The sequence below is a fragment of the Arthrobacter sp. NPDC080031 genome, assembly GCF_040702485.1.
GTDB lineage: Bacteria > Actinomycetota > Actinomycetes > Actinomycetales > Micrococcaceae > Arthrobacter.
Genome location: NZ_JBFBLA010000004.1, coordinates 1 through 57,671 on the forward strand (window position 1 = coordinate 1; position 57,671 = coordinate 57,671).

General features: G+C 65.0%; 49 protein-coding genes (1 of these 49 running past the window's edge). 33 read left to right on the forward strand and 16 right to left on the reverse strand.

Going from position 1 to position 57,671, the window contains the following annotated elements; translation table 11 throughout:
* Positions 1-173: 173 nt before the first annotated feature.
* Entirely contained in the window at positions 174-1,457 is a 1,284-nt protein-coding gene (locus AB0323_RS04250) for an acyltransferase (RefSeq protein ID WP_366176259.1), read from the forward strand.
* A 47-nt stretch (positions 1,458-1,504) separates the two neighbouring features.
* Here AB0323_RS04250 and AB0323_RS04255 read toward each other — a convergent pair whose 3' ends face one another.
* Complete coding sequence (locus tag AB0323_RS04255; protein WP_366176260.1) at positions 1,505-2,299, reverse strand: alpha/beta fold hydrolase; 795 nt, start codon at positions 2,297-2,299, stop codon at positions 1,505-1,507.
* Between the two features lie 181 nt (positions 2,300-2,480).
* The gene (locus AB0323_RS04260; protein ID WP_366176261.1) at positions 2,481-4,463 is read right to left on the reverse strand and encodes an S-layer homology domain-containing protein; all 1,983 of its coding nucleotides are present in this window, start codon (positions 4,461-4,463) and stop codon (positions 2,481-2,483) included.
* 382 nt (positions 4,464-4,845) lie between these two features.
* Here AB0323_RS04260 and AB0323_RS04265 point away from each other — a divergent pair, with 382 nt between their 5' ends.
* Genes AB0323_RS04265 through AB0323_RS04275 form a run of 3 tightly spaced genes read left to right on the forward strand, consistent with a single transcriptional unit; the run spans position 4,846 to position 7,895 of the window.
* A complete protein-coding gene (locus AB0323_RS04265) occupies positions 4,846-5,904 on the forward strand; it encodes a permease (RefSeq protein ID WP_366176262.1) in 1,059 nt (352 codons plus the stop codon).
* A gap of 7 nt (positions 5,905-5,911) precedes the next feature.
* The gene (locus tag AB0323_RS04270) at positions 5,912-6,649 is read left to right on the forward strand and encodes a TIGR03943 family protein (RefSeq protein WP_366176263.1); all 738 of its coding nucleotides are present in this window, start codon (positions 5,912-5,914) and stop codon (positions 6,647-6,649) included.
* Positions 6,639-7,895 carry a hypothetical protein gene (locus AB0323_RS04275; RefSeq protein WP_366176264.1) on the forward strand — a complete coding sequence of 419 codons (1,257 nt, stop codon included), beginning with the start codon at positions 6,639-6,641 and terminating at the stop codon, positions 7,893-7,895. The genes AB0323_RS04270 and AB0323_RS04275 overlap by 11 nt, the downstream gene beginning before the upstream one ends.
* 145 nt (positions 7,896-8,040) lie before the next feature.
* On the opposite strand, the gene AB0323_RS04280 is transcribed toward AB0323_RS04275, so the two are convergent.
* The 3 genes from AB0323_RS04280 to AB0323_RS04290 form a co-directional block, all read right to left on the reverse strand.
* Complete coding sequence (locus tag AB0323_RS04280; RefSeq protein WP_366176265.1) at positions 8,041-8,889, reverse strand: phosphatase PAP2 family protein; 849 nt, start codon at positions 8,887-8,889, stop codon at positions 8,041-8,043.
* Positions 8,890-8,993: 104 nt separating this feature from the next.
* On the reverse strand, positions 8,994-9,980 hold the full coding sequence (locus AB0323_RS04285) for a glycosyltransferase family 4 protein (RefSeq protein WP_366176266.1): 987 nt from the start codon (positions 9,978-9,980) through the stop codon (positions 8,994-8,996).
* Between the two features lie 36 nt (positions 9,981-10,016).
* Positions 10,017-12,188 carry a glycogen debranching N-terminal domain-containing protein gene (locus AB0323_RS04290; protein ID WP_366176267.1) on the reverse strand — a complete coding sequence of 724 codons (2,172 nt, stop codon included), beginning with the start codon at positions 12,186-12,188 and terminating at the stop codon, positions 10,017-10,019.
* A gap of 327 nt (positions 12,189-12,515) precedes the next feature.
* Here AB0323_RS04290 and AB0323_RS04295 point away from each other — a divergent pair, with 327 nt between their 5' ends.
* The 4 genes from AB0323_RS04295 to AB0323_RS04310 all read left to right on the forward strand — a co-directional run bounded on the left by AB0323_RS04295 (position 12,516) and on the right by AB0323_RS04310 (position 17,247).
* Positions 12,516-13,934, forward strand: coding sequence for an extracellular solute-binding protein (locus tag AB0323_RS04295; RefSeq protein WP_366176268.1), 1,419 nt, complete (start codon positions 12,516-12,518; stop codon positions 13,932-13,934).
* 17 nt (positions 13,935-13,951) lie between these two features.
* A complete protein-coding gene (locus AB0323_RS04300) occupies positions 13,952-14,881 on the forward strand; it encodes a sugar ABC transporter permease (protein ID WP_366176406.1) in 930 nt (309 codons plus the stop codon).
* 92 nt (positions 14,882-14,973) lie between these two features.
* On the forward strand, positions 14,974-15,777 hold the full coding sequence (locus tag AB0323_RS04305; RefSeq protein WP_366176407.1) for a carbohydrate ABC transporter permease: 804 nt from the start codon (positions 14,974-14,976) through the stop codon (positions 15,775-15,777).
* A 24-nt stretch (positions 15,778-15,801) separates the two neighbouring features.
* On the forward strand, positions 15,802-17,247 hold the full coding sequence (locus tag AB0323_RS04310) for a glycoside hydrolase family 32 protein (RefSeq protein WP_366176269.1): 1,446 nt from the start codon (positions 15,802-15,804) through the stop codon (positions 17,245-17,247).
* Between the two features lie 117 nt (positions 17,248-17,364).
* Here AB0323_RS04310 and AB0323_RS04315 read toward each other — a convergent pair whose 3' ends face one another.
* Positions 17,365-18,429 (reverse strand): LacI family DNA-binding transcriptional regulator, encoded by a 1,065-nt coding sequence (locus AB0323_RS04315; protein WP_366176270.1) that lies wholly within the window; start codon positions 18,427-18,429, stop codon positions 17,365-17,367.
* A gap of 417 nt (positions 18,430-18,846) precedes the next feature.
* On the opposite strand from AB0323_RS04315, the gene AB0323_RS04320 reads away from it, so the two are divergent.
* The 4 genes from AB0323_RS04320 to menD all read left to right on the forward strand — a co-directional run bounded on the left by AB0323_RS04320 (position 18,847) and on the right by menD (position 24,160).
* A complete protein-coding gene (locus tag AB0323_RS04320) occupies positions 18,847-19,020 on the forward strand; it encodes a hypothetical protein (RefSeq protein WP_366176271.1) in 174 nt (57 codons plus the stop codon).
* A gap of 95 nt (positions 19,021-19,115) precedes the next feature.
* Positions 19,116-20,105, forward strand: a complete 990-nt coding sequence (locus AB0323_RS04325) for an o-succinylbenzoate synthase (RefSeq protein WP_366176272.1) — start codon at positions 19,116-19,118, stop codon at positions 20,103-20,105.
* A 109-nt stretch (positions 20,106-20,214) separates the two neighbouring features.
* Positions 20,215-22,305 (forward strand): PhoX family phosphatase, encoded by a 2,091-nt coding sequence (locus AB0323_RS04330; protein ID WP_366176273.1) that lies wholly within the window; start codon positions 20,215-20,217, stop codon positions 22,303-22,305.
* 145 nt (positions 22,306-22,450) lie between these two features.
* Positions 22,451-24,160, forward strand: a complete 1,710-nt coding sequence (gene menD, locus AB0323_RS04335) for a 2-succinyl-5-enolpyruvyl-6-hydroxy-3-cyclohexene-1-carboxylic-acid synthase (RefSeq protein ID WP_366176274.1) — start codon at positions 22,451-22,453, stop codon at positions 24,158-24,160.
* 101 nt (positions 24,161-24,261) lie between these two features.
* Here the strand turns inward: menD and AB0323_RS04340 are convergent, their stop codons facing one another.
* The 4 genes from AB0323_RS04340 to AB0323_RS04355 form a co-directional block, all read right to left on the reverse strand.
* On the reverse strand, positions 24,262-25,038 hold the full coding sequence (locus AB0323_RS04340) for an amino acid ABC transporter ATP-binding protein (protein ID WP_274619627.1): 777 nt from the start codon (positions 25,036-25,038) through the stop codon (positions 24,262-24,264).
* Positions 25,035-26,009, reverse strand: coding sequence for an amino acid ABC transporter permease (locus tag AB0323_RS04345; protein WP_364535404.1), 975 nt, complete (start codon positions 26,007-26,009; stop codon positions 25,035-25,037). The genes AB0323_RS04340 and AB0323_RS04345 overlap by 4 nt, the downstream gene beginning before the upstream one ends.
* Positions 26,010-26,044: 35 nt before the next feature.
* Positions 26,045-26,998, reverse strand: coding sequence for an ABC transporter substrate-binding protein (locus tag AB0323_RS04350; protein ID WP_366176275.1), 954 nt, complete (start codon positions 26,996-26,998; stop codon positions 26,045-26,047).
* Between the two features lie 201 nt (positions 26,999-27,199).
* Complete coding sequence (locus AB0323_RS04355) at positions 27,200-28,636, reverse strand: isochorismate synthase (protein ID WP_366176276.1); 1,437 nt, start codon at positions 28,634-28,636, stop codon at positions 27,200-27,202.
* Between the two features lie 92 nt (positions 28,637-28,728).
* Between AB0323_RS04355 and AB0323_RS04360 the strand changes: the two genes are divergently transcribed.
* The 4 genes from AB0323_RS04360 to AB0323_RS04375 all read left to right on the forward strand — a co-directional run bounded on the left by AB0323_RS04360 (position 28,729) and on the right by AB0323_RS04375 (position 33,212).
* The gene (locus tag AB0323_RS04360; RefSeq protein ID WP_366176277.1) at positions 28,729-29,505 is read left to right on the forward strand and encodes a demethylmenaquinone methyltransferase; all 777 of its coding nucleotides are present in this window, start codon (positions 28,729-28,731) and stop codon (positions 29,503-29,505) included.
* Positions 29,506-29,527: 22 nt separating this feature from the next.
* Positions 29,528-30,886, forward strand: a complete 1,359-nt coding sequence (locus AB0323_RS04365) for a geranylgeranyl reductase family protein (RefSeq protein ID WP_366176278.1) — start codon at positions 29,528-29,530, stop codon at positions 30,884-30,886.
* A 9-nt stretch (positions 30,887-30,895) separates the two neighbouring features.
* A complete protein-coding gene (locus tag AB0323_RS04370; RefSeq protein ID WP_366176279.1) occupies positions 30,896-31,999 on the forward strand; it encodes a polyprenyl synthetase family protein in 1,104 nt (367 codons plus the stop codon).
* A 394-nt stretch (positions 32,000-32,393) separates the two neighbouring features.
* Positions 32,394-33,212, forward strand: a complete 819-nt coding sequence (locus AB0323_RS04375; protein WP_366176280.1) for a DUF559 domain-containing protein — start codon at positions 32,394-32,396, stop codon at positions 33,210-33,212.
* A gap of 131 nt (positions 33,213-33,343) precedes the next feature.
* Here AB0323_RS04375 and AB0323_RS04380 read toward each other — a convergent pair whose 3' ends face one another.
* The gene (locus AB0323_RS04380; RefSeq protein ID WP_364535385.1) at positions 33,344-33,766 is read right to left on the reverse strand and encodes a hypothetical protein; all 423 of its coding nucleotides are present in this window, start codon (positions 33,764-33,766) and stop codon (positions 33,344-33,346) included.
* Positions 33,767-33,779: 13 nt separating this feature from the next.
* Positions 33,780-34,451 (reverse strand): trimeric intracellular cation channel family protein, encoded by a 672-nt coding sequence (locus AB0323_RS04385; protein WP_366176281.1) that lies wholly within the window; start codon positions 34,449-34,451, stop codon positions 33,780-33,782.
* A gap of 63 nt (positions 34,452-34,514) precedes the next feature.
* Here AB0323_RS04385 and AB0323_RS04390 point away from each other — a divergent pair, with 63 nt between their 5' ends.
* The 13 genes from AB0323_RS04390 to AB0323_RS04450 all read left to right on the forward strand — a co-directional run bounded on the left by AB0323_RS04390 (position 34,515) and on the right by AB0323_RS04450 (position 49,335).
* Complete coding sequence (locus tag AB0323_RS04390; RefSeq protein ID WP_366176282.1) at positions 34,515-35,225, forward strand: sirohydrochlorin chelatase; 711 nt, start codon at positions 34,515-34,517, stop codon at positions 35,223-35,225.
* Between the two features lie 132 nt (positions 35,226-35,357).
* Positions 35,358-37,103: a nitrite/sulfite reductase gene (locus AB0323_RS04395; protein WP_364535376.1), complete on the forward strand. Its 1,746-nt coding sequence runs from the start codon at positions 35,358-35,360 to the stop codon at positions 37,101-37,103.
* The gene (locus AB0323_RS04400) at positions 37,100-37,816 is read left to right on the forward strand and encodes a phosphoadenylyl-sulfate reductase (RefSeq protein WP_366176283.1); all 717 of its coding nucleotides are present in this window, start codon (positions 37,100-37,102) and stop codon (positions 37,814-37,816) included. Before AB0323_RS04395 ends, AB0323_RS04400 begins: the two co-directional genes overlap by 4 nt.
* Complete coding sequence (cysD, locus tag AB0323_RS04405) at positions 37,813-38,799, forward strand: sulfate adenylyltransferase subunit CysD (RefSeq protein WP_366176284.1); 987 nt, start codon at positions 37,813-37,815, stop codon at positions 38,797-38,799. The genes AB0323_RS04400 and cysD overlap by 4 nt, the downstream gene beginning before the upstream one ends.
* Positions 38,799-40,211 carry a GTP-binding protein gene (locus AB0323_RS04410; protein ID WP_366176285.1) on the forward strand — a complete coding sequence of 471 codons (1,413 nt, stop codon included), beginning with the start codon at positions 38,799-38,801 and terminating at the stop codon, positions 40,209-40,211. The genes cysD and AB0323_RS04410 overlap by 1 nt, the downstream gene beginning before the upstream one ends.
* A gap of 279 nt (positions 40,212-40,490) precedes the next feature.
* The gene (locus tag AB0323_RS04415) at positions 40,491-41,645 is read left to right on the forward strand and encodes an ABC transporter substrate-binding protein (RefSeq protein ID WP_366176286.1); all 1,155 of its coding nucleotides are present in this window, start codon (positions 40,491-40,493) and stop codon (positions 41,643-41,645) included.
* A 116-nt stretch (positions 41,646-41,761) separates the two neighbouring features.
* Positions 41,762-42,499: an ABC transporter ATP-binding protein gene (locus AB0323_RS04420; RefSeq protein ID WP_284984902.1), complete on the forward strand. Its 738-nt coding sequence runs from the start codon at positions 41,762-41,764 to the stop codon at positions 42,497-42,499.
* Entirely contained in the window at positions 42,489-43,439 is a 951-nt protein-coding gene (locus AB0323_RS04425) for an ABC transporter permease (protein WP_366176287.1), read from the forward strand. Before AB0323_RS04420 ends, AB0323_RS04425 begins: the two co-directional genes overlap by 11 nt.
* A 35-nt stretch (positions 43,440-43,474) precedes the next feature.
* Positions 43,475-44,515, forward strand: a complete 1,041-nt coding sequence (locus tag AB0323_RS04430) for an LLM class flavin-dependent oxidoreductase (RefSeq protein WP_366176288.1) — start codon at positions 43,475-43,477, stop codon at positions 44,513-44,515.
* 126 nt (positions 44,516-44,641) lie between these two features.
* Positions 44,642-44,938 (forward strand): antibiotic biosynthesis monooxygenase, encoded by a 297-nt coding sequence (locus AB0323_RS04435; RefSeq protein WP_366176289.1) that lies wholly within the window; start codon positions 44,642-44,644, stop codon positions 44,936-44,938.
* A 100-nt stretch (positions 44,939-45,038) separates the two neighbouring features.
* On the forward strand, positions 45,039-46,295 hold the full coding sequence (gene cobA / locus AB0323_RS04440; protein WP_366176290.1) for a uroporphyrinogen-III C-methyltransferase: 1,257 nt from the start codon (positions 45,039-45,041) through the stop codon (positions 46,293-46,295).
* 98 nt (positions 46,296-46,393) lie between these two features.
* The gene (locus AB0323_RS04445) at positions 46,394-47,860 is read left to right on the forward strand and encodes an FAD-dependent oxidoreductase (RefSeq protein WP_366176291.1); all 1,467 of its coding nucleotides are present in this window, start codon (positions 46,394-46,396) and stop codon (positions 47,858-47,860) included.
* Positions 47,861-47,955: 95 nt separating this feature from the next.
* Complete coding sequence (locus tag AB0323_RS04450; protein ID WP_366176292.1) at positions 47,956-49,335, forward strand: MBL fold metallo-hydrolase; 1,380 nt, start codon at positions 47,956-47,958, stop codon at positions 49,333-49,335.
* Positions 49,336-49,444: 109 nt separating this feature from the next.
* On the opposite strand, the gene AB0323_RS04455 is transcribed toward AB0323_RS04450, so the two are convergent.
* The 3 genes from AB0323_RS04455 to AB0323_RS04465 form a co-directional block, all read right to left on the reverse strand.
* Positions 49,445-50,125 (reverse strand): FadR/GntR family transcriptional regulator, encoded by a 681-nt coding sequence (locus AB0323_RS04455; protein WP_366176293.1) that lies wholly within the window; start codon positions 50,123-50,125, stop codon positions 49,445-49,447.
* Positions 50,122-51,387 (reverse strand): MFS transporter, encoded by a 1,266-nt coding sequence (locus tag AB0323_RS04460; protein WP_366176294.1) that lies wholly within the window; start codon positions 51,385-51,387, stop codon positions 50,122-50,124. The genes AB0323_RS04455 and AB0323_RS04460 overlap by 4 nt, the downstream gene beginning before the upstream one ends.
* Positions 51,388-51,454: 67 nt before the next feature.
* The gene (locus tag AB0323_RS04465; RefSeq protein ID WP_366176295.1) at positions 51,455-52,897 is read right to left on the reverse strand and encodes a PucR family transcriptional regulator ligand-binding domain-containing protein; all 1,443 of its coding nucleotides are present in this window, start codon (positions 52,895-52,897) and stop codon (positions 51,455-51,457) included.
* A gap of 144 nt (positions 52,898-53,041) precedes the next feature.
* On the opposite strand from AB0323_RS04465, the gene AB0323_RS04470 reads away from it, so the two are divergent.
* From AB0323_RS04470 to AB0323_RS04480, 3 genes are all read left to right on the forward strand, one after another.
* Positions 53,042-54,472, forward strand: a complete 1,431-nt coding sequence (locus tag AB0323_RS04470) for a gamma-aminobutyraldehyde dehydrogenase (protein WP_364535335.1) — start codon at positions 53,042-53,044, stop codon at positions 54,470-54,472.
* A 16-nt stretch (positions 54,473-54,488) separates the two neighbouring features.
* A complete protein-coding gene (gene gabT / locus AB0323_RS04475; protein ID WP_366176296.1) occupies positions 54,489-55,844 on the forward strand; it encodes a 4-aminobutyrate--2-oxoglutarate transaminase in 1,356 nt (451 codons plus the stop codon).
* A gap of 121 nt (positions 55,845-55,965) precedes the next feature.
* Complete coding sequence (locus AB0323_RS04480) at positions 55,966-56,100, forward strand: hypothetical protein (protein WP_366176297.1); 135 nt, start codon at positions 55,966-55,968, stop codon at positions 56,098-56,100.
* Between the two features lie 153 nt (positions 56,101-56,253).
* On the opposite strand, the gene rarD is transcribed toward AB0323_RS04480, so the two are convergent.
* Positions 56,254-57,153: an EamA family transporter RarD gene (rarD, locus tag AB0323_RS04485; protein ID WP_364535605.1), complete on the reverse strand. Its 900-nt coding sequence runs from the start codon at positions 57,151-57,153 to the stop codon at positions 56,254-56,256.
* Between the two features lie 306 nt (positions 57,154-57,459).
* Here rarD and AB0323_RS04490 point away from each other — a divergent pair, with 306 nt between their 5' ends.
* On the forward strand, positions 57,460-57,671 hold the 5' end (the start) of the coding sequence (locus AB0323_RS04490; RefSeq protein WP_366176298.1) for an FAD-dependent oxidoreductase. Its footprint extends 1,222 nt past the window's final position; 212 of the gene's 1,434 nt are visible here — the first part of the coding sequence; the start codon lies at positions 57,460-57,462; its stop codon lies beyond the right edge, outside the window.

A 57,671-nucleotide genomic window follows, 5' to 3' on the forward strand; every position in this document is an offset into this window, starting at 1 on the left:
TCCACAAACTCGTTGCGGGCACTCTGAGGAAATGACCTGACCATAGAACGCTCCATCAATCAGAGCGTTGCTACGACCATATGACTTTGCCCGCCGAAAACGACATTAACTGCGAGTTAGTTGGGTATGCGGCTCCCAGACTCCGGTCAGGTGCCTCCGGTATGGTGAATTGGATGTTCTCAGTCATCTCGCCTCCGCATCGTGCCCCCATTGCGAATCCGACCCCTGGGAAACCCGACACCGACGGCGTCCCGGCTCCCGGTTCCGGGGCGGAGAATCGCCTGCCGACGAGCGACGCACAGCAGTCCCGGCCTGATCTCGCGACGCTTACCGCACTGCGTTTTGTTGCCGCACTGTGGGTGGTGTTCTTCCATCTTCAAGCCATGCAGCACACCTTCCTCGGGCCCGTCTATGAGCTGTTCCGTCCCGTCATTGCCAACGGCGACCTCGGCGTGGATGTGTTCTTTGTGCTCAGCGGCTTCATCATCACCTACACCTACCTGGACCGGCTGGGCCCACGGTTCCGCTGGCGGGCTGCAGCGGACTTTGTCTGGGCCCGGTTCGCCAGGATGTGGCCCGCGTTCGCCCTCGTGGTGGGGGTGCTGGGACTGTGGTTCGTGTATGGGACTGCCCAGGAATCCGTGCGGGAATGGTCCTTGCAGACCCAGGCTCCGGACCTCTCGCCGTGGGGTCTGGCCAAGCAATTGCTGATGATACATCTCTGGTTCCAACCCGGAACCGACGGCGCGAGCTGGTTCGGTCCGGGCTGGACGGTCAGCGCCGAGTGGCTGGCCTATCTGGCGTTTCCGCTGCTCGCGCTGGTCCTGTTCCGGTTGCGTCGGCTGCATCCGCTGGCGGCGCTGGCGGCCTCTGTGCTTGTCCTCCTGCCGACCGCCATCTGGGGGCCGGACCTGCCAATCGCCACGGTTGAGCATCAGCCCTACGAATGGCTGCTGCGGATCGCCTGCTGCTTCATTGCCGGCGCTTTCGCCTGCATCGCCGCACGGAACGCGGACCGCATGAAGTTCAACCCTGCCCTGGCCGGTCCCGGCGCCCTGCTGACCGGAACCGCCGTCGTCGTCTTCCTGGCCACGGCCGGAAAACCCGGCCCGGGCCGGCTGGCGGTGCTCGCCTTCCCGCTGCTTATTGGCCTTCTTAGCCTGACCCGCGGCTGGCTCCGCTCGGCATTGTCCGCGAGGTGGCTACAGTACGGCGGGCGCAGCTCCTACAGCCTGTACTTGGTCCACATGTTCTTCATCTACCTCTTCTACTGGCTCATCAGGGACTGGCCTAACGGTGCCGGACAACTGGAGGAGAACCTGCTCGCGGCGGCGTGCCTGCTCGGGATTGCCTTGGCCACCCACCTGCTGTTCAAATACGTCGAGGAACCGGCCCGGCTCCGGCTGCGCGGACTGGTCCCGAAGGCGGGTTCGGGTGTCGGTAGGGCACCGCGGTGACTGCCGCCGTCGGGCACTCAAGCGGTGGCAGCGGCCGTGCGTGAACCCTAGCCGATGGAGCTGAGGAACGCGGTCGCGTCCGCCGCCACCTGGTCCGGGCACTCCCACAAGACCAAGTGCCCTACCCCGGGATAAACCTTCAACACGGCGCCTGGTATTCGAGCCGCCAAGGCCTCCTGGTGCCTTCGGGGCAGCACAGAGTCATGTGCGCCCCACAGGATCAGGGTGGGCGCGAGGATGGTTCCGGACTCCGTGGGCGGAGTTGCCGTGCGCAAACCATCGAGGATGCGCTTCCACGCATGGGCGGGCATCCTGACCCCGTCGCGTACCCGGTCCTCGATGAACCAAACAGGAATCGCGTGCAGCAATGGGAACCAAGCCAGGGAACTCCGTACCCAGTCCTCGTCGACGGGGTCCTCGAGAGCGGCGACTTCCTCGGCGAGAGCAGTCCGACCCCGAAGGCTCAGCGGAGAGCCCACGAGGACGAGCGCCGCGACACGATCGGGATGCCCGATGGCTAACTGCTGGGCCACGTAGCCGCCGCTGGAGGAACCGAGGATGAACGCCCTTTGGACATCGAGCGCAGCCAGGATGGCGGCGGCGTCCCCGGCCTGTTCGGCCAGCGAATAGCCGAGCTCCGGTTTCTCCGCATCGCCTTGGCCGCGGAGGTCGGGCGCGTAAACCCTGAAGTCCGTCAGCAAAGGTACAAGGCGGTCAAAGCTGCGACGGGATTCGCCCCAGGCGTGCAAAAGCAACAGCGGCTTCGCGTCGGCGTCGCCGTGGACGAGGCACGGAACCCGTATGCCCGTCGTGAGCCTGAGATCCAGGACTTCGGCGCCCATAGCATCAGGGTACGCCGCGACGTGCGGCACTAGGGGACGAGGCAGAGGGGCTTAGCGGGCCGAGCCTCTAGATCCGACCACCTTTGGCCCGTGTAGCAGTCCGGGATCCCTGAGAATACGGGGATCCCGGACTGGAAGGTGGTTCAAAAGTGGTCGAATGTTGAGCCAGGTTCTTCCAAGGTCAGACTCTGGGGAACTTGGCGTTGAGACGGAACAGGAACGCAGCGGTCGCGTCGCGGTGTACGGGTTGAAGGGGCTGGAATATCGCTCCTCCCGGTACCGCCCAGCCGGTCGTGATGCCGTTGGCGGCGAGCCAGCTGATCTCCCTATAGAACGGGTAGGTTGAGGGCACGTCGAGGAACGTCACGGTCGGGGTAACTGCTGGACTTCCGCTCAAGCGGTAGAGGAACGCGGCCATCGCATCCCGGTTCACCGAATCCAGCGGGTGGAAGCTTCTCGTGTTGTTCGGCCCAGGGTACCCGGTGGTGATGCCGGTGGAAGCCAGCCAGGTGATTTCCTTATAGAACTGGTCCGTGGTGGGAACGTCAGTGAACGGGGAGGCAGCAGGTGCGGTAAACGCTGGGCTGCCCTTGTACCGGTAGATAAACGCGGCCATCGCTTCCCGGCTTATGGACTGCAGCGGCTGAAACAGGGTGGTGCCGTTGGGCTGTGGGAACCCGGTAGTGATTCCGTTGGCGGCGAGCCACGTGATCTCGTTGTAGAACGGATAGCTTGCCGGGATGTCGGCGAACGAGGTGCCGTTGTCGTACATCTCATAGTCGTCAGTGGTGATCGTGCCGTTGGCTTGGATGTTCAGGCCCCAACTGATGCCTGATGCGCCAGCCGGCAGGGGAGGCGTGGTCCAGGTGATTTGGGTCCAGTTCGCCGCGGGGAGGACCAAGGGGCTTGCGGTCCAGTATGTCCAAAACCCGTTACCGACACGGTAATAGACTTCGAATTGGGTGTCCGCGGTGGATTTATACCAAGCTTTCAGCTGATAAGAGTGTCCAGGTGTGCCGGTCGGTGAGCAACCACCCAGGTCCAGGGCGGGCAGGAGTTTCGCGTCCCCTGACACCCAGCCTGTGACTATGAGCTGTTCGGCGTTCGTACCGGTGTGACCTGGCGTGACGATAGAGAAAGCGGGAGTGTTTGTGCCGTACCCGCCTGCGGCCCAGCACTGCGGGATCGTGTTGACCAGGGTCTCCAAGCCGGGGTTTTGAATCATGTTCGTTCCCGGAGGTGGCGGCGGAGGCACGGCAGGGCCGGGGACGGCGGGCTGCTGCGTGCCGCCAACGACCTGGTCCACGGTCTGCACGGCGACCGTACCGGCCGCCTTTTGCTGGGCCAGCCAGGTGGCGAACTGGTTGAACAGGGTCGGGGTGATGGTCAGCGTGGGGTCCGTTCCGACGGCGATGTGGTGGAACGTCAGTTGGACCCACCCGCCGGTGGTTGTCTGGGCGTGGGTCACCTGGTTCTCCAGATTCGCCAGGGTCCACGTGCTGTCCACCTCATCCGGTGCCACAGTCACGTAGGGATTGGCGGGCGGGATCGTGTCCGCTGCGGGAAGCGTCGCCGAGGCCGGGTCCTTGCTCGCCGCGTCGCCCAGGCCGCGGGCACTGTTGAACCCGCACCCTTTCACCAAGGCTTCGGTGGCCGGGTTTTCGGAAGCGAAGGGATAGGCGAAGCTGGTGACTTTGAAGCCCATGTTCATCAGCGCCACGCGGCCGTTACAGATTTGCCGTGTCGACTCGGCGGGGGTCAGGGACACAAGATCCGGGTGGGTGACGGTGTGGCCGCCGATCTCATTGCCGTCAGCGGCGATTTGCTGCAGGTTTGCAGTGGTCAGGTAAGTGGGCTGGTCGATCCACCCGGTGGTGATGAAGAACGTGCCGACCAGGCCCAAGTTTTTCATCGTGGCTTCGGCCGTCAACTGGTCCGCGTTGCCGTCATCGAACGTCAGTGACACCACCGTGTTCGGGGCAGCATGCGCCGGTGCGGCGAACCCCACCCCGGCCAGCAGGCCTGCAACAATCAGCGCCGTGCTGCCAAAAGCGGTCCAGCGTTTGCGAAAGTGCTTACCGAGCAGTATCCCGTTCGCATTGGACCGTTCACGGCCCTCGTGTGGCGATTCCGTCGCCCCTCGTTGGTCATTCGTGGTACTCATGGTCAACTCCTCCCCAGGCTAGGTAACGCACTAGCAGCCGGGTGATCCCTCGTTGGTGAGCCAAGAAGGTGCCGCTCGAAAGGGGAGTCCGATCTGGGTTTCCAGCGGTGGTACTCGGTGCCGGTTCTTTTTATTCACACTCGCGTAATTGCGAGGCTACGACCCCAAGCAGCTGTTGAAACGAGTGGTCAATACTTGTTCTTCCCATGTTTCTTTAAGTGGAGCTTCTGATATGCCTAGGTAGCTTCCCCATGGTCCCCTTCGGAACGGTGTCAGGGCCTCGCCCAGGGGTAGTCGCGCAAAGCACTCCGCGTGTACAGTCGGTTTCGCCAGCCCTTCCGGTCAGGCGCGCCCGGCCGGCTCCGTGGAGGAAGGAGTGCCCGTGACGCTGCCTGCCGTCGACAAACGCGAACAACCGGAACGCGAACACGGAAGCCCGACCCGTGCTTTTACGTCGAAGTCTGCCGCCGGCCTCATCGTAGGCCTCGCCCTCGTTGCACTGTTCGCGGCCGTGCGGGTGCTGGCACCATCCACGCCGGAGGTCTTTGGGCTTCCCAACGCGGCCCGCGACTTTGCCACGCTGTCGATCAGCGTCGTCGTCGAGTCCCTGCCGTTCGTTTTCCTCGGGATTGTCCTCTCGATCGCCGTCCAGGTCTGGTTGCCGGAGGGCATGCTGCTCCGTCGCCTGCCTCGGAGCCCGATGCTGCGGAGGCTGCTTCTCTCGCTCTTGGGAATGCTGCTGCCGGTTTGCGAGTGCGGTAATGTTCCGCTGGCCCGGGGTCTGGTGGTCAAGGGCCTCACGGTTGCGGAATCGATGACATTCCTGTTTGCGGCCCCCATCCTGAACCCCGTGACCATCGTCACTACCGCCCAGGCGTTTGGCTGGGACAACGGCATCCTGGTCTCCCGTGTCCTGGGCGGCTTTTTCATCGCCAATCTTGTCGGTTGGATCTACAGCCGGCATCCGCGCCCCCAGGACCTGCTGACCGCCCGGTTCCAGGAAACCTGTACGGTGGCAGACCACCACGACGGCGCCACCGGGCGGGTGAGGCGCAGCGTGCAGATGTTCTCGCAGGAGACGCGCGCAATGATGCCTGCCCTGTTTGTTGGTGCGGGCATGGCGGGGCTGATCCAGGTTGCCGTTTCCCGCGAAGTGCTGGTCGCTTTGGGCAGCAATCCCGTCTGGTCCGTCCTGGCGTTGATGTTGCTGGCCTTCGTCGTTGCGATCTGCTCAAACGTGGATGCCTTCTTTATCCTGTCGTTCGGGGCAACCTTCATGCCGGGAGGCATCGTGGCTTTCCTCGTCTTCGGGCCCATGATCGACGTAAAAATGCTCGCCCTGATGCGCACCACGTTTACCGCGAAAACCCTCCTTCAGCTCAGCCTGCTTGTGGCACTTTGCGCCGCGGTCCTCGGATTGGCGGTCAACTATGGTCATTAGGCGGCTCGTGAGCCGGTGGCAGGGCGTGGTCCTGAGCCTGATCGGCCTTACGGCGACGATCTGGCTGGGCCTGTCAGGGCAGCTTGCCTTGTATATCCATCCACGGTATTTCGTGTTCACGGTGGTCATGGCCGTCATCGCAGGAGTGCTCGCCCTGGCAGCCTTCGCCTTTGCTCCCACCGCCCAAGACGGGCACGAGCACGGCAATGAACCCGGTTCCCGGTGGGGCTGGCTATGGCCGCTCGGGAGCGTGCTGACCATGGTCGCCGCCGTCGTCGCCCTACTGATCCTGCCGCCGTCGACCCTTACCACTGCCACAGTTGCACAGCGGGACCTTAACGGCTCAGCATCCGCTCTCACCCTGAAAGCACCCGCACTGCCCGGCAAGGGAGACTACTCCGCATTCACGGTGAGGGACTGGGCATCGCTGCTTCGGTCCGGCGCGAAGCAGGACTTTTTTGCCGACAAGACTGCCACCGTGACCGGCTTCGTCAGTGCGGACAAGACAGATCCGAACGTTTTCTTCGTAACCCGTTTTGTGGTGACCTGCTGCGCTGTCGATGCCCAGCCGATTGGCGTTCCCGTCTACCACCCCGGGTGGCAAAACGAATACAAAACCGACAGCTGGGTCACAGTCACAAGCAGCTTTCGCGCCAACCCCAACGCGGCCAGTCGCGAGGCAATCGTCCTGATACCGGACTCCATCCAGTCCACCACACAACCGGCGCAGCCCTATGTCTACTAAGCGCCGTCCCGTCTCAGCCAAACGGGCTGCAGCGATTGCTGCCGCCGCCGAGCTGCTGGCGGGACGACGTTTCGCTCGGCGCCTCTACGGCACCATCGCAATCCTTGCCGTCCTCGCGGGCGGGTTGACGGTCGCGAACCTTTCGAAGCTGCCGCACCCCAACTCCACCCCGGCCCTGGCCCGCTCCGCCACACCCGCGGCCTTCGACCTGTACAGCCTGGAGAGGGACACCGGCAAAGACAACAAAGGGCTGAAGAAACCGGACACTATCCTCGGCACAAGCGTGTCCGGCGGGGACCAGGGAACTGTCATCGTCAGCGCCCCCCGCATCCAGGAGTATGCCGCCCTTCCCTCCGCCCTCGCCGTCGTCACCCTCAACGATGACAACACCAGCTCGCTCGAAATCGTCCCCCTCACGGGCGGCCCGCCAACCCTTGTTCCATTGCCAAGCCTGGGAACAGTGGCGAACCTCCATGCGGCAGGATCCAAGCACCTCATAGGCTTCACCTTCACCGCTTCTTCGGGCACTGGCCAGTACTGGAAAACACTCTTCGTGTACGACGTCGACAATCCGTCCTCGGCTCCGCGGGCCGTCCAGGGGATCAACGGTCCGGTTTCGGCCGCGGACTGGCGCTTTGTCCCGGGTGCGGCCACCTTGGTGGCGCAGACCGATGACCAGTCCATGTTCCTCATTGACACGCTGGACTCCGGCAAACTGTCGCCCCTCGGCGCGCACGCCGGGATCCTTGGATTCGTCCCCGGCAGCAACGAACTCGCCGTCGCCGACCCGGGGCTGAAAAAGGGCGTAGACCCGCCACGGTATTCGACCATCAACCTCGCCACCGGGACCTCTACACCGCTCACCCTCCCCGGCGCTTTCGTACCCGATGCCGCGAACGGGGTCACCACCACCGCGAGCCAGCCCATGGTCCTCGATGCTTCCGGCCACTACATGCAAGTAGCGAGAAAGTACGACGGCGGAAAGGAAGCCTCCGTCGTCAATGTCACCGACAAGAACGGCTCGCGCCAGCTCTACCGGCCTGCCGCCGCCTGGTCACGCATCCTTGACACCTGCATCTCTCCGGCCGGCGACTACCTCGCCGTCGAAACAGCAGCACCGCAATACACGGGAGACCAATATCCCGTCCTCCCCGAACCGACTCCTATCCGGACCGACCTGGTGGACTTGAAGTCAGGCACCGTCCTGAAAAGCGTTCCTGGGTTCTTCCCCAGCTGGTGCGGTTGACAGAGACCCGTCCAGCCCGCTGAATCTCCCCGCCTTTGGCCGGGCAGCACCTCGGGAATCCGCGGAAATACAGGGATTTCGGACTGCGATGCCAGCCAAAAGTGTTCAAAAGTGGGGAAACCACGACGGCGGCCTCCGCGCGGCACTAAGGTGACTGCCGCCGTCGAGCACCCAGGCCGAAAAGCCAAGTGGCAGCCACCGTTGCCAGATAACCGGCGATGACAATCAGGGAGACCCCGGCCCAGAAGTAGTTGGTGGTGCTGCTTTCCGGCCCGAAACCGCTCGCAATTCCCATCAGTGAGTAGACCGCAACAGCCGCGGCCGCGACGCCGGCCAGGGTCGACAGCGAAAGCCACAAGCGCGACGATGCCCAGTGTTCCCCGCGGCCGTCCTGGACGTTCCAGCGCTTTCCCGTGCGCAGCACCAACCAGCCGGCTGGCAGCATGACCGCTCCGACCACCAGGAAGGCGGCGACGACGTCGGCAGGTCGGTGCCACTGGTTGATCAGCGTGGAAACCCCGGCGGCCACCGCGAAAGTGCCACCGAGGAACCCCGCCAGGGGCCGCCAGCGCGGCGACACCACCAAGAACACCGCGGCAGCCGCCGAGGCCGCCAACGTGGTGTGACCGGAGGGCAGTGAGTTTAGTTCGATGGTCTGGACGCCGCGGAACGGCCTGTTCGGAAACCAGTCCTTGAGGAGCTGGGTGGCCAGGTTTGCCGCGACACAAGCGGCCACCGCGATCCCGGCGGACTTCCAGCGGCGCCGCATTATGGTGACGAAAAGAACGACGACGGCGGCGATCGCCACCGAGATGACCGGCAACCAATCGAGGAACTGGGTGGTGGCCCGTTCGGTGGGACCGTTGATGGTCGCGGCTTCCACGAGGGCGGATTCGTCGATGTACTGTCCCGTGGTGGTGCGCACGAAAAAGTAGTAGGTGGCAATGAATGCGGCCATGCAGGCCAGGGTTGCGAGCACAAAAAGGATGCCCATCCCAGCGCCCGCCCAGCGCCTGGTAGCGGTCCCGCGTGCGGCCGGCAGTCGGCTTGTCTTAGGAGAACTCATTGCTTTCAGGGTGCCATATTTGCCTGCGAGGATCACTTTTGCTCGGCGAGGAGTTCCTCATAGAGCGCCAAGTGTTCGGCGACCATCCGCTCGGCGCTGAAGTAGTTTTCCGCGGCACGGCGGCATTCTCCGCGATCGAGCGTCGCGGCGGCCATGACCGCTTCGGCAAGCTCCGGGGGGCTGGAACGGAGATAGCCCGTGACACCCTCGGCAACGATCTCCGGGGCGGATCCCCGGAATGTTGCCACCACGGGAGTCCCAACGGCGAGGGACTCGATCATCGCCATCCCGAACGGTTCATCCCACTGAAGCGGATTCAACAGGGCCACGGAGCCGCCCAGGAGGACGAACTTGTCCGCAGCGTTCAGCTCGCCGAGGTATTCGACGTCGGGCCCCAACAGCGGTGCGATGACCGCGGCGTAGTACTCATGTTCTTCCGCGCTGTACATCTTGGCCGCAATTCGCAGGGGAACGTGGGCGAGGCGGGCGGTCTCTATTGCTTCCGGCAGGCCCTTGCCCGGGTGCATCCGGCCGAGGAAACTGGCGTAGCCGCCGTCGCCGGCTCCGAGCGGGACGGACTGCGTGTCTATCCCGTGGTGGATGACCTTCCGTATCTTGATTCCCGGGGCGGTGTCAGCTTGATGGTGCGAGATGGCAATGATCGCGGTGTCGGTGGCCATGGCCTGGTAAATGTCGTGGTTTTCGGCCGAAAAGGGGAGATGGGCCGTAGCGACGATGGGCGTTCCGTTCGGCCGGTGCCTGTAGAGCGGGCCCGCCAGGGTGTTGTCGTGGATGAGGTCGACGTCGTCCATCGCCGCGAATGCGTACACGCTGTGGCGGAGTTCGTCCGTCCCGTTCCCTATCCTCGAGCCGTCGGCAAGTGGCGGGCCGGGGACCTTGGCCACTGGACATGTGCTTCCGGACGCCGCCGCCAGAAGCACATCATGGCCGGCGGCAGCCAGGCCCCGAGCGAGGATATCGATGATCGACTCAGTGCCGCCGTATGCAGGAGGCGGCACGGGAATCCAAGGCGGGGCAACCAGTCCGATGCGCACCTAGTTCCCCCACCCCGGTCCGGCGGTGGCGTGGTGGACGTCCAAGAGATCGGATAGCGGTTTGCGGGCTTCGCGGTGCAGCGCGATGTTCTCGGGCAGTTCCGTGACATGTGTTTCCCTGTTGACCACCTCCACTGAGATACGGGAGCCTGCGAGCGGGATGTTCCCCATTTTGATGTCGCCGAAGCCTTCGGGAACCACCGGCGCCAGCCAAAGGCCGCCGTGGGTGAGGCAAGGATCAAAGCGCAGCAATACCCTCAGCAAGTGAACCGGTGTGGCGGCGGCCCAGGCCTGCGGCGAACATGACGAAGGGTAGGGGACGGGCGTCCCGTAGGTTTTCCTGTCCAGGCCGCAGAACAATTCCGGTAGCCGCCCACCGAACGCCTCGGCGGCATCCAGGATGCCGGTGATGAGCCGCTGCGACTCCTTGACGAAGCCGTAGCGCATCAATCCGCCGGCTATGAGCGCATTGTCATGCGGCCACACCGAGCCGTTGTGGTAGCTCGCCGGGTTGTAGGCCGCCATATCCGAAGCCAGCGTCCGGACGCCCCAGCCTGTGAACATGGTGTCCGACATCAGCCGCTCCGCGACTAACGGAGCCTTGTCGTCGTCGACGATTCCACTCCAAAGGCAGTGGCCCATATTGGACGCGCATGCGTCTACCGGCCGTTTCGCGCGATCGAGGGCGATGGCGAAATAGCCGCGTTCAGGGAGCCAGAATTTCTCGTTGAAAAGTCGCTTGAGCTCGGCTGCCCGAGCGCCCCACACCGCGGCTAGCTTCAGATCGCCGTCCTCTTGGGCCATCAAGGCCCGGCTGAGATAGGCGGTGTAGACATACCCCTGGACCTCACATAGGGCAATCGGCGGCTCTGCCATTGTGCCGTCGGCGAAGTTGATGCCGTCCCACGAATCCTTCCAGCCTTGATTGAGGAGGCCATGATCCGTGGCCCGCGAGTACTCAACGAAGCCATCACCGTCGGCGTCTCCGTAGTCGCGGATCCAGTCCAGGGCGCGGTCCACCGCCGGCAGGAGGGACGCCGAGATCTCCGAATGGAATCCCCAACGGGTGAGCTCCCCGGCGAGCGTGACGAACAACGGCGTGGCGTCCACTGAACCGTAATAGGCATTCCCCCCGCCAAGTGCAAGGCCCGTGGTGGCACCGAGGCGCACTTCGTGCAGGATCCGGCCCGGCTCCTCCTCGCTGAGCGGGTTGACGGTCCGGCCCTGATGGTCGGCCAGGGTTTTGAGGGTTCCCAGCGCCAGCGAAGGATCCAGTGGAAGTGTCATGAAGGAAGTCAGGAGCGAGTCCCGGCCGAATAGGGCCATGAACCAAGGCGATCCTGCAGCCACCACCGTCCGTCCGGGATGGTCGGGGTCGAAGATCCTGAGGGAGCCGAGGTCAGCCCTGCTCTGCACCAACGCTTTCTCGAAGGCCTTGTTGGCAAGTTTGGTCGTGGGAACCTTGCCATGCCACTCCTGCAGCCTTTCCTCCGGAACATCGTAAGGGCGCTGGCTGCCCCAAACCTGGGCGTCGGCCTCGGGTCCGACCCCCTCGATGCGAGGCGTCGCCGTCACACCCGTGGACCAATGGCCTTGCGGCTCAAGAGTGAAGTCATAGCTGATGACATCACCGTCAACCACGCCATTCGGAGCGTCGACGGTGACAAGGACGTGCCGCCCCTGCCGCTGGGACTCAAGGACCAAAGAACCGTCGCCACCCCGCGTCAAATGCACGCTCTCATGGCGTGCCCGGCCCTCTTTCACTTCGAAGATGTCGGCAAAGTCCGCATTGACCGTTAGCGAAACCGTGGCGCGGGCGGGCTTGCTGGAAAAATTCCTGACCGTAATCTCTTCGTGCACTCCGCCGAACAGGCTCCGCCGGCGTTCAATCAGCAGATGGCTGTCTGCCAACCCATCGGTGCGGGACGCTCGGCCGATAAAATCGGCGCGATAGGGCTCCGGGACAGGAGAACCCAAGGCCTCTATCGGGTGACCGTTCACCGCGAGCGCCCAATTCGAAACGAACCGCGTGTCACGGAAGAACATCCCGTGCGGGCGCCGTTGGTCCATATCGCCGTTGGCCGCAGAGACGCAAAACGATGTTCCTGCCAACAGCGTCACGGCACCTGCGCCGGCCGAACCTGCAAGGTTCTCGGCATTCCAACCTGTCATCAATGGGCTCCAAAGCTAGGGACGGGGGAATGGGGCAGCTTGTTTCAGCGTATTCGCCGAGTCTTCGGAAGTGAACCCTCCTGCAGATATGGCGGGTTTTGGGTGGACGCTCGCTCGGGTATGGGGGTTTTGGGTGGGCGCTCGCTCGGGTATGGGGGGTTTTGGGTGGGCGAATTGGGGACATATGTGAGCGGGCGTCGGGGCAAACACCCGTATATGTGAGCCGGGGTCGGGTCAGGGTGAGGGGCCCGTAACACGAATGTGACGCTTGACACGTGTTAGGTGATGGATTTACGCTACCTAACACGTGTTAGGAAGGAATGAGACATGCCAGGAAGCAATGGGAAGCTGCGTGAGATCTCACGCAGGACAGCCCTGGGTGCCTTGGGTGCGGGAATTGTCGGAGCAACGGTGGCGTCGTGGCCGCGGTTGACCGGCATGGACATCCCGGGCCGCGGGGACAACAGCCTCAGCATCGCCATCTTGGGAACCGCAGCGGACGCAGCCGCCCGCCAGCGGGTCATTGATGCGTTCGCGAAGGTGCACCCGGAAATCAAGGTGAAGGTCCAGGCCATCCAGGCCGCGGACTGGAAGGACTTCTTTACCAAGATCCTCACCATGGTGGCAGCAGGAACGCCACCGGACGTGGTCTACGTGGCCACCGAAGGCGCCCAGCTCTTCGCCGAGAAACTGGCGCACCCCTTGGACGAGTACCTCCGCCGCGATGCCGCGGACATGAAGGAATACTTCGCGGACGTCCACCCGAGCCTCGTCGAGGCGTTCATGTACAAGGGCAGCCTGTTCCAGCTTCCCATCGACTGGAACGCCGCCAACATGTACTACAACACAGCGGCCCTGCAGCAAGCCGGACTCGAGCGTCCCGCGGATAACTGGACCCAGGTCGATTTCCGCAACACCCTCGCTGCCATGCGGAAAGCCAGGCCGCAGGACTTCACCCCGTACTACTGGACCAACAGGCTCTTCGGCGGCGTGGTGCCCTGGCTCTATGCCAACGACACCAGCTTCCTCAAGGAGTCCAAGTCCACCGGCGGCGAATGGCTTTGGGACAGCTTTTACGCGCAGGATCCTTCGCGCGGATTGCGCTCCGGCGGCTACCAGTGGCTTGAACCCAACGCCGATGACCCGAAGGTGTACGAGTCGTTCGACTACCTCCGCGGCCTCGTCAAGGATGGCCTCGGCGTCCGGCCCGAAGAAGGCGGCGGAAATTCACTCGTCGGGCTGTTCGCCTCCAACAGGATCGGCACGACCCCCGCCGGCGGCTACTGGGTGGAAGGCCTCCACGAAGCCGGAATGAAGGAAGACGACTTCGACGTCCAGTTCTTCCCGCGCTGGCGCACCCAGCGGCACCAGTTCGGCACCGCCGGATACGCCATCATGAAGACCGCCAAGGACAAGGACGCGGCCTGGGAATGGCTCAAGTTCGCCTCCAGCCTGGAAGCCATGCGCTTGGTCTTCCCGACGCCGAACACCACCCCCGCGCGCCGTTCCATGGTCAACGAGCAGTTGTACGCCGGACGCGGCCCCAAGCACTGGAAAGTCTTCTACGACACCCTGGACAAATTCCCCACCACCGGTCCCATTCCGGCACCGCCCCAGCAGGCCGCCGTCGAGACCGCACTGATGAAGAACGTATCCCTGGCCGTCAGCGGTGACGAGCGCCAGCTCAAGCAGGCCCTCGACTCCATGCAACGCGACCTTGAGATCGCCTTGAGGAGGCAGGCATGAGCACGGCAACAACGGGCATGTCCACCAATCGCCGGAACAAAACCGGCACCAAGGGCCAACAAACAACCACCGGAAAACAGCGTCAGCGCTGGCTGCCCTGGGCGTTTCTGGCCCCCACCATCCTGGGCATGGGGCTGTTCACGCTCGTGCCGATCGTTGCGTCCGTGGTCCTCGCGTTCTTCCGCTGGGACATCATTTCGGCGCCAAGCTTCGTCGGTTTCGACAACTTCGCCGAAGTGGTCCAGGACCCCACGGTCCGGGTGTCGTTCCTGAACACGATCATGTTCGTGGTGGTCGCCGTGGCCTTGCAGCTTGGCCTCGCGTTGGCGCTGGCGATCATGGTGCAGGAGAAACTTCCGGCCTGGCTTCGCGTCTTCTTCCGCAGCGCCTTCTTCTTCCCGCTGATCCTGTCCGCGGCGTCGGTGTCCATCTTCATGCGCTACCTGTTCAACGAACAATTCGGCGTGGTCAACTGGCTTTTATCCTTCGTCGGCATCCCCGCCGTCCCGTGGCTGACGACGCCGGCCGGTTCTGCCGCCGTCGTAATCCTCGTCTACGTGTGGCAGAACTTCGGGTTCTCGTTCCTGCTGTTCATCGGCGGCCTGGCGTCCATCCCCACCGAAACGTACGAGGCTGCGTCGATCGACGGCGCCACGGGCTGGCGCAAACACCTCCACGTGACGCTGCCCCTGCTTAGCCCCACCACCTTGGTGGCGTCGGTCATGGCGATCATCAACGCCCTGCAAGTGTTCGACCAGCCCTACGTCCTCACCCGCGGCGGCCCCGGCGACTCCACGCGCACCGCGGTGATGGTGATCTTCGAGTCGGCATTCCAGCGCCTTGAGTTCGGCCAGGCCTCGGCGATCGGCGTCATCCTCACGCTGATCATCATGGCCATCACAGCCGCCCAGTTCCGGCTCAGCAAACGATTCGTCTTCTACCAGTAAGGCCCGCCATGACTACAACCTCAACCCAGCGCGCCGCCGTCGATCGCTTGGCTCCCCAAAAGCCCGCGCCCCGCAAGAAGCGGAACTGGAGCATGGCGGGACGAATCGTGCTGCTCCTGATCGCGTCCGTCCTCATTCTCGGTCCGGTGCTGTGGACCCTGTCCACCTCGCTGCGGCCACCGGCGGAATCGTTCCAGTTGCCGCCGTCGTTCCTGCCGCTCCACCCCGATTTCTCGTCCTACGACCAGGTCTTCAAGCAACTCAACATCATGCTTCTGGTCCTCAACAGCGCCCTCGTGACGGGGCTGATCGCCGTCGGGCAGATGTTCACGGCGGCGCTGGCCGGCTACGCGTTCGCGAACCTCAAGTTCCGGGGGCGCGGTGCGCTGTTCTCGATTGTCCTGGCCACCATGATGGTTCCGGCGCAGGTGACGATCGTTCCGGTCTTCATGCTGATCCGCGGCATCGGTTTGTCCGATACGCTCCTCGCGCTGATCCTTCCGGCAATCCCGACGGCGTTCGGCACCTTCCTGATGCGCCAGTACTTCCTGGGGCTGCCAAGTGATTTGGGCGAGGCCGCGGCCATCGACGGCGCCTCGCCGTGGCGGACGTTCCGTTCCGTGTACGCGCCGCTGGCGATGCCGGGCATGGCGATCGTAGGCATCCTGGCCTTCAACTACCACTGGAACGAGTTCTTCCGCCCGCTCATCCTGACCATCTCCGAGCAGAACTTCACGCTCCCGTTGGGCCTGGTGTCTCTGCAAGGCAACCTCGGCACCGGCAGCATCTCCGTGGTGCTGGCAGGCGTGATCCTCTCCATGATTCCCGCGCTGGTGGTGTTCATGTTCGGCCAGCGCGCCTTGCGTGACGGACTCACCGCCGGCACCGGCAAATAGCTTCTACTTCCTGAAAGGACTTCGATGACGGACCTCATATCCTCCGCCCCTGCACTTGCGGCGGCTGTCATCCACCCGGACCCCGCTTTCCCGCGCTTCCACCCCCGCCCTGCGCAAGGCTGGATCAACGACCCCAACGGCATCAGCTACATCAACGGCCGCTACCACGTGTTCTTCCAGTTCAACCCGGAATCGGCGCGGCACCACCGGATCCACTGGGGGCACGTCAGCTCTCCGGACCTGGTCCACTGGGATGAGCACCCGGTCGCGCTCCGCCCGGAGGACGGCGGGCCGGATGAGTTCGGTTGCTGGACCGGCGTGGTGACCGACGACGGCGGCGTCCCCACCGCTGCGTACTCCGGCGTGCGGGGCGACGGCGGGCACTCGCAAGTGGTGATTTCCCGGGGCTCCGCGGACCTGGTGACTTGGGAGCAGGATGGTCACATAGCCGCTTCCATGCCGGGCGATGGCCTGGTCACGGCCGTGCGCGACCCTTTCATCTTCCACTTCAACGGCAAGCGCTACGCCATGCAGGGCGCCGGGCTGGCCAATCGACATGCTGCTTTGCTGCTATACACGGTGGAGGACATGTCCGACTGGAAGTACCAAGGCATTTGGCTGACCACCGAAAACCCCGTGGCGGCCACGCACACTCCGGCCGAAATCTGGGAGTGCCCGCAACTGGTCCGGGTGCCTGCCGACGGGGTGCCTACCGACAGGGTGCTCTCCAACGGGGTGCCTGCAGGCGGGGCCGACACCTGGGTCATGATGTTCTCCCTGTGGCTCTCCGGTGACGACCATGAGCACGCCAACGGAGTGGGCCACCTGATCGGCTCGCTCTCCGAGGACCCCTCCACGGGGCTGCCCGTGTTCGTCCCGCGTTCCGGCGGCAGGTCCGACCTTGGCCGGGACTTCTATGCTCCCCAGATTGTGCAGCTGGATTCTGCGTCCGGGGCGGGGTCGACGCCGCGGGCCCTGCTGTGGGGATGGGCCAACGAAGGCCCGGGCCGTGATGGACGACGTGGCCGCTCGCAAGACGAGATCGACGCCGCAGGCTGGGCGGGCGTATTAACCCACCCGCGCTTCCTCTCGGTTGAGGACGGCGCACTGGTGGTTGCTCCTGCCCCGGAGATCGAGGCATATCGGGGTCCCGTGCTTGCGGGCGGGGCGTCCGGGTCCGTTGTGTTGCCGCCGTTTGCCGAGGCTGTTGTGAAGGCTGGGACTGTTGGTGGAACCGGTGAGGTTCGGCTGGTCCTGGCCTCCGGCGCTGAGCAGCAAGTCGTGTTTGCGGGGGCGTTGTCCGAGGGCGAGGAACTCCGCATCTTCATCGATGCTTCCCTGGTGGAGGTGTATCGGAAGGGATCGGTGGCCACGACACTCCGCGCCTACCCTGCCGTGGGCGAGGAATGGATCCTTGAGCTTCCCGAAGGCGCGGCGGCGGACGTCTGGGAACTGAAGCTGCCCGAATAGGCGGCAGGCCGCCGTCGTGGTTTCCCCACGTTTGACCATTTTTGGCCGGTGTCGCAGTCCGGGATCCCTGTATTTCCGCGGATTCCCGGGCGGCGGTCCGGCCAAAGGTGGGGAGATTCAGCGGGCGGGAACGGGCCCGGTGGACTCTCGGACCACCAAACGGCAGGGAACCATGGTTTCCAAGCCGGCGTCGGCCTCCAAATCGACTCCCGCCCCGGGCCGCTGGGCCGGGTCCTCAATCTGTTCCAGCAACATGCTCATCGCTGTAGCGCCCATTTCCCGCAGGGGGAGGGCCATGGTGGTGAGCGCGGGAACCATGGTGCCCGCGATGCGTGACTCGTCGTCGTAACCAATGATCGAGAGGTCCCGCGGTACGGCCAGGCCCAGGCGCGCCGCAGCCAGGGCGACACCGACGGCGAGTCGGTCGTTGGCGCACGCAATCGCCGTCGGCCGCTCGCTGGCGGAGAGCAGTCCCATGGCGCCATGGAAACCGTCGTTGATGTCCCAACCGGCCGTGAACACGCGGTCTTCGCGCACGGGGACGGCCGCTTTGGCCATTGCTTCCCGATGCCCCGCGATGCGCAAGGGCACAGCCGGGGAGGTGGCGGCGCCGGCAAGGAACGCGATATCGCGATGGCCCAGCTGCAGCAAGTGCTCGGTGGCTTCCCGACCGCCGGAAACTTCGTCCGGGATCACGTGGTGCAGCTGCGGGGTGGGACTGTTGTCGAAGCAGTTGGCCAGCACCGAGGGGACGCGGAGCATGCCCTGGGGCACGTCGAGCGGCTTCAAACCGACCGTGACGTACATCAGTCCGTCCACTTGCCGGTCCAAAAGGGTCTCGACGGCGCTCTCGTCGCGGGAGGCGTCGCGCTCGGTGTCCATGACCACCGTGACAAAGCCGTGGGCGCGGGCGACGTCGTCGGCGCCACCAATGATGTTGCCGTCGAACGGGCTCACCACCACCTCGTCCGACACGATGCCGATCACGCGCGTGCGCTGGTTCCGCAGGCTCAAGGCGATGGGGTTGGGGGAGTAGTTGAGGTCCGCGGCGGCCTGGCGGATACGGTCCTGGCTTTCCTTGGCCACGTTGCCGTCTCCCCGGCCGTTGAGCACCAGCGACACCGCACTCCGCGAGACGCCCGCCCGTTTGGCGACGTCGAGTGCTGTGGCCTTACGCTGCATGCGGGCTCCTCCGGCTGTGGTTCCGTACCTTGCTGCATTCTACCTAACGCGTGTGAGGGGTGGCCCGCCCCGTGTCCCCCAGCCCGACGCCCGCTCACATATACACCCTTCCAGAGCAACCCTCGCTCACATACACACCCTTACAGCGGCACGCTGACGCCCCGCCAACGGTATCGATGAGGCGGCGATTCAGGACATGCAGGATTCGATGGCAGTCGGACGCGCCGACATGACTACCGATCCCGCCAAATGCCGGGATCTCCTGAAGGCAGGAGAGTTGGTCGACTACAGAATCCCGACCGCGGCCGCTGTGGTGTGGCCCCAGGCGAATATGTCCGTCATCATGGCGTCATCCGACCACTCCGGCCCACTATCACCGGTTCCGGGTCGCCGATCCATGTGCTTCGTATGGTCACCATGAGCGGAAACCTGTTCGTCACGGGGGTCCACCCGCTGCCGGATGCGCGGCCCACGGACGCGGTCATCCGGGAGCTCAGCAGTTACGTCAATGCGATCGTCGACCATGCCGGCGATCGAGCGCCCACTCTTCCTGCCACGAAACAGCCGCCACAAGCAGGCAACTCCGCCTAGCCGGGCAACTCGGCCGGCCGGCCGGGCGGCGGCCCCACCCCAGCCGGCCGGGCGGCGGCCCCACCCCAGCCGCCGCCCCACGCTACAGTGAAGCCATGCCTCCGTTCCCCACCCTCGACGAGCTCCTTGCCACCGCCAAAGTGGTGAGCCTGCCGATGAGGGTCAAGTTCCGGGGCATCACCGAGCGCGAGACCCTCCTGTTCCGCGGACCGGCCGGCTGGGGCGAATTTTGCCCGTTCCCCGAGTATGGCGACGCCGAGGCTTCCCGCTGGCTCGCCGCCGCCGTCGAAGCAGCATGGCAGGGTTTTCCGCCGCAGCTGAGGGACACCATTCCCGTCAACGCCACCGTCCCCGCCGTACCTGCCGCCCGGGTGCCCGAGGTCCTGGAGCGCTTCGGCCGCGTGGACGCCGTCAAGGTCAAGGTCGCCGAGCGCGGGCAGGAACTGGCCGACGACGTCGCGCGCGTCACCGCAGTCAGGGACGCCCTGCCGGACGCCGCGATCCGTGTCGACGCGAACGCAGGCTGGGATGTGCCGCAGGCGGTTGAGGCACTCGGGCGACTATCCGCCGTCGGGCTCGAATACGCCGAACAGCCCGTGCCGCACATCGAGGGCCTCGCCGAAGTCCGACGACGGCTCGCGCAACAGGGTACCCCGGTGCTGATCGCCGCCGACGAATCCGTGCGCAAGGAAGACGACCCCCTCAAGGTGGCGCGGGCCGGCGCGGCTGACCTGATCGTGGTCAAGGTGGCGCCGCTTGGGGGAGTGCGGCGCGCGCTGGACATCGTGGCGCAAGCCGGGCTTCCCGCCGTCGTGAGCTCGGCGCTGGACACCTCGGTGGGAATCCGCGCGGGGCTCGCGCTCGCCGCTGCACTGCCCGAGCTGCCCTTCGCGTGCGGGCTGGGGACCGTGCGCCTGTTCGCCTCCGACATCACGCAGGCTCCTTTAGTGCCCGACGACGGCGCCATCCGCGTCCGCGAAGCCGTCGCCGACGAGGGGCTGCTGGAGCAGTATGCGGCTCCCGCTGAACGTCGCGATTGGTGGCTGGACCGGCTCCGCCGCGTGCACGCCCTGCTGCATGCATAGATTCCTGTGAAAAGGCTGGGAATTCACTGCAACTTAACCTGAGTGTCCTCTCGGATTCCGAAAGCGCTGCAAGGGTGGGGAAATCACTCAATCCCCGGAGGTATTTCCCATGTCTGAATCAACCGCGCGCAAGTTCGGCTTGCTCCCCATGCTCGGCCATACGAAGGGCAAACGCAGCCCCGTGACGTGCGCCCTGAAGTGCGACAACGCTTGCTCGGGCGAGGTGTGCAACACGAGCTCCAACGCCTACTTCCGCGACATCGCTTCCGCAGCCGTGTCCCGCCGCGCCGCCCTGGGCTTTGGCGCCGTCGGTGCGCTCGCCGTCGTACTGGGCGGAAGCCTGTCCGGCAACCTTCCCGAAGCCGGCGGCGTTGGCTTGTCCGAGGCGGCAAAGACGGGCTTCGACAAGGCCAAGCTCAAGTTCACGCCGATTAAACCGGTCGACTACACGGTTGACGCGTTCACCGTGCCGGACGGTTTCGCGTGGCAGCCGATCATCCGTTGGGGCGATCCGCTCTTTGCGGACTCGCCGGCCTTCGAGCTGAACGGCCAGACCGCAGCGGCGCAGGCCCGCCAGTTCGGCTACAACAACGACTACACGGACATCCTGCCCATCCCGGATTCCAAGGACCGCCGTGCCGTACTCTTCACCAACCACGAGTACACCAACGAGAACATCATGTTCCCGGCCACTTTGGCGGCTGCGGAGGCCCGCGCGATCGGGCGTGCCGCGCACGGACTCACGGTTGTTGAACTCGAGCGCAAGAACAAGAACAAGCCGTGGAGCTACGTCAAGGGTGCGCCGCTCAACCGTCGGTTCCTGACCGACACCACCTACGAGCTCACCGGCCCCGCCGCGGGCACGGACCTCGTCAAGACCATCGACGACCCGTCCGGTCGGAAGATCAAAGGGACCCTGGGCAACTGCTCCGGAGGCACGACTCCCTGGGGCACCATCCTCTCCGGCGAGGAAAACTTCAACGGCTACTTCGTGGCTCCCGGCACCTCCGCGGGCGACAAACGCTACGGCCTTACTTCCAAGGCCACCGCACGCAAGTGGGAGCTGGACGAGCAGCGATTCGACACCCGTAATGCCGGATATGCCAACGAATCCAACCGCTTTGGCTGGATCGTGGAAGTCGACCCGTTCGACCCCTCCTCCACACCCAAGAAGCACTCCGCCATGGGCCGCTTCAAGCACGAAGGCGCCAACGTGATTGTCGCCGCGTCCGGCCATGTAGTGGCTTACATGGGCGACGACGAGCGCTTCGACTACCTCTACAAATTCGTCTCCAAGGGCAAGTACATGGCCGGAGACTCGGCTGCGGCCCGCCGGAACAACATGAACCTTCTCTCCGAAGGGGACCTCTACGTCGCCAAGTTCACCGGAGACTCTCCCTCGGCCGAGATCGACGGAACCGGAAAACTCCCGTCCGACGGCGCGTTCGACGGTTCCGGCGAGTGGCTTCCCTTGGTGGTCGACGGCGCTTCCGCGGTTCCGGGCATGTCCGTCCCCGAGGTCCTGGTCTACACCCGCCTCGCCGCGGATAAGGTTGGCCCCACGAAGATGGACCGCTGCGAAGACGTCGAGCCGAACCTGGCGACCGGCAAGGTCTACGTGGTCTGCACGAACAACTCGGACCGCGGCAAGCCCGGCAAGGAAGGCGCCACCGAGGTCAACCCGCGCACGCTCAACCGGGACGGCCACATTGTGGAAATCACCGAAACCGGCGACCAGACCTCCACACGCTTCAACTGGACCCTCCTGATGGTTTGCGGAGATCCCGCCAAGAACTCCTCCACATACTTCTCCGGCTTCCCGGCCGACAAGGTCTCGCCCATCTCCTGCCCGGACAACGTGGCGTTCGACTCGGCAGGCAACATGTGGATCGCGACTGACGGCGCGCCGTCGTCCATCGGGTATGCGGACGGCCTCTTCAAGGTCACCCTCGATGGCAGCCAGCGCGGGAGAGTGGAGCAGTTCCTCGCCGTACCGCGCGACGCCGAGACCTGTGGACCGATCGTTCACGACGACGAGCGGACAGTATTCGTCGCCGTGCAACACCCGGGCGAGGAAGGTTCCTTCGACGCTCCGCACTCGTACTTCCCGGACTACGTGGGCGCCGGAACCACCCCGGCCGCCGGCCAGGTCCGCGCGCCGCGTCCGTCGATCGTGCAGGTGTTCCGCAAGGACGGCTAAGGCTTTCCCCCGACGCCCGCTCACCTATGCGGGCCTTTTCCCGGACGCCCGCTCACTTTCTTCAAGAGAGTGAGCGGGCGTTTGGGATTTTGGGCCGATAGGTGAGCGGGCGTTTGAAAGGAGGCGCCGCTAATAGACTGGTGCGGTGACTTCGCAAGGCTCCCTGAGCTCCCTCGCCGCTGCCCGGATCGCCGTCAAGGCGTTGCTCGACGGCGGTGTGCGGCACGTGGTGGTCTCTCCCGGTTCGCGCTCGGCGCCGATGGCGTACGCGCTGGCCGAGGCCGAAGCTGCCGGGAACGTCAGGCTCCTCGTCAGGATCGACGAACGCTCTGCCGGTTTCACGGCCTTGGGCTTGGCGCTGTCGACAGGCGCGCCGGCGGCCGTCCTCACCACCTCAGGCACCGCCGTCGGGAACCTCTTGCCCGCGGTGATGGAGGCCAACCACGCCGCCGTGCCGCTCGTGGTCCTTTCGGCCGACCGCCCGGCCGAGCTGCACGGTACCGGCGCCAACCAGACCACCATCCAACTGGACCTCTTCGGCGAACACATGCGCTTCGCCGTCGACATCGCCGCTGGCAGCAACCCGAAGAGGGCGGTCGAGACTGCCATCTACGCGGCGACCGGCGCCCTTGAGAACACGCCTCCCGGACCGGTTCAGCTCAACCTGGCGTTCCGTGAGCCGCTGGTTCCGGAACCCGGCGAGGTCCTGCCCTCCACCAGGGGCCGTGGAGTTTTCCACTACGACTCCGGCCCCCAGCCACTGAGCATGTCCCCAGCTCCTGCCGAACTGACGGAGCGGCGGACGGTGGTTTTGGCGGGGCACGACGCCGGTCCGGTCGCCGAGGCGTTTGCCCGCGCCCACGGCCTTCCGTTGCTGGCCGAGCCGTCGTCCAACGCACGCTTTGGTCCCAACGCGGTGGGGCCGTACCGCCTCATGCTGGACAACTTCGGGCGCGGCTCTGCGCTGCCGATCGAGCGGGTGGTGGTCTTCGGTCGGCCTACGCTGTCCAGGCCCGTCGCCGCGCTCCTGGCCCGCGGAGATCTTCGCACCGCCATGTATGAGCCCGTTCCTGTGGCTTGGTATGAACACGGCCGGCGCAGCGAGGAGCGCTTTGATTCGCTGACTGACTTGGCGGTGTTCGCAGGCCGGGGCTCGGCCGAGTGGCTCGACGCGTGGCTCCTGGCCGGTGCCGCGGCCCAGCACGCGCTCGACGGCGTCCTCGAGGCCGAGCAGGCAGCCAACGGACCGGCGGTGGGAGCCGCCGTCTGGAAACACGCCCGAGGGCAGTTGGTCCTGGGCTCTTCCAACGGCATCCGTGACGTCGACCTCGCCGGGCAGCCCAGCTCCGAGCCCATCGCCACGGTGTTCGCGAACCGCGGCCTCGCCGGCATCGACGGCACCATCTCAACGGCTACTGGAATCGCCCTCGGCGCAGGCCGCGAAACCACCCTCCTCCTGGGCGACATCACCTTCCTGCACGACGCCGGGGGCCTGTTCCTCGGAGCCGGCGAACCCGGACCGGACCTGCGCATCGTGGTCCTCAACGACGCCGGCGGGGGCATTTTCGGCCTCCTGGAGCACGGCAAGGTGGAGGACGACGGCGGCTACGGCACCGCCGTCGAGCGCCTCTTCGGCACCCCGCACAGCGTGGACATTTCCGCGCTGGCCGCGGCATACGGCGTCGGGCACACTTCGGTGCGTACGACGGCGGAGCTCGCCGACGTGCTTGCCGGGCCTTTGAAGGGACGCAGCATCGTGGAGGTACGCACGGACCGTTCAGGGTTGCGTCCCTTGCACGCGCGCATCAAGGCGGCAGTTGCTGCGGCAGTGTCCCAGGTGCTGCTCGGGGCGTAGGCGGTCGGCGCTGCGGGCAGTTCCTTGCGCAACGCAAAATGCCCTGCGCAGCTGGAATTCCAGCCGCGCAGGGCATTTTGCGTATCGGGCAGCGCCAGGACCTACAGCACGCGGCTGAGGAATTCCTTGGTGCGCGCGTGCTGGGGGTTGGCGATGATTTCGCGGGGGTCACCCGATTCCACCACCACACCTCCGTCCATGAAGGTCAGGCGGTCGCCGACTTCGCGGGCAAAGCCGATCTCGTGGGTCACCACGATCATGGTCATGCCGGACTTGGCCAGGTCCTTCATCACGTTCAGCACATCGCCCACGAGTTCGGGGTCAAGGGCGGACGTCGGCTCGTCGAAGAGCATCAGTTCCGGTTCCATGGCCAGAGCCCGGGCGATCGCGACGCGTTGCTGTTGGCCGCCGGAAAGCTGTGCCGGGTAGTGGTTGGCCCGGTCGGCCAGGCCTACCCGGTCCAGCAACTCGAGGGCTGCCTTCTTGGCATCGCTCTTGGATTTGCCCTTGACCTGCACGGGAGCTTCCATGACGTTGTACAGGGCGGTCTTGTGCGGGAACAGGTTGAAGCGTTGGAAGACCATGCCGATTTCCCGGCGTTGCGCGGCGATTTCCTTGACCTTCAGGTCGTGGAGGCGGCCGTTGACTTCGCGGTAGCCGATCAGCTGGTCACCGACGGAGATGCGGCCGGCGCTGATCGTTTCAAGCAGGTTCACGCAACGGAGCATCGTGGACTTGCCGGAACCGGACGGGCCGATGACAACGGACACTTCGCCCTGGTTGACCGTCAGGTCGATGCCGCGGAGCACGTGGTGGGGACCGAAGTACTTGTGGAGGCCTTCGATCCGCACCAGCGGTTTCTGGGTGGTGATCGTCATTTTGCCTCCTCCTCGGGGAATTCCATCTTCAAGGACGGCTCTGCTTCGGCACTGGGTGCCACTGCTGCGGCGGCTTTCGCGGCTGCAGGATTGATGAGGGCTGGAGCCTGGTTGGTATCCACGCCCTTGCCGTAATACTTCTCGATGTAGTGCTGACCCACCATGAGGAGACTGGTGACCAGAAGGTACCAGAATGCGGCAATGATCAGGAGAGGGATGGGGAGGTAGATCCGGTTGGCCAAGGCGTTGGTCGCGAAGGTCAGATCGAGCGTGAACGGCACGGCCAATACCAGGGAGGTGGTCTTGAGCATACCGATGGTCTCATTGCCGGTGGGCGGGACGATGATGCGCATTGCCTGGGGCAGGACGATCCGCCACATGATCTTGCCCTTGCCCATGCCCAGGGCTTCGGCGGCTTCGGTCTGTCCCTTGTCCACGGACTTCAAACCGGCCCGGAAGATCTCCGCAAGATACGCGGATTCGTTCAGACCCAAGCCCAGGATGGCCGGGATGAGGCCATGGGTCGGGTCCGAGAGCGCGTAGCTCACAAGCTGAGGGCCAAAAGGAATCCCGAGGGAAATCGTCGGATAGAGAACCGTGACAAGCCCCCAGAAGAGCAGCTGTGTGTAGACCGGGGTGCCGCGGAAAAACCAGACCCAGAGCCAGCTTGTGTAGCGAAGGACCGGGTTGTCCGATTGGCGCATGACAGCCAACAGGATGGCCAAGACAATCGCCAGAACCATCGAGGCGACAGTCAGGAACAGCGTCCAGCCGACACCTTGGACAACCTTGACGTCCAGGATGTATGTCCCGACTACGTCCCAACGGAAGTTGGGGTTCGTGATCGCGCTCTGCACCATGAGGATCACGGCGCCAACGATGATGACGGCGCTGATCCAGCGGCCGGGATGCCTGACCGGCACCGCATCGTTCAGCACCGGCGCTGCGTGGCCTGGTTGATGATGATCCATCTGTGCACCTGATTTGTTATCGGTGGCGGGAATGCTCAAGACTTGACCGCCGGGTTGACCTCGGACTTGGTGATGGCGCCTTCGGCGTTGCCCCAGCCAGTGAGGATCTTCTTGTATGAACCGTCAGACATGAGCTTGGTCAGCGTCTTCTGGATGACATCGGCGAGGGCGGTGTCCGACTTGGCAACGGCGATGCCCTGGGGAGCGGCGTCGTAAACGTCGCCGAGCCGTTCAAGCTGGCCGTTCGTCTGGGTCAGGGCGTAACCGATGATGGGGGAGTCGGCTGCCATGGCGTCGATGCTGCCGTTAACGAGCCGGGTGGTGACGTCGGTCTGGTTCTTGAGTGTGACGATGTTGATCGGCTGCTTGCCGTCAGCTGCGCACTTCTTGTTGCGGCCGGAGAGGTCCGGGTCTTCCTGGACGGTGCCGGTCTGCACGCCGATGGACTTGCCGCAGACGTCGTCCAGGGAGAACTTCTTCGGGTTGCCCTTCTGCACGGCCCAGGCGGTGCCGGCGTTGAAGTAGCTGACCATGTTGACGGCGCCGAGACGCTCGGGGTTGATGGTGAAGGACGAGATGCCCAGATCGTACTTCGGGCCGAGGGCGGGGAGGATGCCCGTGAATTCGGCGGTCTGCACCTGGACCTTCAGGCCGAGGGTGGCGCCGATCGCCTTGGCGATGTCGACGTCGTAGCCGACCGGGGTCTGGCCGTCCGGTCCGAGGAATTCCGCAGGAGCGTAGGTCGTATCCGAGCCAACGGTCAGCGTGCCCTTGGACTTGATGGCCGCGGGGACCATTGCGGCCAGGGTGTCGTCCTTGGCGATGGTGCTGGGGTCAAAGCTTGCATTGGCACTGCCGGAAGGCGAGGCGGCGCTCGAGGGGCCCGCCTCCGAGGCGTTGGTGCAGGCAGTCAGTGCCAGGGCGCCGATTGCGATGATTGTTGCAGCCTTGAGCGTCGAACTGACCGGAAGCGAACGGAATTTCTGCATTTTCTTACCTTTTGTTGCAGTGGATGCGAAACTAATCGGTTCATAGTGTAGCGCCGAACATGAGATGTGCGTCACAGAAAACTAAGTTTTACTATTGGATAACCTACCAAGTAAAAAATCAAGACCCCCAACAGGGCTATTGTCTCGCATCCCAGACATCCGCGGCGGTAGCTTTGGAACGGAATCCTCGGGTTTGGACTCTTAGCTGCTGATGCCCAGCGACTCGAGCATCGGCCGGAATTTGGCCCAGGTCTCGGCCAGTTCGGCGTCGGGCACGGAGCCTTCAACAATCCCGCAGCCCGCATACAGGCGCACGGTCGTAGGACTCTCGATGATCGCGCCGCGCAGTGCGATGCCCCACTCGCCGTTGCCCGCGGCGTCGAGCCACCCGACCGGGCCGGCGTACGGTCCGCGATCCATGTGCTCAAGCTCCCGGATCAGTTCCCCGGCCACCAAGGTAGGCGTGCCACACACGGCGGCCGTGGGGTGAAGCGCGTTGATCAGGGCCAAGCACGTAGGGACATGTCCCTCGATATCGGCAAGCTCGGCCTTCACGTCCGATGCCAGATGCCACACATTGGGCAGTTCCAGGATGAACGGTTCGCTGTGGGCATTCATAGCTTCGGAAAAGGGCGCGAGCTGGGTGGTCAGTGATTGGATGGCGATCTCGTGCTCGTGCCGTTGTTTCTCCGAACCGGCCAGCACGCGTTCGGCGTATTCCATGGGGGAACCGTCCACGCCCTCGGCGTCGCGGCGGTCGAGCGTCCCGGCCAGGACGCGCGCTTGCGCAGTGCGGCCCTCCACCTGGATGAGCATTTCCGGCGTCGCTCCCACCAAGCCGTCGACGCCGTAGGTCCAGCATTCGCGGTAACGGCTGGCCAGCTGCCGCAGGACTTTGGCGGCGTTGACGCCGTCGGGCAGCGTCGCCATGACGTCGCGGGCGAGCACCAGCTTCTCGAGCTTTCCGGTCCGGATTGCCGCCACGCCCTCGGCCACGGCCTGCTTCCAGGCGGTTTCGCTCAGCGAGCCGCTCTCCAGCGTGGCCTTCCCGTCCCCCAACTGACTCGCAGTTGTTGTCGTTATGAGCCTTCTAAACGACAACAACTGCGAGCTAGTTGGGTGCCCGACGCCGGAGCCTCCCGCCGCCGTAAGCTCACCGTCCTCTGACTCGCGTTCGTCTGACTCGCGTTCCTCTGACTCGCCGTCCGCGGGGCTGAGCCAGCCTGCCAGGGCGGCGAGGGCGCCCGCTTCGGTGAGTTCGACGTCGTCGAGCGTCAACTGGGTGAGCCACGACTGCCCATCCCGGATCCCCACAACAATTTCCGGAAGGATCAAGCGCGATTCATAGGCGGACGTCTTGGAGAAAGCAAAGGAGCCAAAGGCCACCGGGCCGGTGCCGGGGATTTCAAGGGGATCCGTGACGTCGGCCTCGATGACCAGATGGCGCCACCAGATATCGGCCTCGAGAAAGCGATCGGGCCCGGAAGCGGTGAATCGCGCGAGTTCGCCAAAGCCCACCAGTCCGTTCTCGCGGCGGGACCAGCACAGGACATCGTCCCGGACCAGAAATGACGGCAGTCCCCCGGAGGATGAGTCAACATCGAGGGGGACTGTCAAGGTGCGGAGCGTACTCGTCATGATGGAACAACATTACTCCCGCGGGCAATGGGAGCCGTGCGGACCGGTGTGCCCCGAAAGTTCTTCCCATATTTGTCTGAGACAATTGCAGGGTGAACCGAGCATCCTTGGAAAAGCGTCCGGACGAAGTTGCGACGATGTTTGACGATGTCGCCCCCAAATACGACGTCGTCAACGATGTCCTGTCCCTGGGGCAGACCCGTCGTTGGCGCCGGGTTGTTGTGGACGCGATGGATGTTCGGGTGGGCCAGAGGGTCCTGGACCTAGCTGCCGGGACCGGCACGTCCAGCGAACCATACGCCGACGCCGGAGTGGACGTTGTGGCCTGCGACTTCTCGCTCGGGATGCTGAAGGTTGGCAAACGCCGTCGTCCGGACATCGACTTCGTGGCCGGGGACGCCACCAAGCTGCCCTTCGCGGACAACTCCTTCGACGCGTGCACCATTTCCTTCGGCCTGCGCAACGTCAACGAACCGCACAAGGCCCTCGCAGAGATGTTCCGTGTCACCAAGCCGGGCGGACGCCTGGTCATCGCCGAATTCTCGGCCCCGGTGGTGCCCCTCTGGCGGACCATGTACACCGAATACCTCATGCGCGCACTGCCCGCCATCGCAACCAAGGTCTCCTCGAACCCGGACGCCTACGTGTACCTCGCCGAGTCCATCCGCGCTTGGCCGGACCAGGACCACCTGGCCGCGTGGCTGCAGGAAGCCGGCTGGACCGGGGTCACCTACCGCAACCTGAGCGGCGGCATCGTAGCGGTGCACCGAGCCCAGAAGTCCGGTGCCGAACACCGGGAAAGCGTTCCCGTGGCCAAGCTGCGCCGCCAGATCAAGCCGCGCCGCCAATCCGGCGATCAGTCCCGCTAACGGGCCTATTAACAAGGACGCTGTGAACGTACTGATAGTCGGCGCAGGGCCAGCCGGGTCCACCGCCGCGTACTACCTTGCCCAGGCGGGTATATCCGTGACGGTTCTGGAAAAAACCGCCTTCCCGCGGGAGAAAGTCTGCGGCGACGGCCTCACTCCCCGCGCCGTCCGCGAAATCCAGAAGCTTGGCCTCCCGCACGCCGAGGATGAGGGGTGGCGCCGCAACAAAGGCCTCAGGCTCATCGCCGGCGGCCGCACCATTGAATTGCCGTGGCCCGAGGTCGCCGATTTTCCCACGTACGGACTCATCCGGACGCGCCTCGGATTCGACGAGGAGCTGGCCCGGCACGCCCAGTCGGCGGGCGCCGTCGTGCTTGAACGCCACAGCGTCACCGAAGCCTTGCGCGACGACGCCGGACGGGTGATCGGCGCCCGCGCCGCGTTGCTCGACGAGTCCGGACGCAAGACGGGCGAAACGCGCGACTTCCATGCCGACGTCGTGCTGGCCGCAGACGGCAACTCGACACGGACGGCCGTTTCGCTCGGCATGCACAAGCGCGACGACCGCCCGCTCGGCGTCGCCGTCCGCACCTACTTCACCTCGCCCCGCCACGACGACGACTGGATGGAAGGCTGGCTCGAGCTCCCCGGCAAGTCCGGCAAGCCGCTGCCCGGCTACGGTTGGGTGTTCGGCGTCGGCGATGGCACGTCCAACGTCGGCCTCGGAATCCTGAACTCTTCCAAGGAATTCGGCAAGCTCGACTACAAACAGGTCCTGCGCGAATGGACCGCCGGCATGCCCTCCGAATGGGGCTTCACACCTGAAAACCAGGTAGGGGAGATCCGCGGCGCCGCCCTGCCGATGGGCTTCAACCGCACCCCGCACTACTCGCCGGGGCTCATGCTCCTGGGCGACGCCGGCGGCATGGTTTCACCGTTCAACGGCGAGGGCATTTCCTACGCCATGGAGTCCGCCCGCTTCGCGGCCGAGTTCATCATCGACCCGTCCTCGCGTTCCCGTTCAGCCGGGTGGGGTTCCGGGACGGAGGCTTACAGGGCCGCCGATGCGCACCTTTCGCGGTACGCGGACTACGTGCGGGACCAATGGGGTTCTCACTTCACCCTGGGCCGCGTCTTTGCTGCCCTCATCGGCAAGCCCGCCGTCATGAAACTCGCGCTGCGGACAGGCATGCCCATCCCGGTGCTGATGCGCTTTGTGGTGCGGATGCTCGCCAACCTCACGGATGCGTCCGCCAAGGGTTTCGAGGACCGCACCATCCGCGTCCTCGAGATGCTGGTCCCGGCCACCTCCAACACCACATCCACCGCCGCTTCCACCAGCGTCGGCACCGAATCAACGCTTTCCTCCGCGAAAAGTTAGGGTTAACCCGTGACTCACTCTGCCGAACACAGTTGGACGCATGCCGGGCACGGCCTGCCGGACGCTGTCGAACCCGCTCCCACCACTACCGCGATCGCCACTGGCCTGCAGCTTCCTGCCGGTTTTGCGGCGATCGCCAAGGACGTGGAACTGGGTCCCGCCATCACCACGAACCTTGCCCGCGTGGAAAAGAAGCTCCGCGAAGCAATTGCCAACTCGGACCCCCTGGCTGACGCAACGTCGCGTCACCTGGTGGAAGCCGGCGGCAAGCGCATCCGCCCGCTGTTGACCCTCCTGTGCGCCCACCTCGGCGACGCCTCCCGTCCGGAAGTGGTCCAGGCCGCCGTCGTGGTTGAACTGACCCACCTCGCAACCCTTTATCACGACGACGTGATGGACTCCGCGCCCTACCGCCGCGGTGCCCCCACGGCCCACGAAGTCTGGGGCAACTCAGTGGCGATCCTCACAGGCGACCTGATCTTCGCGCGTGCCTCGATCCTGGTGTCCGAACTCGGTTCGCGTGCCCTGGGAATCCAGGCCCGCACCTTCGAACGCCTGTGCCTCGGGCAGTTGCACGAAACCGTGGGCCCGCGTGAAGGCGAGGACGCGGTGGAGCACTACCTCTCCGTCATCGCCGACAAGACCGGTTCCCTCGTTGCAGCTTCGGGCCAGCTCGGTGCCATCTTCGCCGGCGCCGACGAAGCCTTCGAGGACGTGCTGGTGGAATACGGCGAGAAGGTGGGCGTGGCCTTCCAGCTGGCCGACGATGTCATCGACGTCACCGGAGTCAAGGTCAAATCCGGCAAGTCACCGGGTACGGATCTCCGCGAAGGCGTACCCACTCTGCCTGTCCTCCTGCTTCGCAAGGCCGCCGACAATGGTGACCAGTCCGCCGTCGAACTCTTGAAGCTGGTGGACGGCGATTTGTCCTCCGACGAAGCCCTGGCCCGGGCCGTCGCCGGGTTGCGCGAGCACCCTGTCACCGCCGAATCCTGGGTGATTGCGCGCCAGTGGTCCGCGGAAGCCATTGAAGCCTTGAAGCCGCTCCCCGAGGGCGTGGTCAAGGAGTCGCTGACCAACTTCGCCCACGCCGTGGTGGAGCGCGCTAGCTAGCTGGGACCACCCCCGTAGCCAGTCGGGCGGGGGCGGGCTTAAATGCAATGGCCCCGGTTCCTTGCAACGCCACGAGTCTCGCGTTGCAACGAACCGGGACCATAATCTCCGTTCGCATCAGACTCACCGGAGGCATTTAGTGAATCCGGTTACAGCCTATGACAACTTTGTCACGGGTGCAACTTTCTTGGTCAAAGAGTTTTTCGGAGTTTGTAGGGACTTCTGCGGCGCAAATCCCCCACCTTTGATGGCCTCTTGGCCCCCGAGGCCTGAATTCTCGGCGTCGGAATTCCGGCAGCTCGCTCAAAACCGGGGAGTTTCGGCGCCGGCACGCTTATCCACATAGCGAAGCTTTCACCTTTCGGTGTCAACGCCACCCTGCTGGAGTGGCCCTATGGACCTCGTTGGCTTCCTGAATCACGCAGGCACCGCTGCCAGAACATCCACGGTGAAGCAGGCGGGCTTCTCCGACCGTGCCATCCGGGCAGCGGTTGCCGGAGGCGAGATCGCGCGGCGACGCCGGGGTGTGCTGGCCTTGCCCGTCGCACAAGAGGACGTCGTCGCAGCCCTCAGCGCGAACGGACTGCTCACCTGCGCATCCGGCGCCCGGCACCACGGAATCTGGGTCTTACATGAACCCCGGACCCTCCATTTGCTGTGCAGGCACGGCAATGCCAAGCATTTTGTAGTCCACCGTGAGTCCGTTTTGGAGACTGGCCACATCCGTCCCGTGGCCAGCCTGACAGACACGCTGCTGCATTCGCTCCGGTGCCTGCCTGAAATTGAGGCTGCCATCATGGTGGAAAGTGCTCTCCTCCAAGGCCGGACCAATCTTGATTACCTCCGTGAGAGGCTACCCGGCAACCGGAACGGGGCCGCCAGAAAGGTGCTCTCGCTTGTCGACGGTTCGGCCGATTCTCCAATTGAGGTTGTGGCGCGGATACTTTTCCGGCAAGCAGGGATCCGTACCGAGACGCAGGTCGAATTGCCCGGAATAGGCATTGTGGATTTCTTGCTCGAGGGCAGGCTGATCGTGGAGGTGGACGGGGAGAGCCACCTGCAGCCTCGGCAAGTCAAGAAGGATCGGCGACGCAATAACGCAGGAACTGTGAAAGGCTTTCTGGTTCTTAGATACGACTATTCGCAGATTGTGTATCAACCAGAAACCGTGCTTGCCGAGGTTCTCCGGGCCCTACGCCAAAAAAGCCGCTGAAACTCCCCGGTTTTGGCTAGGCGCAGGCCAGACCCACAGAAGAACAGCCCGGAAACAAGGGGGTCGAGAGCTAAATACAGCCCAAAGGTGGGGAGAAAGCTCCGCCCCCGCTGGAAAATCCCCAGCAGCCCCTAGTCTTCGTCGCTGAAAGCCCAGTCGAACATGTCGAACACGAACTCGGAGAACGTGCCTTCTTCGGATTTCCACTGGCCGCGGGCGTTGTTGCGACGCCAGACGATGGGATCCGGGACGCCGAGGTCGCCTACGCGGAAGCCCCAGGTGAATTGCTCATCCTCGTCCTCCAGGAACATGAGGAAGCCTTCGTCGTCCACTTCGAGCTCTTCCGGGTCCCAGAAGTAGTGGTAGGCCTCCATGAGGTCCTCGCAGCCACCGAGCGCGAGGTAGAACTCGCGAAGCACCATGGGAATGGTGAACGAGTGGGCTGACAGGGCTTCGTCCAGCTCGGAGGCGGACAGCCCGTCTTCTTCCTGCCATTCGTCCTCGAGATACTTCGGTACAAGCGCGCGGAACTTCTCGAGGAACATGTCAGTCATGCTCCCATCCTAGCTAATCCCGGCCGCGTGAATCGGCGCCCGCAGAGACCCCGGCGCGGTGCCATCCCCGGACCGCCAAGGGCACCCGCCAACCGCGACGCCAAGCCACCACCCGGAAGGCGAAAACCCAGGCGGCAATGACCCCCGCCGTCACCCCGTTGAAGGTCCCTATGTTCCAGAGCAAGGCCGTCAGCGCGGCTCCCGTGAAGGCCGGCAGGGCGTAGAGATCCCGGGCATTGAAAAGCGTTGGAATTTCGTTCGCCGTGATGTCCCGGAGCAAGCCGCCGCCCACGGCCGTGGTGACGCCCAGGAGGATTGCGGCCACTGGATTCATCCCTGCGGCCAGCGCCTTGAGCGTGCCCGTAATGCAGAACAGGGCCAGCCCGCCGGCGTCGAACAGGGTCAAAAGGGACGTGAAGCGCTGGATGCTCGAAAACAGGAAGTACACCAGGATCGCGGCCAACAGGGGCGGCACCAGGTATACCGGGTTGGTGAACGCCGCGGGCGGGCCGGCGTTGATGATGATGTCGCGGATGACACCGCCACCCAAGGCCACGAGCGACGCCAAGAGAACTGAGCCGATGATGTCGAACTGCTTCCTGGCCGCGAGCAAGGATCCAGACACGGCGAAAAAGAAGACGCCGGCCAGATCCAGCCATACCAGCGCAAGGTCAAAAGTGAACAAATGCAGCTCCGTTCTTCGTTCACAGACGGGCGATCATGCTCGCCCAACGTTACGCTTGCACGCATGAACAGCCCCGTCTTGATCGCGTGCGCCCACGGAACCCGGAACGTCGAAGGGCAAGCCGCCATCCGCCAGGTCATGGCGGAGATCGAGGCCTTGCGGCCCGGCTTGACCGTCGTTGAGGCCTACGTGGACGTCCAGGAACCGGAGCTGTCCGGCGTGGTGGCCGGCCTCCCGGAAGGCACGCCCGCCGTCGTCGTTCCCTTGCTGCTCAGTACCGGCTACCACGTCAAGGTGGACATCCCGAAGGCGATCAAGTCCCGTCCGGAAGTGTCCGCGGCGCCGCCGCTGGGGCCGGATCCGCGGCTTGCGGAGCTGCTCGCCGCACGGTTGCGCGACTCGGGACTGGGCGACGACGACGGCGTCCTGCTGGCCGCCGCGGGCTCGTCGCTGCCGGACGGTTCCGTCGATTCGGAAGAGCAGGCGCGCCAGCTCGCCGGGCTGCTGCCGAACAAGGTTCGCGTCGCCTATGGCGCCAGTGCCGAGCCGAACGTGCCCGACGGCGTCGCGGCCTTGCGCGCGGAACTCGCGGAAGCGGAAGACGGGGCAGCGGGCCGGGTGGTGGTGTCCTCGTACCTGCTGGCCACGGGCTACTTCCACGACCAGCTGTCCAAGGCCGGGGCCGACGTCGTGACGGCACCGCTGCTGCCCTCTCCGGTCCTCGCGGAGATCGCCCTGGAGCGCTACGACGCGGTGGTTGCTGCCAGCTCCTGAGCGGGTTTTTCGAATGCACAGCACGGCCGGGTGAACAAGGCCCGACGGCGGTTCGTGACGAAATGTTTCCCTAGGTGACTCTTCGTTTCTGTGTCGTTGTTGGAGAAATCTGGCCAGCCCTACAGTCGATGCATGACTGATACAGCTCTAGCCGGAGCGTCTGCGGACGAGGCTGCACCCAAGCGCCCGGCCCGCACCGCCCGTCCTGCCGCGAAACCCCACGGCCAGTGGAAGGTTGACGGCACCGCGCCGCTCAACGCCAACGAAACCTGGAAGCAGGAAGACAGCGGGCTCAACGTCCGTGAGCGTATCGAGTCTGTCTACTCCAAGCACGGCTTCGACTCGATCGATGGCACGGACCTGCACGGCCGTTTCCGCTGGTGGGGCCTGTACACCCAGCGCAAGCCCGGGATCGACGGCGGCAAGACCGCCACGCTCGAGCCGCACGAGCTCGAGGACAAGTACTTCATGCTCCGCGTGAGGATCGACGGCGGTGCGCTCACCACCGAGCAGCTGCGAGTCATCGGCCAGATCTCCGTGGACTTTGCCCGCGGCAGCGCCGACCTGACCGACCGCCAGAACATCCAGCTGCACTGGATCCGGGTTGAGGACGTGCCGGAGATCTGGCGCCGCCTCGAATCCGTCGGCCTGTCCACCACCGAGGCTTGCGGCGACGTGCCGCGCGTCATCCTCGGTTCCCCGGTTGCCGGCATCGCCAAGGACGAGATCATCGATCCGACGCCGCTGATCAACGAACTCGCGGAGCGGTTCATCGGCGACCCGGAACTCGCCAACCTGCCGCGCAAGTACAAGACCGCCATCACCGGCCACCCCTCGCAGGACGTTGTCCACGAGATCAACGACTTCGGCCTGGTCGGCATGGTCCACCCCGAACTCGGCGTCGGCTATGACCTTTGGGTGGGCGGCGCGCTCTCCACCAACCCGATGCTCGCCAAGCGGCTCGGCGCGTTCGTGAAGCCCGAAGAAGCCGCCGAAGTGTGGCTCGGCGTCACCAGCATCTTCCGCGACTACGGTTACCGCCGCATGCGCACCAAGGCTCGCCTGAAGTTCCTCATGGCCGACTGGGGGCCCGAGAAGTTCCGCCAGATCCTCGAGGACGAGTACCTCGGCTTCAAGCTTTCCGACGGCCCCGCAGCCCCGAAGCCTTCAACTCCGGGCGACCACGTCGGCATCCACGAGCAGAAGGACGGCAAGTTCTTCATCGGCGCCACACCGCTGGCCGGCCGCTTGTCCGGCGGCCAGCTCGTGAAGCTCGCGGACACCCTCGAAGCCCGCGGCTCGTTCCGCCTCCGTACCACCCCGCACCAGAAGATCGTTGTGCTGGATGTCGCCAAGGAGCAGGTTGAGCCGCTCGTGGCTGAACTGGACACCCTGGGCCTCTCCGCCCGCCCGTCCGTCTTCCGCCGCGGCACCATCGCGTGCACCGGTATCGAGTTCTGCAAGCTCGCCATCGTGGAAACGAAGGTCACGGCGGCCACTGCCGTCGCCGAGCTGGAACGCCGCCTGGCCGACCTCGCGGACAGCGGTCAGTTGCCGCAAGCACTGTCCCTGCACATCAACGGCTGCCCCAACTCCTGCGCCCGCATCCAGACCGCGGACATCGGGCTCAAGGGCATGATGTTGCCAACGCCCGACGGCGACCCCACCCCGGGTTTCCAGGTTCACTTGGGCGGCGGGCTGGCTTCGTCCAGCCGCGAAGAAGCAGGCCTCGGACGCACCGTGCGCGGCCTCAAGGTCTACGTCGAGGACCTGCCCGATTACGTCGAGCGGGTAGTCCGGAAGTTCGTGGCCGACCGCGCCGAAGGCCAGACCTTCGCCGAATGGGCACACTCCGCAGATGAAGGAGACCTCCAGTGACCACCAGCACCTCCCTCCGCTCCCACGACGAACTCAAGGCCCTGGCCGAATCCGGTGCCGCGGAGCTCGGCTGGAACGCGCCCGCCCGTGACGTCATCGCCTGGGTGGCCCGCAACTTCGAACTGCCTGCCGTCGCCGTGGCCTGCTCCATGGCCGATGCCGTGCTGCCGGCCCTTGTCGCGGACCAGTTTCCCGGCGTCGACGTCCTGTTCCTGGAGACCGGCTACCACTTCCCGGAGACCCACGCCACGAGGGACGAAGTCGCCGCGAACCTGCGGGTGAACATCGTGGATGTGCTTCCCGAGAACACCGTAGAGCAGCAGGACCGCCTTCTTGGCAAAGACCTGTTTGCCCGCGACGCCGCCCAGTGCTGTGCACTCCGCAAGGTCCAGCCCTTGCGCCGCACGCTCGCCGGCTACGAAGTGTGGTTCACCGGTGTCCGCCGCGACGAGGCTCCCACCCGGACCAACACTCCGCTGATCACGTGGGACGAGGCCAACGGCCTGGTCAAGGTCAACCCGATGGCCGACTGGAGCTTTGACCAGTTGGTCCAGTACTCCGAAGACAACATCCTTCCCGTCAACCCCCTCCTGAGCCAGGGCTACCCGTCCATCGGATGCCAGCCCTGCACCCGGAAAGTGGCCCCGGGAGCGGACCCCCGCTCGGGCCGCTGGGCAGGAACCGACAAGACAGAATGCGGACTACACGTATGAGTACCCAAATCACCAACGAGGACACGGAGCTGTCAGTGCTGGAAAAGGACCTTGTGGAGACGCCGACTGCCGCTCCGGCGCTGCGGTCGGCTCGCCTTTCGTCTTTGGACACGTTGGAATCCGAGGCCATCCACATCATCCGTGAGGTTGTCGCCGAGTTCGAGAAGCCTGCGTTGTTGTTCTCCGGCGGCAAGGACTCCGTGGTGATGCTGCACCTTGCCACGAAGGCGTTCTGGCCTGGCAAGGTTCCGTTTCCCGTGTTGCACGTGGACACGGGACACAACTTCCCTGAGGTCATCGACTTCCGTGACCGCACGGTGGAGCGCCTGGGCCTGAAGCTTGTGGTCGGCTCCGTGCAGGAGTTCATCGACCGTGGCGAACTTGCCGAGCGTGCCGACGGTACCCGCAACCCGCTGCAGACGGTGCCGCTGCTGGATGCGATCCAGCGGAACAAGTTCGACGCCGTTTTCGGCGGCGGCCGCCGCGACGAGGACAAGGCCCGTGCCAAGGAACGCATCCTGAGCCTGCGGGACGAGTTCGGCCAGTGGGACCCCCGCAACCAGCGCCCCGAATTGTGGAACCTGTACAACGGCCGCCACACCGTGGGCCAGCACGTCCGCGCGTTCCCCATCAGCAACTGGACCGAGCTGGACGTGTGGCGCTACATCGAGCGCGAAGGCATTGAGCTGCCCGGCCTGTACTACGCCCACGAGCGCGAGGTTTACGAACGCGACGGCATGTGGCGTGCGGTCGGCGAGGTTTCCATGCCGAAACCCCATGAGGAAGTCATCACGAAGCTCGTGCGGTACCGCACTGTGGGGGACATGTCCTGCACCGGCGCCGTTCTTTCCGACGCCCGCACGGTTGCCGACGTCGTTGTCGAAGTTGCCGCATCCACACTTACCGAACGTGGCGCCACCCGTGCAGATGACCGCATCTCCGAGGCAGCCATGGAAGACCGCAAGAAGGACGGCTACTTCTAATGAGCACTGAGACTTCACTCCTGGAGACCGGCCTGCGCGAATCTACTCTGTTCCGCTTCGCGACGGCTGGATCGGTCGACGACGGCAAGTCCACCCTGGTGGGCCGCCTGTTGCACGATTCCAAGGCGATCCTTGCTGACCAGCTCGACGCCGTTGCCCGCACCTCAGCGGACCGTGGCTTTGGCGGAGCCGGTGCCACCGGCAGCCAGGCGATCGACCTCGCCCTCCTGACCGACGGCCTTCGTGCCGAGCGGGAACAGGGCATCACCATCGATGTCGCCTACCGCTACTTTGCCACCGACCGCCGCAGCTTCATCCTCGCGGACTGCCCCGGCCACGTGCAGTACACCAAGAACACGGTGACGGGCGCGTCCACTGCGGACGCCGTCGTCGTACTCATTGACGCCCGCAAGGGAGTCCTGGAGCAGACCCGCCGCCACCTGTCGGTGCTGCAGTTGCTCCGCGTGGCGCACGTGATCGTCGCCGTGAACAAGATCGACCTCGTGGACTTCAGCGAGTCGGTCTTCCGCGAGATCGAGACGGACGTGCAGAAGGTTGCCCGCGAGCTTGGCTTGGGCAGCGATGGTATTGCCGACGTCGCGGTCATCCCGGTATCGGCGCTCGACGGCGACAACGTGGTGGACCGCTCGGACCGTACCCCTTGGTACAGCGGTCCGGCCCTGCTCGAGGTGCTCGAAACCCTTCCGGCCGCCGACGAGCTCGAAAGCCACCTGGAGAGCTTCCGCTTCCCCGTCCAGCTGGTCATCCGCCCGCAGGGCGCGCTGGCTCCCGACGCCGTCGCTGCAGGGCTCGACATCGGGGCGTACCGCGACTACCGTGCCTACGCCGGCCAGATCACGGAGGGGACCGTGAAGCTCGGCGACAAGGTCACCGTCCTGAGCCCGGGCCACGAGCCCCGGATCACCACTGTGACGGGGATCGACTTCGCCGGCAGCGAGCTGGCCGAGGCCAGTGCTCCGCAGTCCGTGGCGATCCGCCTGGCCGATGAAATCGACATCGCCCGCGGTGACACCATTGCTGCCGCGGGGACCGTGCGCGAGAGCTCGGCCGATCTGTACGCGGCGCTGTGCTGGCTTTCGCCCAAGCCGCTGCGCGAGGGTGCCAAGGTCCTCGTGAAGCACGGTACCCGTACCGTCCAGGCGCTCGTCCGTAATGTGACGGGCAAGCTGGATCTGGCCACGTTCAATGTGGAGGCTGCCTCCAGCCTTGAGCTGAACGACATCGGCAACGCCCAGCTTCGACTGGCCGCGCCCTTGCCGTTGGAGAACTACCTGCACCACCGCCGGACGGGTGCGTTCCTGGTGATCGACCCCGTTGACGGCAACACCCTGGCCGCCGGCCTGGTGAAGGACCACCCGGGCGACCACGAGGACGAACGTTACGTCATCTGACGTTCTTGGCTACTGGAACCGCAGCTTGTTTCCCAAACCCCGCCTTCAAGGCCGGGGATGGGAAACAAGCTGCGGTTTTTTGCGCCGGAGACACCCCAATTGTGACGCCGCGTGAACGTGCGTGACCCCGGGTTTCCGGGTCATTGAACGGCAAATATGACAGTCCCTATGGTGAATCCATGACCTCATCGGATTGGTCCTTGCCTGCCCTCCCGGGGCGATGTCGCAGGGCCTGACAAACGCCCTGCCCCTTCCGCAACGCATCCCAAGGATTCCCCCATGTCAAACACCCCAGAACCCACACCGCCCGCCTCGAACCCGGGAACCACGCGCATCGTCGCCGGCGAGAGCAACAAGCCCAAGCGCCGCCGCACGCTCGAGATCGGCATCGCCGTCGGACTCGTCCTGCTGATCGGTGCCGGCGCCGCCGTCGCATCGGTTGTCGCGAAGAACAACGAAACCCAGGCCGCGGCGGCAACGACGCCCGCCGCCGAACTCCGGCTCGGCTACTTCGGCAACGTCACCCACGCCCCCGCACTTGTCGGGGTGAGCAAGGGCATCATCGCCGGCAAGCTGGGCAGCACCAAGCTCACCACCCAGATCTTCAACGCCGGACCGGCCGCCGTTGAGGCCCTGAACGCCGGCGCGATCGACGCCGCCTACCTTGGCCCGAACCCGGCCATCAACTCCTTCGTCCAGAGCAAGGGCGCGTCCATCAACATCATCGCCGGCGCAGCCTCCGGCGGCGCCCAGTTGGTGGTCAAGCCCGGCATCAACTCCGCCGCGGACCTCAAGGGCAAGACCCTCGCCTCACCGCAGCTCGGCGGGACCCAGGACGTGGCACTGCGCGCCTGGCTCGGCAAGCAGGGCCTGAAGAGCAACCCTAACGGCGGGGGCGACGTCGCCATCAACCCGACCGACAACGCCCAGACCCTCAAGCTCTTCCAGGACGGAAAGCTCGACGGCGCGTGGCTGCCCGAGCCCTGGGCCTCACGCCTGGTGCTCCAGGCCGGAGGCAAGGTCCTCGTGGACGAGAAGGACCTGTGGGATAAGGGCCAATTCCCTACCACCATCCTGATCGTGAGCAAGAAGTTCGCCGCCGACCACCCGCAGACAGTGACCGCGCTGCTCCAGGGCCACGAAGCGTCCGTCAACTGGCTCAACACCGCCTCCGCCGCCGACAAGGCCAGCGCCATCAACGCCGCGCTGAAGGCGACCGCGGGCAGCACGCTCCCGGCCGACGTCATCGACCGCTCGCTGAAGAACATCACCTTCACCGTGGACCCGCTCGCGGGAACCTACAAGAAGCTCCTCCAGGACGGCGTCGACGCCGGCATCACCAAACCGGCCGACATCAACGGCATCTTCGACCTCCGCGCCCTCAACAGCGTGAGCGGGCAGAAGACCTCGGCCGCAGGACTGGGCCAAGACTGAACCGCCAAGCCCCAACTGACTCGCAGTACTTGTCGTTTTGAGGCCTCATAACGACAACAACTGCGAGTCAGTTGGGAATTCAACAACGAAGCAAGCAACGAACGAAGGACGGGACCATGCCAGTCGTACTGGAACACCTGGGTAAACGCTTCGGCGACGGCGCCCCGGTGCTGGACGACGTCAACGCCACCATCGAGCAAGGCGAGTTCGTCGCCCTGCTCGGTGCGTCCGGCTGCGGCAAATCCACCCTGCTGAACATCCTCGCGGGACTGGACCAGCCGACGTCGGGCGCCCTGGAGGTGCCCAGCGACGGTGCCGCCTTCATGTTCCAGGATTCAGCGCTGTTCCCCTGGCTCACTGCCCGCGGCAACATCGAACTCGCGCTCAAGCTCGCCGACAAGTCCGGCGGCCTGAGCAAAGCATCGCGGGCTGCCCGTGCCGGCGAGTTGCTGGACCTCGTCCATTTGGGTGGCGCGGGGGACAAGCGCCCGCACGAGCTCTCGGGCGGCATGCGGCAACGCGTTGCGCTGGCCCGCGCTTTGGCCCAGGACCGGCAGCTGTTGCTCATGGACGAACCGTTCGCTGCCCTCGACGCCATCACCCGTGACCTTCTGCACGACGAACTCGAGCGGATCTGGAAGGAAACCGGGCGCACCATCGTGTTCGTGACGCACAACGTGCGCGAAGCCGTCAGGCTCGGCCAGCGGGTCCTGCTGCTGTCCTCCCGTCCTGGACGGGTCGTGGCCGAGTGGAACGTCACCGAGGAGCACCGGACCGACGCCGGCCGTGCCGGGGAGCTGACTGGAACCATTACCCGCCGCCTGCGCGAGGAGATCCGCCGCCATGCCAATTGAACAAGAGACCCGACTCGTCGAGGGTGAGACTGTCGAGCGAGCTCCGCAGTCCCGCCACATCACCTCGCCGTCCTTGAAGGGAAACCCGGACGAACTCCGGGACCTTGAAGCAGGCCTGGATAAGTTGCAATCGGATGCCCACCGCAAGGCGCGCATCGACTGGACCCGGATCATCCTCCCGATCGCGGCGCTCCTGGTGCTCATCCTCGCGTGGCAGTTCTACGTCTCCCTCGGTTTCAAGCGTCGCGACCAGGTTCCCGGACCGCTTGACGTCCTGGGCCAGTTCGGTGCTCTTTGGGCCGAAGGCAAAGCCCAGGAAGCCATCTGGACCTCCCTTCAGCGCGGCGTGATCGGCTTCCTCATCAGCGTCGCTGTGGCTACTCCGGTGGGCCTGGTCCTTGCTCAGGTGCAGCCCCTGCGCCGGGCCTTCGGACCGCTCATTTCCGGGCTCCAGGTGCTCCCGTCGGTGGCGTGGGTTCCGGCTGCCATCATCTGGTTCGGGCTCTCGGACGGCACTGTGTACTTTGTCGTCCTGATGGGTGCCATCCCGTCCATCATCAACGGATTGATTTCCGGCGTGGACCAGATTCCGCCGCAATACCGGAGCGTCGGCAAGGTCCTTGGCGCCTCGCGTCTGCAGATGGCCTTGCAGATCGTCCTGCCGGCGGCCCTTCCCGGGTACCTTGGCGGGCTCAAGCAGGGCTGGGCGTTCTCCTGGCGTTCCCTCATGGCCGCCGAAATCATCGCGGTGGGCGGCACCATCGGCTTCGGACTCGGTTCGCTCCTGGACCAGGGACGCACCTTGTCCGACATGGCCACGGTCATGTCCGCGATCCTGGCGATCCTGTTTGTGGGCATCCTGATCGAGCTCGTCGTCTTCGCCCCGATCGAGCGCCGCCTCCTGCTGCGCCGCGGGTTGCTGGCGGGGAGCACGCGCTAAGGAATTCCCCGGCTCGCCCCGTGGTTGACGCGGGCATGAAACGAATCGGTTTTCTTTCCTTCGGCCATTGGGGACCTGTCCAAGGCTCGCGCACTCCTTCGGCCGGCGACGCCTTGCTCCAGGGGATCGACCTTGCGGTGGCGGCCGAGGAACTCGGCATCAACGGAGCCTTCTTCCGCGTGCACCACTTTGCGCGCCAGCAAGCCTCGCCGTTCCCGCTATTGGCTGCCATCGCGGCCCGGACCAGCCGGATCGAGATAGGTACGGGCGTGATCGACATGCGCTACGAAAACCCCCTGTATATGGCCGAGGAGGCAGCGGCCACGGATCTCATCAGCCAAGGCAGGCTCCAGTTGGGCATCAGCCGTGGTTCACCCGAGCCGGCCCTGCACGGCGCGCGGTACTTCGGCTACGCCCCTGCCGAAGGTGAGGACGACGCCGCGATGGCCCGCCGCCACACCGCCGTATTCCGGCATGCCATCGCGGGCCATGGCGTGGCCGAAGCCGATCCCTCCTTCATGGGCGGTGGCCGCGGCCTCCTGCCGATCCAGCCGACGTCGTCCGGGCTGCCGCGGCGCATCTGGTGGGGCGCCGGCACCCGAAAGACCGCCGTCTGGGCCGCGGAACAAGGCATGAACCTCATGAGCTCCACCCTGCTCACCGAAGACACCGGGGTTCCCTTCGACCAGCTCCAGTCCGAACAGATCAGCATGTTCCGGGAGGAATGGGCTGCAGCCGGACACGGTTTTGAGCCGCGTGTCTCGGTCAGCCGCAGCATCATTCCCGTGGTGGACGCCGAGGACGAACACTATTTCGGGCTCCGCGCGCAGGTGGAGAACCGCGACCAAGTGGGCATGCTCGACGGTGCCCTGTCGCGGTTCGGCAAGAGCTACGTCGGACCACCGGATGCCTTGGCCGAGGAACTCGCGCAGGACGCCGCGGTCCAGGCCGCGGACACGGTGCTGATTACCGTGCCCAACCAACTCGGGGTGGAATATAACGTCAAGCTGCTGGGCAACATCGCCAAATACGTCGCTCCGGCGATCGGCTGGGAGGCGCCCACGGCGCAAGCGTAATGTGACGCAGGCCAGCCCCGGAACTGTTCCTTCCCTCAGACTCCTTGTCCGGCCCCAAGTACGGGCCTACACTCACGGCTATCAGCCGGTATACGGCCGATCATTCCCAATTCCAAGGAGACAGCCGTGGCGCCAAAATTTGGAGTGCTGGCATTGCTCGAAGCCAAAGCGGGGAAGGAGGAGGAGGTCTGGAATTTCCTCAACGGGGGGCGCGAGATTGTGCTCAACGAACCCGGAACCCGGACGTGGTACGCCTTTCGCGTCAGCGAAAACACCTTCGGCATCTTCGACACTTTCGACACCGAGGAAGACCGGCAGGCCCACCTCAACGGCGCCATCCCCGCCGCACTTGGCGAGCACGGTCCTGCACTGCTCGGGAAGGACCCGGACCTTAAGCTGATCGAACTCATCGCCGTGAAGTAGGCGGCACAGCGTCAGCCACTATGTGACGCCGGGTTACCTAGCGTGAACTGGTGTTTCCGGACCTTTGAAGCATGTTACGGCCCGGCCCTACAGTTTTTTCATGGCAATACAGGACATCTACCCCACAGCGCTGCGGCTGCTCGGCCGCCCGGTGCTGGTAGTGGGCGGCGGACCGGTGGCTGCGCGACGCGCCAAGGGACTGCTCGACGCCGGCGCCCGGGTGACCGTGGTCGCGCCGCTTGCCTCTGACGCGCTCCGCGAACTCGCCGCCTCCGGCCTGCTCACCTGGAAGCCGCGCACTTATCTTTCCTCCGACGTCGACGGCGTCTGGTTCGTCCAGACCGCCACCGGCGTCGCCGCTGTGGACGCCCAGGTAGCCGCCGACGCCGAGGCGCAGCGCATCTGGTGCGTCAACGCCTCCGACCACGAATCCTCGGCGGCGTGGACGCCAGCCGTCGCCGTAGTGGACGACGTGAAGATCGCCATCAACGCCGGGGGAGACCCCCGCCGTGCCATGGCCTTGCGCGACGCAGTTTCCACCGCACTTGAGACGGGAGACCTGCCGCTCCGCCGTCGTCGTGCCTCGACCGGAAGTGTCGCCCTCGTAGGTGGCGGTCCCGGCGACTCCGGGCTCATCACGGTCCGCGGCCGCCGCCTCCTTGGCCAGGCCGACGTCGTCGTCGCAGACCGACTCGGGCCGCGCGACTTGCTGCACGAACTTGCTCCGGACGTCCGCGTGATCGAGGTCGGCAAGACCCCCGGCCACCACCCCGTGCCGCAACTGGAGATCAACCGGATCCTCGTCGAGGAAGCCCTGGCCGGCCACCGTGTGGTCCGGCTCAAAGGCGGCGACCCCTACGTCCTGGGCCGCGGCGGCGAGGAAGCGGAATTCTGCCGGCAGAACGGCGTCGAAGTTGAAGTGGTTCCCGGTGTCACATCGGCGATCTCCGTGCCCGCGGCCGCGGGGATTCCCGTGACGCACCGCGGACTTGCCAAGGGCTTCAGCGTGGTGACCGGCCACGAGGAACTTTCCGAGGTCCCGGCCCGTCCTGACCACACCGTGATCCTGCTCATGGGTGTCGCCAAACTCCGCGAATCCGCCGCTGCCCTTGCGGCCTCCGGAATGCCCCTCGACACGCCAGTAGGTATCGTAGAGAACGGCTACATGCCCGAACAGCGCGTCACGATCGGCACTTTGGCAACCATTGCAGACCAAGCCGATGCCACCGGGGTCGCAAATCCCGCAGTGATTGTGATCGGCGATGTGGTGCGTGTCAGCCCGTTCGCCCCCGAGCATTTCAAGACCGCTGACTACAGCACCCTGACCCCTAACAAGCCCCGCGTCGTTACCCCTTAGCCCCTCACCCAACTAGCTCGCATTAGGTGTCGTTATGAGCCCTCAAAACGACAACAATTGCGAGCCAGTTGGGAAGCACACTGAAAAGGAACACAGCCGTGTCATCTAGCACCACCGTAGGAACCGCTGCACGTCCGCTGCGCGTCGCCGTCGTCGGCTCCGGCCCGGCCGGCGTCTACGCCGCGGACATCCTGACCAAGAGCGAGGCCGTCAAGAGCGGCGAGCTGACTGTCAGCATCGACCTCTTCGACCGCTACCCGGCCCCCTACGGCCTGATCCGTTACGGCGTTGCCCCGGACCACCCCCGCATCAAGGGCATCGTGAACGCCCTGCACAAGGTCCTGGACCGCGGCGACATCCGCTTCTTCGGCAACGTGGACTACGGCACTGACATCTCCATCGAAGACCTGCGCACGCACTACGACGCTGTCATCTTCGCCACCGGCGCCATCAAGGACGCCGACCTGAACATCCCGGGCATCGAGCTTGAAGGCTCTTTCGGCGGCGCGGACTTCGTCTCCTGGTACGACGGCCACCCCGACGTTTCCCGCGAATGGCCGCTCGAAGCCACCTCAGTGGCCGTGCTCGGCAACGGCAACGTGGCACTCGACGTTGCCCGTATCCTCTCCAAGCACGCCGACGACCTCCTGGTCACCGAAATTCCGGACAACGTCTACGCGGGCCTCAAGGCTTCCCCGGTCACCGACGTGCACGTCTTCGGCCGCCGCGGACCGGCACAGGTGAAGTTCACCCCGCTGGAGCTCCGCGAGCTGTCACACTCCAAGGACGTGGACATCATCCTCTACCCCGAGGACTTCGAGTTCGACGAAGAGTCGGACCGCCAGATCCAGACCAACAACCAGACCAAGACCATGGTGGGTACCCTCACCAACTGGATCGCCGAGCAGCCCGAGGACCTCTCCGAACTCAAGGCCTCCCGACGGCTGCACCTGCACTTCCTGCACAGCCCGGTGGAGATCGTGGATTCGGCAGAGACCCCCGGCAAGGTTGCCGCGATCAAGTTCGAGCGCACCGAGCTGGACGGGACCGGCAATGCGCGCGGTACCGGCGAGATCGTCGACTACCCGGTCCAGGCCGTTTACCGCGCGATCGGCTACTTCGGTTCCGCGCTGCCGGACGTCGAGTTCGACCACCGGCGCGGGGTCGTAGCGAACGACGGCGGCCGCGTACTGGACGCTTCCGGCGAGCACGTTCCGGGCTTGTACGCCACGGGTTGGATCAAGCGTGGCCCCGTCGGCTTGATCGGCCACACCAAGGGTGACGCCCTGGAGACAGTCACTCACCTCCTGGAAGACCGCGAAAACCTGCCCCTGGCCGCCGTTCCCGAGGCGGACGCCGTCGTCGAACTCCTGGACGCCCGCGGCGTGAAGTTCACCAGCTGGGAAGGCTGGCTGGCTTTGGACGCCCACGAGCGTGCTTTGGGTGCCGCCGCGTCCGAGGCCGGTACCTCCCACGGCGTCGAGATACAGCGCGAACGCATCAAGGTGGTGCCGCGTGAGGACATGGTGGACATTTCCCGCGACGGCGTGGCCGCACAGGTCTAGGTTCTACAACGCGGGGTCACTTAGCGCCCATCCGGAGCATCGGAATGGGCGCTAAGTGACCCCGCGTTGCTTGTTATCGGGGTTAGACTCTGCGCATGGACGTCGTCGTCGTCGAAACGACCCAATTGGGGGACCGCAGCTACCTCGTTCATGACGGCACGACGGCGCTCGTCATCGACCCCCAGCGCGATACCGACCGCGTCGAAACGGCAGCGCGAAACGCCGGTGTGACCATCACCCATGTCGCTGAGACCCACCTCCACAACGACTACCTCACTGGTGGCCTCATCCTTGCCCGGCACCACAACGCCCGCTACTTGGTGAATGCCGCGGACAACGTTTTGTTTGAACATGATCCGGTTGCCCCAGGGGAGGCGTTCAAGGTAGGCCGACTTTCCGTCAAGCCGGTGGCCACCCCAGGCCATACGCACACTCATCTGGCCTATGTGGTTTCGGACCCCGACGCCGGCACCGGCGTCCGGCAAGCTGTGTTCTCCGGGGGCAGCCTGCTCTACGGCTCGGTGGGCCGGACCGATTTGATTGCCCCGGAGGACACCGCAGGACTGGCCCATGACCAGTACGCCTCGGTCCGGCGGCTTGTGGCTGAGGCAGCACCGGACGCGATCCTGTATCCAACCCATGGCTTCGGTTCATTCTGCTCCATCGGCCCAGCGAGCAGGATCCCCGCATCGACGATCGGGGAGCAGGCCGCCACCAACCATGCGCTCACCGACCCGGACGAAGACCATTTCGTGAGGCACCTCCTGGCGAATATCACGGCGTACCCGAGCTACTACGCGCACATGAGCCCGCTCAACGCCCTGGGACCGGGCCCCGCGACGCTCGACGTGCCGGAATCGGTGCAACCCGCGGAGCTCGAGCGCAGGCTCGAGGCAGGGGAATGGGTGGTGGACCTGCGCAACCGGGTCGCATTCGCCGCAAACCACCTGCGCGGCAGCGTGGCCTTTGAATACAGAACGGGATCGAGCTTCACAAGCTACCTCGGTTGGGTCCTGCCATGGAAGCAGCCGCTGACCCTGCTGGGCGCCCATGACGACGTAAAGAAGGCCATCCGCGACCTCGCAAGGATCGGCTTCGACTCCCCGGACGCCGCTCTCGGCGAGGATCCCGGGGCCCTGGCACCAGGAGCTTCTTTGGTGCAGTATCCGATCACCGACTGGGCGGGGCTGGTACGGGACCGGGCCCCGGGCGAAACGGTGCTGGACGTACGCCGTACCGAGGAATATTCTGCCTCCCATGTGTCCAAGGCAGTGAATGTTCCACTGCATGAGCTTTTGCTCCGGCTGGACGAATTGCCGGCTGCCAGGATCTGGGTGCATTGCACCTCCGGCTACCGGGCCAGCGTCGCCGCAAGCCTGCTGCATCGTGTCGGCCGCGACGTCGTGCTCATCGACGCACGCTTCCGCGAGGCAGCCGATGCCGGCGTCGAGCTGACGAGCGCTGCTCCGGCCTAAATGCCAGGCCACTGCGGACGCTAGCTCACCTTTGGGGCATTTCCGGCGGACGCTCGCTCACTAGAGGTGAGCGGGCGTTGGGGGAAAGGCTGATATAGGTGAGCGGGGGTCAGCTGTTGATCCGTTCCGCGGCGAAGTCCAGGTTGCGGTACACGCTCGCGACGGCGGCGGCCTCGTCGCGTGCCTCGATGGCGTCGGCGAGCTCGTCATGACCCTCGTGGGGGACGCCGTTGAAACCGGCATTGCGTTGTTGGCGCAGGAGATCGTCGTGGAAAACCCCGCCGAAAGACACATACAACTGGTGCAGCAACGGGTTGCCCGAAGCCAGGGCCACCCGTTCGTGGAACTCCCAATCGGCCCGGGCCCAGGCGGGATAGTCGGCTGCGAGCCACGCGTCGTGGCGTGCTTGGAGGAGGGCCCGCATGGCGGCGATGTCCTCGGCCGTGGCGTGCTTCGTGGCCAGTCGGGCGGCCTGGGTGTCGAGCCCCACCCTGACTTCGACCACGTGCTCCTGGGTGTGTTCCTTGTACATTCGTTGGGCTGCGCCCGAGATCTCGCTGGTCGCCCGGACGTAAGTGCCGTCACCGCGGCGAACCTCCAACATGCCACTGTGCGCCAAGGCTTTGATGGCTTCGCGGAGCGTCCCGCGCGAGACTCCAAGCGAGGCCATGAGCTCGGGCTCGGCGGGGATCTTCTCCTGCAGGGGCCACTCTCCTGTCTGGATCATGCCTCGCAGTTGATTGGTGACTTCCTCGGCCAAGGCAGGCCGGTGCGAAGGTGTCAGGCTCATGCCACGGACCTCGGTCCGGCCTTGATCGCGGTCCGCTTGCTGGTGAGCTGGTGGCAGCTCACCATGAGGGTCAGGGCCACCGCGGCGAGGAGCAACAGGGGGAGGGTCCAAGCACCGGTGGCACTGTGGAGCAGGCCCATGCCGAACGGTCCCAGCGCCGCGATCAAGTACCCCACGGACTGGGCGACGGTGGACATGGCGGTGGTTTCCGCCGTCGTACGCCCGCTGCGGCTAATGATCACCAGGACCAGCGGGAAGATGCCCAAGCCGAAACCGAACATGACGGCGGGAATCGATGCGAAGGACGTCGGGAGCAACAGCATTGCGGGGATTGCCAGGAGGGTGGTCCCGCTACCCAGGTACAGGGCAGGCCGCATCATGCCGGGGCGCGAGCCGATCGCGAGGAGGATCATGCCGGCGGCCACCGAAACCAGCTGCATGAGCCCGAACTGGAGGCCGCTCTCGGAGGCGCTGAGACCTTGGGTCGTCAGGATGTAGGCAAACCAACTCATCACGGCATAGGCCAGGAGGCCCTGCAAGGTGAAGACGGAGGTGATGAGGAATCCCAGCCGGGTGCGCAGCAGCGGCCACATGGAAACGTGCTCCTGGTTGGCCTTGCGTGAAGTGCGGTGTGTGTGGAGGACCATGGGGAGGAAGCCAAGAAGCGCCGCGACGCCCAGGAGTCCCCACGCCGCCAGGCCCATCGACGGCGAACCGAGTTGCTGGGCCAGGGGCACGCTGACCGCGGCTGCGAAGGTGGCACCGCCGGACATTGTGAAGGTGTAGAGGCCGGTCATCATGGACGTCTTGCTCGCATAGTGCTCGCGGATGTACGACGGCATGGCCACGTTGCACACCGCCAGGCCGGACATCGCCAGAACCGTTCCGGCGAGGAGGGCGCCGGTCGCCGGGATGCTGCGGACCAGGAGCCCGGCTGCCAGCATGGCCAGCGCGACGAAGATCGACTTCTCGACGCCGATCCGGCGCGAGAGCCACGAGGTGCCCAGCCCTGCGACGGCGAAGCACAGCAACGGGATGGACGGAAGAATCGACGCGACGAGTGCCCCGTAGCCGAGGAATGCCTGCAAATCGTGGAACAGCGCCGCCGCGCTTGTGATGCCGGCGCGCAGGTTCAGGCCGATCAGGATGACGGCGACGATCCCGACGACGGCGACCACCCGGGATTTCGGCGCGACCGTACCGCCGCTGGCCGGGACAGTTGTTGCTTCCGTTGCGTGGGGAGTCGGGGGAGTTGAAGCCATGCTTAAAGGTTAGACGTTTGATGTTTGCCGCGGGAAGTTTTGTGGTGAAAATCTCCGTGCCGCTCAACTAGCGCGGGTTGCGCGCTCCCAGCCGTTGCACCGCGAGCGCAAGCCACAGCTGCACCCGGTCCGGCGTCTGGGCAGGGTCGTAGCCGGTGAGGTCCGTGATTTGCGCCAAGCGGTAGCGCACCGTATTGCGGTGCAGTGTCAGGGCTTCGGCGACGGCGGCCACCGAGCCATTGTGGTTGAGGTAGCTTTCCAGGGTCGGAACAAGCTCCGAGCCATGAGCGGCGTCGAACTTGCGCAGGGGAGTGAGCGCCTCGCTGGCCATGTCCGCCAGCGGCACGTCCTCGCTGGCCAGCAACAGCGAAGTCAGGCTGAGTCGCTCAGGTTCGTTGACCGGCAGGCCGTGCGCCACGGCGTCGCGCGCTTCGAAGTAGCTCCAGCGCACGCCGTTCGGCTTCGTGTAGGCGCCGCCGATCCCGATCACCGCGTGGATCCCCGCTTCCAAAAGGTGATCGCTGAGATCCTTCGCGAGCGCGCTCGCGGAACTGCCGTCGTCGGGCACTACCGTCACCAGGTCCTTCCCGACGACGGCGGTCACCCCGCCGTCGAGCGATTGCGGAAGCGAGGTGCTGCCGAGTTGTTTGTGGTGGGCAGCGGAGACCACCAGCAGCACCACGTTCTTGCGGGTGCTGTTGATTCCGACGCCGGCCAGGCGGCGGGCGCCCTCCACCGTGTCCAGGGTTCCGTGGATGACATCGTCCAGCACCTGGCCCGCCAAGGCCCGCTGGCTCTGGCGCTGCTTGACCATGTTGTTGAGTTCCACGCTGATCAGGTTCTGCGCATAACTGACAATCCCGGTGTCGCCGAACGGCTGCTTGATCCATAGGGTGCAGGCGTCGCGGCGGCCCGTCGGGATGGGGAAGGACGCCCAGTCGTCGGCCGTCGGTGCGGGGTTGCCGGCCACGCTGTTGTAGAGCTGGGCGCTGAACTGCGTGAGCGCGATGTCGGTCCGGAGCATGCTGCCCAATTGCTTGAGCAATTCGCCGAGCCCGCCGCCGGTCAGCAGGGCCCGGGCCAGGATCTGGTGCCCCGCGATGAGGCGTTCCAGCTTCGAGTAGTGGTCAGCGGATTGGGAATCCGCGACGAGTTTGCCGATGGCGATGAAGGGGGTCTCGTACGGGACTTCCACGAGGGGCAGGCCCCAGCGGTTCGCTTCCGCAATGAGGGCAGGAGGGACGGACTCGTGGGTCAACCCGGTGCCGAAGCCGATGCCGACAGCTCCCGCGCGCTGGACCTGGCGCACGAATCGGCGCTGTTCCGCGGCCCCGCTGAGCCTGAGGCCTGTGGTCAGGATCAACTCGCCGCCATTGAGGAAGCGTTGGGGATCTTCCTGCTCGGTCACGGCCACCCAGCGGATATCTTCGTTCCAGGTGGTTTCCGCGAGACCGGCTTTGCGGAGCCGAAGTGATGGGACGGCGACGAGCGCGGCGAGTGACATTGCCATGCCAAAAAGGATATCCCGGCACTGGTCATTCGCACTAAGCCGGGGCGGTCGGGGTGTGCACCTGACTATTCCGCGCCGCGGGGTGCTGGCATAGGCTCGGAGCAGCTGCAACCAATGCCTAGACACCGAAAGAGGTTGTACACCGTGGTCCAAACCTTGCAGAACTTCATCAACGGCGAGTTCGTCACGCCGGCAGGCACCGAACTGCTCGACATCGTGAACCCGACCAACGGGGAGATTGTGGCTCATGCGCCTATCTCCACGGCGGCCGACGTCGATGCGGCCATGAATGCGGCGAAGGAAGCCTTCAAGTCCTGGAAGCATGTCACGCCTGGCCAGCGCCAGCTCATGCTGCTCAAGCTCGCTGATGCCATCGAAGCCAACAGCGACGAACTCGTTGAGGCACAGCACCGCAACACCGGCCAGGTCCGCGCCCTCATCGCATCCGAGGAAGTTGCCGCTGGTGCAGACCAGCTCCGCTTCTTCGCCGGCGCCGCCCGCATCATGGAAGGCAAGTCCGCCGGCGAGTACTTCGAGGGCCACACCTCGTACGTACGCCGCGAACCGATCGGCGTCGTCGCCCAGGTTGCACCTTGGAACTACCCGTTCCTCATGGGCATCTGGAAGATCGGCCCCGCGCTCGCCGCAGGCAACACGGTTGTTCTCAAGCCCTCCGACACCACTCCGGAATCCACCTTGGTCCTGGCCCGCCTGGCGGGGGAGATCTTCCCGGCCGGCGTTCTGAACGTGGTCCTCGGCAACGCGGCCACCGGCTCCATGATGGTGGAGCACAAGGTCCCGGGCCTCGTCTCGATCACCGGTTCCGTGCGCGCCGGCATTGCCGTGGCCAGCGGGGCGGCCAAGGGCCTCAAGCGTGCCCACCTGGAACTTGGCGGCAAGGCCCCGGCCATCGTCTTCAAGGACGCCGACATCAAGAAGAGCGCCGCGGCCATCGCCGAATTCGCCTTCTTCAACGCCGGCCAGGACTGCACGGCCATCACCCGCGTGCTGATTGAAGATTCGATCCACGACGACATGGTTGCCGCGATGGTGGAACACACCAAGACGCTGCACACCGGTTCGCAGAACGACGAGGAAAACTACTTCGGGCCCCTCAACAACGTGAACCACTTCAATGCCGTGAACTCGGTAGTGGAACACCTGCCTGCCAACTGCAAGATCGAAACCGGCGGCCACCGTGCGGGTGAGAAGGGCTTCTTCTTCGAGCCCACCATCATCACCGGCGCCAAGCAGACCGACGACGTCGTCCAGAAGGAAACCTTCGGACCCGTCATCACTGTCCAGAAGTTCACCACCGAGGCCGAGGCGCTCGAGCTGGCCAACGACGTCGAATACGCCCTGGCCTCCAGCGTCTGGACCACGGACCACGGCACCGCCATGCGGATGAGCCGGGACCTGGACTTCGGCGCGGTCTGGATCAACACCCACATCCTGCTGACTGCTGAGATGCCCCACGGCGGCTTCAAGCAGTCCGGCTACGGCAAGGACCTGTCCATGTACGGCGTCGAGGACTACACGCGCATCAAGCACGTGATGTCTGCACTGGACGCGTAAGAAAGAAAGAACCATCATGACCGCAACAGCACATGAAATCACCTACCGCCTGGACCAGAAGCGCAGCATCAATGGCGCCTTCCCCGGCCCCAAGTCGCAGGCCCTGAACGAGCGCCGCGCGGCCGTCGTCGCTGCCGGCGTCTCCTCGGGCGTGCCGGTCTACGTTGAGGACGCCGACGGCGGCATCATCCGCGACGTCGACGGCAACTCCTTCATCGACCTCGGCTCCGGCATCGCCGTGACGAGCGTCGGCGCTTCGGATCCCGCCGTCGTCGCCGCCGTCCAGGACGCGGCAGCGCACTTCACCCACACCTGTTTCATGGTCACGCCGTACGAGGGCTATGTCGCCGTCGCCGAGCAGCTCAACCGGCTCACCCCGGGCGACCACGAGAAGCGCACCGTGCTCTTCAACTCCGGCGCCGAAGCAGTGGAGAACGCAGTCAAGGTGGCACGCCTGGCAACCGGCCGTGACGCCGTCGTCGCCTTCGACCACGCCTACCACGGCCGCACCAACCTGACCATGGCGCTCACCGCCAAGGCCATGCCGTACAAGACCAACTTCGGCCCGTTCGCGCCCGAGGTCTACCGCATGCCGATGAGCTACCCGTTCCGCGAGGAAAACCCGGAGATCACCGGTGCCGAGGCCGCCAAGCGAGCCATCACCATGATCGAGAAGCAGATCGGCGGCGACCAGGTTGCCGCGATCATCATCGAACCGATCCAGGGCGAGGGCGGCTTCATTGTTCCCGCTGAGGGCTTCCTCCCGGCACTGTCCGCATGGGCCAAGGAAAAGGGCATCGTCTTCATTGCCGACGAGGTCCAGTCCGGTTTCTGCCGCACCGGTGAATGGTTCGCCGTCAACCACGAGGGTGTTGTCCCGGACATCATCACAATGGCCAAGGGCATTGCCGGAGGCCTCCCGCTGTCCGCGATCACCGGCCGCGCAGACCTGCTCGACGCCGTCCACCCGGGCGGCCTCGGCGGCACCTACGGCGGCAACCCGGTTGCCTGCGCCGCAGCTCTTGCTGCCATCGGCACCATGGAGCAGCACGACCTCAACGCACGCGCCCGCCACATCGAGGAAATCGCACTCGGACGCCTGCGTGAACTCGCGTCCGAAGTCTCGGTTATCGGCGACGTCCGTGGACGCGGTGCCATGCTGGCGATCGAACTGGTCCAGGCCGGCTCCAAGGAACCGAACGCCGAACTGACCAAGGCTGTTGCCGCCGCGTGCCTCCAGGAAGGCGTCATCATCCTGACCTGCGGTACCTACGGCAACGTGATCCGTCTGCTGCCGCCGCTGGTCATCAGCGACGAACTGCTCCTGGACGGCCTCGAGGTCCTGGCAGCGGCCATCAAGGCCAACGCATAGCCACAACCTCCAGGTGGACATGCCCGCCTCTAGGTTCAAGGGATGGACATAGTGCGACTATGTCCATCCCTTGCGTTTAACAATGAGCATGTCCACTGGATACCAATGAGCATGTCCATTGGTGCTGGGTAGCGCTGAGCATGTCCGGGGCACCTACCGCAATGTGATCCGTCTGCCGCCGCCGCTGGTCATCAGCGACGAACTGCTCCTGGACGGCCTCGAGGTCCTGGCAGCGGCAATCAAGGCCAACGCTTAGCCGCAACCTCCAGGGGAACATGCCCCCCTCTAGGTGCAAGGGATGGACATAGTGCGACTATGTCCATCCCTTGGGTTTAACAATGAGCATGTCCACTGGATACCAATGAGCATGTCCATTGGTGCGGGGTAGCAATGAGCATGTCCGGGGGTTCTAGGCAGCGCTGAGCCGTGCGCTTTTCCTGATGACCGAGTTCTTGCGTGCCGTACGCAGCATGTCGAGGGTCAGGAGCAGCAGCGCGAGCCACACGATCCCGAAGCCAACCCAGCGGTCGGGGGTCATGGCCTCGTGGAAGACGGCAAGGGCCACGATGAACTGGAGTACCGGCGCGAAGTATTGCAGCAGGCCGATGGTGGTCATGGGCAGGCGGCGCGCGGAGGCACCGAAGAACAGGAGCGGCACAGCGGTGATGATGCCTGAAGCAGCCAATAGCCAGAAGTGCCCCGGGCCGTTGCTTCCCAGAGTCCCGGCTCCCGTGAGGCCGAGGACAATCATGGTGGCGCCCGCGATCGGCGCGAGGACCACGGTCTCCACGGTGAGGCTCGTGATGGCATTGACCTTGGGCCCCACGCGCTTCTTCACGAATCCGTAAAGTCCAAAGCTGAACGCCAGGACCAGCGCGATCCACGGCAGTTTGCCATAGGAAACCGTCAAGACGCCGACGGCGATGAAGCCGATCCCGACGGCGGCCCACTGAAGCGGGCGGAGCTTTTCCTTCAGGACGAACACGCCAAGGAGCACCGAGACGAGCGGGTTGATGAAGTAGCCGAGCGAGGCTTCGACCGCATGTCCGGTGGTGACGCCGAAGGTGTAGGTCAGCCAGTTGATGGCGATCAGTCCGGCAGCTATGGCGAGTGGCCCCAGGACGGCCCGGTCCCGGAAGGCATTGCCGAGGAGGCGCCATGTCCGGGTGATGGTGATGAGAAGGGCGCAGAAAATAAGCGACCACACCACCCGGTTGGCGACGATTTCGACCGCACTGGCGGGTTGCAGCACCAGGAAGTAGAGCGGAAGCAGCCCCCACAGGCCGTACGCCCCGATGCCGAACACCACACCCGCCGTCGTCTCCTTCTTTGCCGTGGCAGCGGCGGCGGCTGCTGAAGCCGAAGCATTCGAAGCGCTGGAAGCACTGGTGGCGGACGGGGCAGGCACGGTTTGCTCGGGCGTAGACACAAAGTCAACAACATCACATTTTGCGAAGGTATTCCTGACCGTACGGCCGGAAAGTTAGTGTGAGTTTCCTCGCCCGGTTGTGTCACCTCCCGCCACGTCCTGACACTCCGGGCACAACTGAGAACTAGAATTGGAAACTGCGCGCCCCACCACGCGGGGCGGATTCCTGTCTCAGAAGGGTTCACGGTGTCCAACTCGGCCGAAACCACCTCAAAACGTCCATTGCGCGTCGCTATTGTCGGCGCAGGGCCGGCCGGCGTGTACGCCGCGGATATCCTGACCAAATCGAACGAGGTCAAGGACGGCGACGTCGAGGTCAGCATCGACCTTTTCGAGGCATACCCCGCGCCGTACGGCCTGATCCGCTACGGTGTGGCGCCGGACCATCCCCGCATCAA

Coding starts and splice junctions, on each gene's coding strand:
- AB0323_RS04280 (WP_366176265.1), bottom strand. CDS start 8,889: ATGGGCATCCTTTTTGTGCTCGCAACCCTGGCCTGCATGGCCGCATTC.
- AB0323_RS04450 (WP_366176292.1), top strand. CDS start 47,956: ATGGACGTCGTCGTCGTCGAAACGACCCAATTGGGGGACCGCAGCTAC.
- AB0323_RS04460 (WP_366176294.1), bottom strand. CDS start 51,387: ATGGCTTCAACTCCCCCGACTCCCCACGCAACGGAAGCAACAACTGTC.
- AB0323_RS04465 (WP_366176295.1), bottom strand. CDS start 52,897: ATGGCAATGTCACTCGCCGCGCTCGTCGCCGTCCCATCACTTCGGCTC.
- AB0323_RS04395 (WP_364535376.1), top strand. CDS start 35,358: ATGACTGATACAGCTCTAGCCGGAGCGTCTGCGGACGAGGCTGCACCC.
- AB0323_RS04325 (WP_366176272.1), top strand. CDS start 19,116: ATGCCTCCGTTCCCCACCCTCGACGAGCTCCTTGCCACCGCCAAAGTG.
- AB0323_RS04300 (WP_366176406.1), top strand. CDS start 13,952: ATGTCCACCAATCGCCGGAACAAAACCGGCACCAAGGGCCAACAAACA.
- AB0323_RS04275 (WP_366176264.1), top strand. CDS start 6,639: ATGTCTACTAAGCGCCGTCCCGTCTCAGCCAAACGGGCTGCAGCGATT.
- AB0323_RS04310 (WP_366176269.1), top strand. CDS start 15,802: ATGACGGACCTCATATCCTCCGCCCCTGCACTTGCGGCGGCTGTCATC.
- cysD (WP_366176284.1), top strand. CDS start 37,813: ATGAGTACCCAAATCACCAACGAGGACACGGAGCTGTCAGTGCTGGAA.
- AB0323_RS04350 (WP_366176275.1), bottom strand. CDS start 26,998: ATGCAGAAATTCCGTTCGCTTCCGGTCAGTTCGACGCTCAAGGCTGCA.
- AB0323_RS04410 (WP_366176285.1), top strand. CDS start 38,799: ATGAGCACTGAGACTTCACTCCTGGAGACCGGCCTGCGCGAATCTACT.
- cobA (WP_366176290.1), top strand. CDS start 45,039: ATGGCAATACAGGACATCTACCCCACAGCGCTGCGGCTGCTCGGCCGC.
- AB0323_RS04320 (WP_366176271.1), top strand. CDS start 18,847: ATGAGCGGAAACCTGTTCGTCACGGGGGTCCACCCGCTGCCGGATGCG.
- AB0323_RS04345 (WP_364535404.1), bottom strand. CDS start 26,009: ATGGATCATCATCAACCAGGCCACGCAGCGCCGGTGCTGAACGATGCG.
- AB0323_RS04305 (WP_366176407.1), top strand. CDS start 14,974: ATGGCGGGACGAATCGTGCTGCTCCTGATCGCGTCCGTCCTCATTCTC.
- AB0323_RS04260 (WP_366176261.1), bottom strand. CDS start 4,463: ATGAGTACCACGAATGACCAACGAGGGGCGACGGAATCGCCACACGAG.
- AB0323_RS04415 (WP_366176286.1), top strand. CDS start 40,491: ATGTCAAACACCCCAGAACCCACACCGCCCGCCTCGAACCCGGGAACC.
- gabT (WP_366176296.1), top strand. CDS start 54,489: ATGACCGCAACAGCACATGAAATCACCTACCGCCTGGACCAGAAGCGC.
- AB0323_RS04375 (WP_366176280.1), top strand. CDS start 32,394: ATGGACCTCGTTGGCTTCCTGAATCACGCAGGCACCGCTGCCAGAACA.
- AB0323_RS04290 (WP_366176267.1), bottom strand. CDS start 12,188: ATGACAGGTTGGAATGCCGAGAACCTTGCAGGTTCGGCCGGCGCAGGT.
- AB0323_RS04250 (WP_366176259.1), top strand. CDS start 174: ATGTTCTCAGTCATCTCGCCTCCGCATCGTGCCCCCATTGCGAATCCG.
- AB0323_RS04425 (WP_366176287.1), top strand. CDS start 42,489: ATGCCAATTGAACAAGAGACCCGACTCGTCGAGGGTGAGACTGTCGAG.
- AB0323_RS04295 (WP_366176268.1), top strand. CDS start 12,516: ATGCCAGGAAGCAATGGGAAGCTGCGTGAGATCTCACGCAGGACAGCC.
- AB0323_RS04340 (WP_274619627.1), bottom strand. CDS start 25,038: ATGACGATCACCACCCAGAAACCGCTGGTGCGGATCGAAGGCCTCCAC.
- AB0323_RS04315 (WP_366176270.1), bottom strand. CDS start 18,429: ATGCAGCGTAAGGCCACAGCACTCGACGTCGCCAAACGGGCGGGCGTC.
- AB0323_RS04355 (WP_366176276.1), bottom strand. CDS start 28,636: ATGACGAGTACGCTCCGCACCTTGACAGTCCCCCTCGATGTTGACTCA.
- AB0323_RS04390 (WP_366176282.1), top strand. CDS start 34,515: ATGAACAGCCCCGTCTTGATCGCGTGCGCCCACGGAACCCGGAACGTC.
- AB0323_RS04380 (WP_364535385.1), bottom strand. CDS start 33,766: ATGACTGACATGTTCCTCGAGAAGTTCCGCGCGCTTGTACCGAAGTAT.
- AB0323_RS04455 (WP_366176293.1), bottom strand. CDS start 50,125: ATGAGCCTGACACCTTCGCACCGGCCTGCCTTGGCCGAGGAAGTCACC.
- AB0323_RS04330 (WP_366176273.1), top strand. CDS start 20,215: ATGTCTGAATCAACCGCGCGCAAGTTCGGCTTGCTCCCCATGCTCGGC.
- AB0323_RS04420 (WP_284984902.1), top strand. CDS start 41,762: ATGCCAGTCGTACTGGAACACCTGGGTAAACGCTTCGGCGACGGCGCC.
- AB0323_RS04255 (WP_366176260.1), bottom strand. CDS start 2,299: ATGGGCGCCGAAGTCCTGGATCTCAGGCTCACGACGGGCATACGGGTT.
- AB0323_RS04430 (WP_366176288.1), top strand. CDS start 43,475: ATGAAACGAATCGGTTTTCTTTCCTTCGGCCATTGGGGACCTGTCCAA.